The sequence below is a fragment of the Helcococcus ovis genome (genome assembly GCF_004524775.2).
Classification (GTDB): Bacteria; Bacillota; Clostridia; order Tissierellales; family Peptoniphilaceae; genus Helcococcus; species Helcococcus ovis.
On sequence record NZ_CP119081.1, the window covers coordinates 1 to 57,671 of the forward strand.

Annotated in this window: 48 protein-coding genes (1 of these 48 running past the window's edge); 39 read left to right on the forward strand and 9 right to left on the reverse strand. The window is 27.1% G+C overall.

Annotated elements, in window-relative coordinates; genetic code table 11:
* The first annotated feature begins 675 nt into the window (after positions 1 to 675).
* From dnaA to EQF90_RS00055, 11 genes are all read left to right on the forward strand, one after another.
* Positions 676 to 2,118: a chromosomal replication initiator protein DnaA gene (dnaA, locus tag EQF90_RS00005; protein WP_134710812.1), complete on the forward strand. Its 1,443-nt coding sequence runs from the start codon at positions 676 to 678 to the stop codon at positions 2,116 to 2,118.
* Between the two features lie 161 nt (positions 2,119 to 2,279).
* Complete coding sequence (gene dnaN / locus EQF90_RS00010; RefSeq protein WP_134710811.1) at positions 2,280 to 3,374, forward strand: DNA polymerase III subunit beta; 1,095 nt, start codon at positions 2,280 to 2,282, stop codon at positions 3,372 to 3,374.
* A gap of 8 nt (positions 3,375 to 3,382) precedes the next feature.
* On the forward strand, positions 3,383 to 3,595 hold the full coding sequence (yaaA, locus tag EQF90_RS00015) for a S4 domain-containing protein YaaA (RefSeq protein WP_134710810.1): 213 nt from the start codon (positions 3,383 to 3,385) through the stop codon (positions 3,593 to 3,595).
* Entirely contained in the window at positions 3,595 to 4,704 is a 1,110-nt protein-coding gene (gene recF, locus EQF90_RS00020; RefSeq protein WP_134710809.1) for a DNA replication/repair protein RecF, read from the forward strand. Before yaaA ends, recF begins: the two co-directional genes overlap by 1 nt.
* A 1-nt stretch (position 4,705) precedes the next feature.
* Positions 4,706 to 6,619: a DNA topoisomerase (ATP-hydrolyzing) subunit B gene (gene gyrB / locus EQF90_RS00025; RefSeq protein WP_134710808.1), complete on the forward strand. Its 1,914-nt coding sequence runs from the start codon at positions 4,706 to 4,708 to the stop codon at positions 6,617 to 6,619.
* 13 nt (positions 6,620 to 6,632) lie between these two features.
* Positions 6,633 to 9,065 carry a DNA gyrase subunit A gene (gene gyrA / locus EQF90_RS00030; RefSeq protein WP_134710807.1) on the forward strand — a complete coding sequence of 811 codons (2,433 nt, stop codon included), beginning with the start codon at positions 6,633 to 6,635 and terminating at the stop codon, positions 9,063 to 9,065.
* 8 nt (positions 9,066 to 9,073) lie between these two features.
* Positions 9,074 to 9,382 (forward strand): STAS domain-containing protein, encoded by a 309-nt coding sequence (locus EQF90_RS00035; RefSeq protein ID WP_134710806.1) that lies wholly within the window; start codon positions 9,074 to 9,076, stop codon positions 9,380 to 9,382.
* Positions 9,382 to 9,729 carry an ATP-binding protein gene (locus EQF90_RS00040; RefSeq protein ID WP_134710805.1) on the forward strand — a complete coding sequence of 116 codons (348 nt, stop codon included), beginning with the start codon at positions 9,382 to 9,384 and terminating at the stop codon, positions 9,727 to 9,729. The genes EQF90_RS00035 and EQF90_RS00040 overlap by 1 nt, the downstream gene beginning before the upstream one ends.
* Positions 9,730 to 9,738: 9 nt before the next feature.
* The gene (locus EQF90_RS00045) at positions 9,739 to 10,599 is read left to right on the forward strand and encodes a SigB/SigF/SigG family RNA polymerase sigma factor (protein WP_134710804.1); all 861 of its coding nucleotides are present in this window, start codon (positions 9,739 to 9,741) and stop codon (positions 10,597 to 10,599) included.
* Positions 10,589 to 12,688 carry a GH92 family glycosyl hydrolase gene (locus tag EQF90_RS00050; protein ID WP_134710803.1) on the forward strand — a complete coding sequence of 700 codons (2,100 nt, stop codon included), beginning with the start codon at positions 10,589 to 10,591 and terminating at the stop codon, positions 12,686 to 12,688. The genes EQF90_RS00045 and EQF90_RS00050 overlap by 11 nt, the downstream gene beginning before the upstream one ends.
* A 140-nt stretch (positions 12,689 to 12,828) precedes the next feature.
* A complete protein-coding gene (locus EQF90_RS00055) occupies positions 12,829 to 14,157 on the forward strand; it encodes a C1 family peptidase (RefSeq protein WP_134710802.1) in 1,329 nt (442 codons plus the stop codon).
* 38 nt (positions 14,158 to 14,195) lie between these two features.
* Here the strand turns inward: EQF90_RS00055 and EQF90_RS00060 are convergent, their stop codons facing one another.
* The 4 genes from EQF90_RS00060 to EQF90_RS00075 all read right to left on the reverse strand — a co-directional run bounded on the left by EQF90_RS00060 (position 14,196) and on the right by EQF90_RS00075 (position 19,117).
* Entirely contained in the window at positions 14,196 to 14,666 is a 471-nt protein-coding gene (locus tag EQF90_RS00060; protein ID WP_134710801.1) for a thermonuclease family protein, read from the reverse strand.
* Between the two features lie 57 nt (positions 14,667 to 14,723).
* Positions 14,724 to 15,677 carry a type I phosphomannose isomerase catalytic subunit gene (locus EQF90_RS00065; RefSeq protein ID WP_134710800.1) on the reverse strand — a complete coding sequence of 318 codons (954 nt, stop codon included), beginning with the start codon at positions 15,675 to 15,677 and terminating at the stop codon, positions 14,724 to 14,726.
* Positions 15,678 to 15,836: 159 nt separating this feature from the next.
* A complete protein-coding gene (locus tag EQF90_RS00070; protein WP_134710799.1) occupies positions 15,837 to 18,557 on the reverse strand; it encodes a cation-translocating P-type ATPase in 2,721 nt (906 codons plus the stop codon).
* 422 nt (positions 18,558 to 18,979) lie between these two features.
* Entirely contained in the window at positions 18,980 to 19,117 is a 138-nt protein-coding gene (locus EQF90_RS00075; RefSeq protein WP_134710798.1) for a helix-turn-helix domain-containing protein, read from the reverse strand.
* A gap of 729 nt (positions 19,118 to 19,846) precedes the next feature.
* On the opposite strand from EQF90_RS00075, the gene istA reads away from it, so the two are divergent.
* The 9 genes from istA (at position 19,847) to EQF90_RS00120 (ending at position 28,745) form a co-directional block, all read left to right on the forward strand.
* Positions 19,847 to 21,136 (forward strand): IS21 family transposase, encoded by a 1,290-nt coding sequence (gene istA, locus EQF90_RS00080; protein WP_134712068.1) that lies wholly within the window; start codon positions 19,847 to 19,849, stop codon positions 21,134 to 21,136.
* Positions 21,126 to 21,869, forward strand: coding sequence for an IS21-like element helper ATPase IstB (istB, locus tag EQF90_RS00085; protein ID WP_134712067.1), 744 nt, complete (start codon positions 21,126 to 21,128; stop codon positions 21,867 to 21,869). Before istA ends, istB begins: the two co-directional genes overlap by 11 nt.
* Positions 21,870 to 22,813: 944 nt before the next feature.
* Positions 22,814 to 24,112, forward strand: coding sequence for a serpin family protein (locus EQF90_RS00090; protein ID WP_134711350.1), 1,299 nt, complete (start codon positions 22,814 to 22,816; stop codon positions 24,110 to 24,112).
* A 315-nt stretch (positions 24,113 to 24,427) separates the two neighbouring features.
* Entirely contained in the window at positions 24,428 to 25,231 is an 804-nt protein-coding gene (locus EQF90_RS00095) for an MBL fold metallo-hydrolase (RefSeq protein ID WP_134711349.1), read from the forward strand.
* Positions 25,228 to 25,707, forward strand: coding sequence for a 23S rRNA (pseudouridine(1915)-N(3))-methyltransferase RlmH (rlmH, locus tag EQF90_RS00100; protein WP_134711348.1), 480 nt, complete (start codon positions 25,228 to 25,230; stop codon positions 25,705 to 25,707). Before EQF90_RS00095 ends, rlmH begins: the two co-directional genes overlap by 4 nt.
* A gap of 8 nt (positions 25,708 to 25,715) precedes the next feature.
* On the forward strand, positions 25,716 to 26,609 hold the full coding sequence (locus EQF90_RS00105) for an undecaprenyl-diphosphate phosphatase (RefSeq protein WP_134711347.1): 894 nt from the start codon (positions 25,716 to 25,718) through the stop codon (positions 26,607 to 26,609).
* A gap of 16 nt (positions 26,610 to 26,625) precedes the next feature.
* The gene (locus tag EQF90_RS00110; RefSeq protein ID WP_134711346.1) at positions 26,626 to 27,693 is read left to right on the forward strand and encodes a hypothetical protein; all 1,068 of its coding nucleotides are present in this window, start codon (positions 26,626 to 26,628) and stop codon (positions 27,691 to 27,693) included.
* A gap of 9 nt (positions 27,694 to 27,702) precedes the next feature.
* Positions 27,703 to 28,512, forward strand: a complete 810-nt coding sequence (locus EQF90_RS00115) for a mechanosensitive ion channel family protein (protein ID WP_134711345.1) — start codon at positions 27,703 to 27,705, stop codon at positions 28,510 to 28,512.
* Positions 28,512 to 28,745, forward strand: a complete 234-nt coding sequence (locus EQF90_RS00120; protein ID WP_134711344.1) for a DUF951 domain-containing protein — start codon at positions 28,512 to 28,514, stop codon at positions 28,743 to 28,745. Before EQF90_RS00115 ends, EQF90_RS00120 begins: the two co-directional genes overlap by 1 nt.
* Before the next feature lie 165 nt (positions 28,746 to 28,910).
* Here EQF90_RS00120 and EQF90_RS00125 read toward each other — a convergent pair whose 3' ends face one another.
* Both EQF90_RS00125 and EQF90_RS00130 read right to left on the reverse strand, forming a co-directional pair.
* Entirely contained in the window at positions 28,911 to 29,837 is a 927-nt protein-coding gene (locus tag EQF90_RS00125; RefSeq protein ID WP_134711343.1) for a 1-phosphofructokinase, read from the reverse strand.
* An 11-nt stretch (positions 29,838 to 29,848) separates the two neighbouring features.
* Positions 29,849 to 31,300, reverse strand: a complete 1,452-nt coding sequence (locus EQF90_RS00130; RefSeq protein ID WP_134711342.1) for a nicotinate phosphoribosyltransferase — start codon at positions 31,298 to 31,300, stop codon at positions 29,849 to 29,851.
* 143 nt (positions 31,301 to 31,443) lie between these two features.
* Here EQF90_RS00130 and EQF90_RS00135 point away from each other — a divergent pair, with 143 nt between their 5' ends.
* From EQF90_RS00135 to EQF90_RS00175, 9 genes are all read left to right on the forward strand, one after another.
* A complete protein-coding gene (locus tag EQF90_RS00135; protein WP_134711341.1) occupies positions 31,444 to 32,169 on the forward strand; it encodes a TrmH family RNA methyltransferase in 726 nt (241 codons plus the stop codon).
* Positions 32,150 to 32,818: an HAD family hydrolase gene (locus EQF90_RS00140; protein ID WP_167604041.1), complete on the forward strand. Its 669-nt coding sequence runs from the start codon at positions 32,150 to 32,152 to the stop codon at positions 32,816 to 32,818. Before EQF90_RS00135 ends, EQF90_RS00140 begins: the two co-directional genes overlap by 20 nt.
* 17 nt (positions 32,819 to 32,835) lie before the next feature.
* Positions 32,836 to 33,828, forward strand: a complete 993-nt coding sequence (locus tag EQF90_RS00145; RefSeq protein ID WP_134711339.1) for a cation diffusion facilitator family transporter — start codon at positions 32,836 to 32,838, stop codon at positions 33,826 to 33,828.
* Between the two features lie 14 nt (positions 33,829 to 33,842).
* A complete protein-coding gene (locus tag EQF90_RS00150) occupies positions 33,843 to 34,877 on the forward strand; it encodes an L-threonylcarbamoyladenylate synthase (protein ID WP_134711338.1) in 1,035 nt (344 codons plus the stop codon).
* On the forward strand, positions 34,877 to 35,305 hold the full coding sequence (gene rpiB, locus EQF90_RS00155) for a ribose 5-phosphate isomerase B (RefSeq protein ID WP_134711337.1): 429 nt from the start codon (positions 34,877 to 34,879) through the stop codon (positions 35,303 to 35,305). The genes EQF90_RS00150 and rpiB overlap by 1 nt, the downstream gene beginning before the upstream one ends.
* Positions 35,306 to 35,327: 22 nt before the next feature.
* The gene (upp, locus tag EQF90_RS00160; RefSeq protein WP_134711336.1) at positions 35,328 to 35,957 is read left to right on the forward strand and encodes a uracil phosphoribosyltransferase; all 630 of its coding nucleotides are present in this window, start codon (positions 35,328 to 35,330) and stop codon (positions 35,955 to 35,957) included.
* 684 nt (positions 35,958 to 36,641) lie between these two features.
* Positions 36,642 to 36,986, forward strand: a complete 345-nt coding sequence (locus EQF90_RS00165; RefSeq protein ID WP_134711335.1) for a MazG nucleotide pyrophosphohydrolase domain-containing protein — start codon at positions 36,642 to 36,644, stop codon at positions 36,984 to 36,986.
* 57 nt (positions 36,987 to 37,043) lie between these two features.
* Positions 37,044 to 37,805: an NADPH-dependent oxidoreductase gene (locus EQF90_RS00170; RefSeq protein WP_134711334.1), complete on the forward strand. Its 762-nt coding sequence runs from the start codon at positions 37,044 to 37,046 to the stop codon at positions 37,803 to 37,805.
* 419 nt (positions 37,806 to 38,224) lie between these two features.
* Positions 38,225 to 43,504 (forward strand): S8 family serine peptidase, encoded by a 5,280-nt coding sequence (locus EQF90_RS00175; RefSeq protein ID WP_134711333.1) that lies wholly within the window; start codon positions 38,225 to 38,227, stop codon positions 43,502 to 43,504.
* A gap of 257 nt (positions 43,505 to 43,761) precedes the next feature.
* Here the strand turns inward: EQF90_RS00175 and EQF90_RS00180 are convergent, their stop codons facing one another.
* Entirely contained in the window at positions 43,762 to 46,623 is a 2,862-nt protein-coding gene (locus EQF90_RS00180) for an insulinase family protein (RefSeq protein ID WP_134711332.1), read from the reverse strand.
* A 212-nt stretch (positions 46,624 to 46,835) separates the two neighbouring features.
* On the opposite strand from EQF90_RS00180, the gene EQF90_RS00185 reads away from it, so the two are divergent.
* The 8 genes from EQF90_RS00185 (at position 46,836) to EQF90_RS00220 (ending at position 53,416) form a co-directional block, all read left to right on the forward strand.
* Complete coding sequence (locus EQF90_RS00185; protein ID WP_407933644.1) at positions 46,836 to 47,663, forward strand: hydrolase; 828 nt, start codon at positions 46,836 to 46,838, stop codon at positions 47,661 to 47,663.
* 83 nt (positions 47,664 to 47,746) lie between these two features.
* Positions 47,747 to 48,031 (forward strand): 30S ribosomal protein S6, encoded by a 285-nt coding sequence (rpsF, locus tag EQF90_RS00190; RefSeq protein WP_134711331.1) that lies wholly within the window; start codon positions 47,747 to 47,749, stop codon positions 48,029 to 48,031.
* Positions 48,032 to 48,049: 18 nt separating this feature from the next.
* Positions 48,050 to 48,541 carry a single-stranded DNA-binding protein gene (locus EQF90_RS00195; protein ID WP_134711330.1) on the forward strand — a complete coding sequence of 164 codons (492 nt, stop codon included), beginning with the start codon at positions 48,050 to 48,052 and terminating at the stop codon, positions 48,539 to 48,541.
* A gap of 19 nt (positions 48,542 to 48,560) precedes the next feature.
* Positions 48,561 to 48,785, forward strand: a complete 225-nt coding sequence (gene rpsR, locus EQF90_RS00200; protein WP_134711329.1) for a 30S ribosomal protein S18 — start codon at positions 48,561 to 48,563, stop codon at positions 48,783 to 48,785.
* 848 nt (positions 48,786 to 49,633) lie between these two features.
* Positions 49,634 to 51,220, forward strand: a complete 1,587-nt coding sequence (gene dnaX, locus EQF90_RS00205) for a DNA polymerase III subunit gamma/tau (protein WP_134711328.1) — start codon at positions 49,634 to 49,636, stop codon at positions 51,218 to 51,220.
* A gap of 8 nt (positions 51,221 to 51,228) precedes the next feature.
* On the forward strand, positions 51,229 to 51,564 hold the full coding sequence (locus EQF90_RS00210; RefSeq protein ID WP_134711327.1) for a YbaB/EbfC family nucleoid-associated protein: 336 nt from the start codon (positions 51,229 to 51,231) through the stop codon (positions 51,562 to 51,564).
* 67 nt (positions 51,565 to 51,631) lie between these two features.
* Positions 51,632 to 52,234: a recombination mediator RecR gene (recR, locus tag EQF90_RS00215; RefSeq protein WP_134711326.1), complete on the forward strand. Its 603-nt coding sequence runs from the start codon at positions 51,632 to 51,634 to the stop codon at positions 52,232 to 52,234.
* 81 nt (positions 52,235 to 52,315) lie between these two features.
* The gene (locus EQF90_RS00220) at positions 52,316 to 53,416 is read left to right on the forward strand and encodes a hypothetical protein (protein ID WP_134711325.1); all 1,101 of its coding nucleotides are present in this window, start codon (positions 52,316 to 52,318) and stop codon (positions 53,414 to 53,416) included.
* Between the two features lie 130 nt (positions 53,417 to 53,546).
* On the opposite strand, the gene EQF90_RS00225 is transcribed toward EQF90_RS00220, so the two are convergent.
* Positions 53,547 to 54,110 carry a hypothetical protein gene (locus EQF90_RS00225; protein ID WP_134711324.1) on the reverse strand — a complete coding sequence of 188 codons (564 nt, stop codon included), beginning with the start codon at positions 54,108 to 54,110 and terminating at the stop codon, positions 53,547 to 53,549.
* Between the two features lie 216 nt (positions 54,111 to 54,326).
* Between EQF90_RS00225 and EQF90_RS00230 the strand changes: the two genes are divergently transcribed.
* A complete protein-coding gene (locus tag EQF90_RS00230) occupies positions 54,327 to 55,376 on the forward strand; it encodes an FAD:protein FMN transferase (protein WP_134711323.1) in 1,050 nt (349 codons plus the stop codon).
* Positions 55,377 to 55,417: 41 nt separating this feature from the next.
* On the opposite strand, the gene cbpB is transcribed toward EQF90_RS00230, so the two are convergent.
* Positions 55,418 to 55,876: a cyclic-di-AMP-binding protein CbpB gene (cbpB, locus tag EQF90_RS00235; protein WP_134711322.1), complete on the reverse strand. Its 459-nt coding sequence runs from the start codon at positions 55,874 to 55,876 to the stop codon at positions 55,418 to 55,420.
* Positions 55,877 to 55,996: 120 nt separating this feature from the next.
* Between cbpB and htpG the strand changes: the two genes are divergently transcribed.
* A protein-coding gene (gene htpG / locus EQF90_RS00240) for a molecular chaperone HtpG (RefSeq protein ID WP_209021421.1) crosses the window boundary here: on the forward strand, positions 55,997 to 57,671 show its 5' portion. 188 nt of this gene lie beyond the right edge of the window; 1,675 of the gene's 1,863 nt are visible here — the first part of the coding sequence; the start codon lies at positions 55,997 to 55,999; its stop codon lies beyond the right edge, outside the window.

The following is a 57,671-nucleotide window of genomic DNA, read 5'->3' on the forward strand; positions in this document are numbered from 1 at the left end:
ATTTTTCCTCCTAAATTCACTACTATGTAATTATTTTCAAAGTGAAATTGTTCACTAATCTTAAATTTAATTATTAAAAATAAATCTAAAATTATACTATCACTTAAAAATAATATCCATTAAATTAAACAAAAATGAAAAATTCATTTTTGCAAAAACCCCCTTTCCTTAAATTTTTGTGAAAAAATCTTTATATTACCTATATTTTTCAAATATAAAAATAAATTTTAATGGTTAACGTTTTCATTTTTTCACGCATATATTATATCAAAATTTTTTTATTTATTGCAACAAAAAATAAATATAATAATTTTAATTTATCTAAAACTTAGATAATACCTATATTAAAATAAACAGTAAATTATTTTTTCCACATTTGTTGATAACTTTTAAAATTTTGTATTTTTTAATAATAATTGATATAATTAGTTAAGAATGTCTACAAGTTATTAACAAAAACATGAAAGTTATACACATTTGTGGATTAAATGTTTATAATTTTAATTTTTTTTTGTAAAAAACAACCAAATTCAATAAATTTTATACTTTATAAAAAGTTTTCAACAAATTATGCTTTTAAGTGGATAACTTATTTGTTAATTATTGTGATTGTTCATTTTACTTAATTTGTAATGTTGATAACTATGTTTATAACTTTAAAATAAAGGAGGTAAAATGGATAATTTAAATCAAATATGGGAAAAAGTACAAGAAGAACTTTTTCTTGAAATGGTTGAGGTTCATTATAATACTTGGATAAAACCATTAATTCCCTTAAAAAAATTTGAATCTACTGTTTATATATATTCTTCAGTTACATTTATATTAAAAATAGTTAATGACAAATATAAAAAATCTATAGAAGATAAATTATCTAAATATTATAATGAATATATTAATTTAGTTTTATTGGATACTAAAGATGATTTATTTAAACAAATCAAAAATTCAAGTAAATTAAAAAATACTCAAATAGAAGGTCAGAAAAAATTCGATTTATCAGAGCCATTAGATGAACTTAACAAAAAAGTAAATACAACTACTCCATTAAATTACTCTTATGTTGATAACTTGGATAAAAAAAATACTTTTGCCAATTTTGTAAGAGGAAAATCTAATGATTTAGCGTTAGCTATTGCTATAAGTGTTGCAGAAAATCCCGGGACTGTATATAATCCATTCTTCATTTATGGTAGTTCCGGTTTAGGTAAAACTCACTTAATGCAAGCTATTGGACATAAAATATTAGAAAAGAATCCTGATAAAAAAGTTATCTATACTACAAGTGAAAATTTTGTAAATGAATTTATTTCAACTATTACAGATAACAAAAATTCAGTTACAAATTCTCAAATTTTTAGAGAAAAATATAGAAACTGTGATGTTTTAATGATTGATGATATTCAATTCATTTCAGGAAAAGAAAGTACTCAAGAAGAAATTTTTCATACTTTTAATTCTCTGCAACAAGCTAATAAACAAATTATATTTACATCAGATAAAAGGCCTGAAGAAATTAAAGGCTTAGAAGATAGGCTTGTTACAAGATTTAGTGGCGGAATGATTGCAGACATTCAAAAGCCGGATTTCGAAACCAGAGTTGCTATTATAAAACACAAAATAAATATGGATAAATACGAAGTTCCTAATAATGTAATAGAATTTATTGCTGAAAATGTCACTTCAAACATTAGAAATATAGAAGGTGCTATCCTTAAAGTTATGGCATATTACAAAATAATTTGTAAAAAATCTGACCACAATATTGATGATAATGAATTTTTAGATATAGCAAAGACAGCTCTTGCTATTGAAGAAAAAAAACAAAAACCAATAACGTTAGAAAGTATAAAAATTGCGGTTGCAGATTATTATAATTTGAAAACTGATGATTTAATTAAACAAAATAGGCAAAAAACTATATCTATTCCAAGACAGATAGCAATGCATTTATCAAGAAAATTAACAAATATTTCTTTAGTGAAAGTTGCTGACTCTTTTAATAGAGATCACACAACAATTATGCATGGAGATGACAAGATAAAGCATTTAATTGAAACTGATAGGAATGTAAAAAAAGAAGTAGAGGATATTATTGCTAAATTAAAAAGTGAATAATGTTGAAAACTTAGGATAACTAAATTATTTTTCATAACTTATCCACATGGATATAAAATCTTATAAATTGTTTAATTTTAACATTTTAACGACTTATCCACTTATCAACTGTCCCTACTACTATTATTACTAAATTTAAAATATATATAATAGGAGTGAAAATGAAATTTAACATTAACAAAGTTGATTTAGATAAACATATTTCTATAGCTCAAAAAGCTATTTCAAATAAATCAACTATTCAAATTTTAGAAGGAATTTTATTTAAAGCTGAAAATAATAAATTAATTTTATCTTCCACTGATTTAGAAATTTCTATAGAAACTAAAGTTAGCTGTGAAGTTATAGAAGAAGGAGCAGCTGTAATTAAATCAAATATTATAGGTAATATTATAAGAAAAATGCCTAATGATATTATTCAAATTACAATAGAAGATGATAATGTAAATATAAAATGTCAAAAATCAATATTTAATATTTCATGTCAGTCATCTTCAGATTTTCCATCTTTACCAGAAATTGAAGAAAAAGTAAGTCTAACGATAGATAATGATGATTTATTAACAGCTATAAGAGAAACTAAATTTGCTACATCTATTGATGAAACAAGATTAGCATTAACAGGATTATTATTTGAATTAAAAGATAATAGTTTAAAATTTGTTGGTCTTGATGGGTATAGAATGGCAATAAAAAAATATGACTTTACATCAAATGAAGAATTTTCTTGTATTATTCCTAAAAAGGGATTTAATGAATTATCAAAAATTTTAGATGATACGTCCACAGATGTGGTATTTATGAAAGGTCATATTGCGTTTATAAATGGAAATACAAAAATATTTACAAGACTTATAGACAAACCATATATAGATTATAATAAAATTTTAAATAATTCATTTAATACTAAGGTTGTTGTAAATAGAAATGATTTAGTTAATGCTCTTGAAAGAGCTCAATTATTATCTACTGGATCGAATGCAAGTTTAACAAAATTAGAATTCGTGGATGGTGAGATAAGTATAAATTCAAATTCTGAATTAGGTAAATTAGATGAAAAAATTTATGGAAAACAAGATGGTGAAAATATTAGAATTGCATTTAACACTAAATATCTTACAGATGGATTAAAAGAAATGGATTCTGACGAAGTTGTACTTCATTTAACTACACCACTTTCACCAATGACTATTTATCCGGTAGATGAAGATGATAACTATCTATATTTAGTCTTACCTGTAAGACTTTCACAATAAGAGGAATTATGAATAAAAAAGTAAAAATTAAAACAGAATTTATAAAATTAGATCAGTTATTGAAATATGTATCAGTAGTTCAAACTGGTGGAGAAGCAAAAGAATTAATAATTGATGGTAATGTAAAATTTAATGGTGAGATTTGTACACAAAGAGGAAAAAAAATTAGAGTTGGGGATGTAGTAGAAGTTTTAGATTATACTATTGAAATAGAGGAATAATGATAATTAAAGAATTAAGACTTATCAACCATAGAAATTATGAAGATGAAACAATAATTTTTCATGATAACACAAATATTTTAGTAGGTAAGAATGCTCAAGGAAAGACTAATTTACTTGAAGCCATATATATTTGTGCAAGGGGATATAGTTTTAAAAATCTTAAAGAAAATGAATTAATAAATTTTAATAAAGATCAGTTGTATTTAAGAGCTAAAATATTAAATAATGATAAAAAGAAAATTGTAGAGATAAAGCTATCTAAGAGAGAAAAGAAAAAAATAAGAATAAATGAAGTAGAGATAAATAATCTGGGTGAATTAAAAAGTCAATTTGGAGTTGTAATATTTTCACCCGAAGAAATTTTAATAGTTAAAGAGACTCCTCATATGAGAAGAAGATTTATAGATGATATTATTTCAAACAATGATATAAGTTATAAAACCTACCTTTATAATTATAATAAGATTAGGAGTCAAAAAAATGAATTATTAAAAAATAGTAAAATAAAATATTTTAATCAACTTTTAAATACATATAATCAAAAGTTAGTTGAATATGGTTCAAAGATAGCTATATATAGATATAAATATTTAGAAATATTGAGAGAATATGCTAAAGAGTTTCATAAGGAATTAAGTTCAGGTAAGGAAGAATTAGATATAGAATATATAAATAATTATTCAGAAAATTTTTCGAATCTTGAAATTATTCAAAAAAATTATCAGAAAAATATTATAGAAAATACAGAAAAAGAGATAAATAGATTTTCAAGCATTATCGGTCCACATAAAGATGATTTAGTTTTTAATATAAATAGAAAAGATGCTAAAATTTATGGTTCACAAGGACAGCAAAGAACAATAATGTTATCATTAAAATTAGCTGAAGCAAAATTAATAGAAACTATTACAAAGACAAAACCAATACTTTTATGGGATGATGTTTTTTCAGAACTTGATAATGTGAGAGCTTCATTATTGGTTGAAAAATCTAAAAAATATCAAAACATAATTACTACAAATACTTTACTAAATATAGATTTGAGTAATCTAAATGGTAATATTTATAAAATCGTAGATGGTAAAGTTATCAATGAAAGGAAATAGAATGGCAAAAAATACAAATTATGGTGAACAAAACATCAGGGTTTTAGAGGGACTTGAAGCAGTTCGTGTAAGACCGGGTATGTATATTGGTTCTACTGATGAAAGAGGTCTACATCATTTAGTATACGAAGTTGTAGATAACTCTGTTGATGAAGCGTTGGCAGGAAGAGCGGATGCTATTGAAATAAAAATTCATAAGGACGGATCTTGTGAAGTTAAAGATAATGGATCAGGTATTCCAGTAAAAAAACATGCTACAACAGGAAAATCAACGTTGGAAACAGTATTAACAATTCTTCATGCTGGTGGTAAATTTGACTCTGAAGCATATGCATTTTCAGGAGGTTTACATGGTGTAGGGGTTTCAGTTGTAAACGCATTATCAAATAAATTAGTTGCAGAAGTTAAAAGGGATGGTTTTAGATATACTCAAGAATTTAAGCGAGGAGATGCAACCACAAAATTAGTTAAACATGAGGCTACTGAAGAAACAGGTACATCTGTAAGATTTTGGCCCGATGATACTATTTTTGAGACAATAGAATTTAATAGAAAAACATTGGAAAAAAGATTTCAAGAAATGTCTTTCTTGAATGAAGGATTAAAAATTACACTTATAGATGAAAGGGAAGAAAATCCATATAAGAAGATATTTTTAGCAGAAGGAGGATTATCTTCTTTTGTAGAATTTTTAAATTCTAAAAAGACTGCTTTACATAATGATATTATTCATTTTAAAGGAATGGTAGATGGATCAGAAGTTGATATAGCATTTCAATATTCTGATGCATATTCTGAAAATATATTATCTTTTGCTAACACTGTTCTTACAGGGGAAGGTGGTACTCATTTAACAGGTTTCAGATCAGGTCTTACAAAGACTGTAAATAATTATGCTAGAGAATATGAAATGTTAAAAGAAAAAGATGAAAATTTTTCAGGTGAAGATATCAGAGAAGGTATAACTGCTATTGTTGCTGTAAAATTGTCTAATCCTCAATTTGAAGGACAAACAAAAGCTAAATTGGGTTCTTCAGAAATGAGAGGAATAGTAGATACATTTTTAACTGAAAAATTTTCAGCATATTTGGAAGAAAATCCTAAGGTTGCAAAATTAATAGTTGATAAATGTGAAGCCTCAAGAAGAGCTAGAGAAGCCTCAAAGAAAGCTAGAGATATTTCCAGAAAACAAAATTCAATATTGTCAAATACAACACTTCCGGGTAAATTAGCAGAGTGTCAATCTACAGATATTACAGAAAATGAAATATTTATAGTCGAAGGGGATTCAGCCGGAGGATCGGCAAAGTTAGGCAGAGATAATAGAACTCAAGCTATTTTGCCTATTAAAGGTAAAATTATGAATGTTGAAAAAGCTAGAGTAGCTAAAGTTTTAAGTTCTGACGAAATTAAAGCGTTGATAACAGCTTTTGGAACCGGTATTGGTGAAGATTTTAATATAAAAAAATTGCGTTATGGAAAAATTATCATAATGACAGATGCTGATGTTGATGGAGCTCATATAGATACCTTGTTATTAACATTCTTTTATAGGTATTTGAGACCTTTAATTGAAAATGGAAATGTGTTTATTGCACAACCACCATTATTTAAGGTAACTCAAGGTAAAAAGGAACGATACGTTTATGATGAAAAAGAGTTGAAAGTTGTATTAGAGGGAATTAAAGGTGAAAATTACAAGTTGAGTAGATATAAAGGACTTGGTGAAATGAATGCCGATCAATTATGGGAAACTACAATGCATCCTGATAATAGAATTTTAATTCAAGTAAAAATTGATAATGAATCAATTACTTTAGATGATACATTTACAACATTGATGGGTGATAAAGTTGAACCAAGAAGAGAATTTATAGAAGAAAATGCACAATATGCTAAAAATATTGATGCATAGAATGGAGTAAAGAATGGCAGAATTTGATAAATCAAATATTATATCTCAAGATATTGAGACAAAAATGAAAGAAGCTTATCTTGATTACTCTATGTCAGTTATTGTTTCAAGGGCATTGCCTGATGTTAGAGATGGTCTAAAGCCAGTTCATAGAAGAATACTTTATGGAATGAATCAATTGGGATTAGCACCAAATAAACCTCATAGAAAGTCTGCAAGACTTGTAGGGGAAGTAATGGGGCGTTTTCATCCACATGGAGATTCAGCAATTTATGATGCAGTTGTAAGATTAGCTCAAGATTTTAATACAAGATATCCTTTGGTTGATGGTCAAGGTAACTTTGGATCTATAGATGGAGACGGTGCTGCTGCTCAACGTTACACTGAAGTAAGGATGACAAAGCTTACTTTGGAGATGTTAAGAGAAATAAATAAAGATACAGTTGATTTTCAACCAAATTTTGATGAAGAAGAATTAGAACCGAAAGTATTGCCTGCAAGATTTCCTAATTTACTTGTTAACGGTTCTGCAGGGATTGCTGTAGGTATGGCAACTAATATGGCACCTCATAATTTAGGAGAGGTTATAGACGGTTGTGTAGCTTTTATTGATGATAAAGATATTACTGTTGAAGGGTTAATGAAGCACATAAAAGGTCCTGATTTTCCAACAGGAGCAAATATTATGGGGAGAAAACCTATAATTGATGCATACAAAACAGGTAGAGGAAAAGTTAAATTAAGAGCTGAAGCTCATATTGAAGAATTTAAGAGTAAACATATTATAGTGGTTACAGAAATTCCTTATCAAGTTAATAGAGCTAGATTAATTATGAAAATAGCTGAACTGGTTAGAGATAAAAAATTGGAAGGTATTGCTGATTTAAGAGATGAATCTAATAGAAATGGTACGAGAATAGTTATCGAAACTAAAAGAGATGCTAATCCAAATGTTGTATTAAATAATTTATACAAGCATACTCAATTAACAACAACATTCGGTATTATAAATCTTGCGTTGGTTGATGGTGTTCCAAAAGTATTAACGTTGAAAGAATTAATTCATTATTATATTGAGCATCAAAAAGAAGTTGTTACTAGAAGAACAAAATTTGATTTAGATAAGGCTGAAGCAAGGGCTCATATAGTTGAAGGTTTAAGAATAGCATATGACAATATTGATGAAATAGTTAAAATTATTAGATCAAACTATGATGACGAAGAAATCAAAAAAGAATTTACAAAGAGATTTGGATTAACAGATATACAAGGTCAAGCAATTTTAGATATGCAATTGAAGAGACTTAACGGTCTTAATGTTGAAAAATTAGAAGAAGAATACAACGAATTAATCGCAACAATCAAGAGATTAAAAGAAATTCTTGCTGATGAAAGTATTTTAATGGAAATCATTAAAGATGAACTATTAGAAATTAAAGAAAAATATTCTGATGAAAGAAGAACAAGAATTAAAAGAGATGTAGAAGAAGTTGATGAAGAAGATCTAATTGAAGAAGAAGAAGTTATAATTACTTTAACAAATCAAGGATATATCAAGAGATTACCTGCTGACACATATAAAGTACAAAATAGAGGGGGAAGAGGTGTTACAGGAATGACAACAAAAGAAGATGATTTTGTTCAAAATCTATTTGTAACAAGCACTCATGATAATATCTTATTCTTCACAAATAAAGGTAAAGTGTTTAAGAAAAAAGCTTTTGAAATAAAAGAAGGAAAGAGACAATCAAAAGGTCAAGCTATTATAAATATTTTACAATTAACACAAGATGAGAAAGTTTCAGCAGTTATACCTGTAAAAGAAAAATATGATGATAAATTTATAATTTTAGCCACAAAAGAAGGTAAAATTAAGAGAATAGAAGCTAGTGAATTTTATAATATCAGAACAACAGGTATTATTGCTATTACCTTAAATGAAGGTGACGAATTGATTGGAGCTAGAGAAGTAGATGCTGATACTAATGTATTGATGGTAACAGAAAATGGACAATCAATAATATTCAATTTAAAAGATGTTAGACCAATGGGAAGAACAGCCCAAGGGGTAAAAGGAATTTCGTTAAATAAAGGTGATAAAGTTGTTGATTTAAGTGTAATAGATAATAATGAATATATCTTTATAGTTTCAGAAAAAGGCTATGGTAAAAAGACGTTAATTAAATATTATAGTCCACAAAATAGAGGTGGGAAAGGTGTAAAAACATATAAATTAACACCGAAGACAGGAAAAATAGTTGCATCAAAATTAGTAAACCAAGAAGATCAAATAATTTTAGTATCTGCAAATGGAGAAATTATTAGACTAAATGTAAAAGATATTTCAACAATGGGAAGAACAACTCAAGGGGTAAGATTGAAGAAAGTTCGCTCTGATGAAGAAAATATAGTTGCATGTGCAAAATATATAGAAGAAGTTGAATAGGAGATTTTATGGCATTTGAAGCAAAATATAAAGAAAATGAAAATTTTGAAATACATTTATCAGGAGATTTAGATATAAATGTAGTTGAAAATTTTAAAAATGAAATTTTAGATAAGTATAAAATATTAGATAAGAACATTGTTTTTGATTTTTCGGATCTAAAATATATAGATTCTACTGGAATTGGTGTAATAATGACTGTTTATAAGGAAGCAAAGGATAAGCTAAAAACATTGACAATAAAAAATGCTAATAGAAATATTTATAAGTTATTTAAAATTACAAAACTAACAGAATTGTTCAATATGGAGGACTAATGGATGTTATAAAAATTCAATTACCTAGTAATCCTATATACACTCAACTTTTAAGATTATCATCAGCTTCTTTGGCTAATAAAGTAGGATTTGATGTAGATAAAGTTGCAGATTTACAACAGGTTGTATCTGAAATATTTACCTTAATAATTCCTAGTAATGAAAAAGTAGATATATCATTTACACTTGGAGAATCATATATAAAAGTCGATTTTAAAAATTTGAAATTTGTTAAAGAAGATAATCAAAATGATGCTATTTTTGAAATTAAAAGACAAATTATATTGTATCTATCTGATCAATTATTCATAGAGGATGATAAAATAATAGTTGTTTTAAATAAATAAGGATGTACTATGGCAGATGTAAAAAAATCTGAAGAGAAAATAAAAGATTTTGAAAGTTTTAAAAATTTAGAAAAATTAAGATCTAAAGAAAAAAAATTGGAAAAATCAGAAAATTCTGAAGATAAAAAAGAATTACAGAAAATTAAAAGAGAAATAAAATTAATAAGAGATGATTTGATTTCTAAAAATCTTTATATTGCTGAAATTTTGGCTAAAAAATATTCTAATAGAGGTATTGAATATGATGATTTATATCAAATTGCATCATTAGGTTTAATCCTTGCTTTAGATAGATTTAATGCAGATAGAGGATTCGAATTTTCTTCATTTGCTACTCCTACAATTACCGGTGAGATAAAAAGATATTTTAGAGATAAAGGTTGGGTAATAAGAGTACCCAGAAGAATACAAGAATTATCTAAAAGAATTAATAATGCAAAAAATGATTTGTCTCAAAGTCTTCAAAAAACACCTACAATCGATGAAATTGCTGATTTCTTAAATGTATCATCTGAAGATGTAATTGAAGCAATGGATGCATCACAGGTTTATTCACCTCAATCTATAGATAAAAATTTAGATTTTTCATCAGAAGAAAGAGAAGTAAGTTTTGCTGATTTAATTGGAGAAGAGGATAAAAATTATCAAATAGTTGAAGATATGGCATTTATTAAAGAGGCTATGGAAAATTTTGATGATTTAGAAAGAAAAATTGTTGTTTATAGATATTTTGATAAAATGACACAAGGTGAAATAGCTGAAAAGCTGAATGTTAGTCAAATGACAGTTTCAAGACTTGAAAAAAAAGTAATAGATAAATTTAGAAAAGAGCTAAATGTAACCGTTAAAAAGAGGAAATATGAAAAATAAATTTTTAGAACAATTTAGAAAGTATAAATTTACAGATACAAGAGTTGGAACTGACAGCATTTATGAGTTTTCAAATGGTAATACACTTCCATATACGGGAGAACCTTTCGGTTCAAATTATTTTTGTGTACAAACTAAAAAAGAAGCCGGTTCATGGTGGTTTAATCCTAATCATATAACATTTGAAGGTTTTAGAATAACTCATCAACCAAGTCCATGGATGGGAGATTTTAGCTCATTTACAATATTGCCGTCAAATAAAATAGAAAATGTAAGAAAATATAAAAATAAAGAATCAAATTTCTTGCCTCATTATAATGAAATTATATTTGAAAATGACGAAGTTGCAATGATTACAGCATCAAAAAATTCAGCAATAATTAAATATAATGTAAAAAATCCTCAGTTTATTTTAGAAGGAAAAAATTTAGTTTTAGAAAAGAAAGATAATATAGTTGAAGGATATGTTAATAATTTTTCTGGTTGTGAAGATGAAAATTTCAAAATGTATGTAGTTATAGATTTTGTTGATGATTTTGATTTTGAAAAATTGGAAGAGGATAAGTATTTAATCTCATCTTCCAATAATGAATTATACTTATCAACATCATTTATTTCCTTAAATCAAGCTAAATTTAATCATAGAATAATGACTAGAGATTTTGAAAAAATGTTAACTGAAACAGAGAAAAAATGGCAAAAATATTTTGATAAATTTGAAATTGATAATTTTGATGAAGAATCAAATTATGATCAGTACAGTCCATATGATAAAATTTCTCAAGAAAAAATGTTTTATCATGCAGTTTATAGAGCATTTTTATTCCCAATGAGATTTTATGAAGTTGATGAAAATGGCGAAAATCTACATTATGACACATTATCAAAATCTGTAAAAAAAGGTAAAATGTTTACCAATATGGGAATGTGGGATTTGCATAAAACTTTATTTCCGCTATTTTCATTAATTGATAGAGAAATTTTTGAAGATATACTTGAAGGGTATATTAATCAATATAACGAAAGTGGATATTTACCAAAATGGCTTTCTCCTGATGAAAGAGGTTTAATGCCCGGGACACTGGTGGATAATGTAATTGCAGAGGCATCATCAAAAGGTATTGGAAATAAATATATGAAAGAGCTTTTAGATGCAATGATTAAATGTGCTGAAGTTTCTTCCGGAAAGGTAACTTATGGAAGAGCAGGAACTAGGGAATATAGACATTATGGATATGTGCCATCTGATCTACATGAGTCGGTAAATCAAACGATTGATAATTGTCTATCTGATTGGTCTATAGGTATGGTTGCAAATAATTTAGGAAAGAATGAGATTGCGAAAAAATATTTTGATTATTCTAAAAATTATAAATTATTATTTGATAATAAAACAGGATTTATGAGGGCAAAGGATAGGAGTGGAAATTTTACTGATGGATTTGATCCTCTAAATTGGGGATCGCCGTATACTGAAGGGTCTGCATATCAAAATTCATACAATATTTATCATGATGTAAATGGTTTAATTGAATTATTTGGTGGAAAAGAAAATTTTAGTAAAAAGCTTGAAGCATTGACTAATGCGAAAACTGAATACAAATATGGTGCGTATGGATATGAAATTCATGAAATGAGAGAGTATGCAATGGCTCATTTGGGACATCATGCGATATCAAATCAACCATCATTTCATCTTCCATATTTATTTAATTATGTAGATCAGCCTAAAAATACTCAATTAATTATTAAGGAAATATTGTTAAACTATTTTAGATATGATTGGAAGGGATATCCGGGAGATGAGGATAATGGATCTATGTCAGCTTGGTACATATTTTCAAGTTTAGGGTTTTATCCATTTTGTCCGGGATCTAATGAATATCAATTAGGCATTCCATTTTGGAACAATGCATCAATAACTTTATACAATGGAAATAAAATAAACATAAAAGTTAATGAAAACTATCATCAAAAGAAATTTGTAAAAGAATTGAAAATTAACGGAAGCATTTTTGATGAAACAAAAATTACATGGGAAATCTTGGAAAACGGATGTGATTTTGAATATACACTTGGCTTGATTTAGATGTAAAATGGTTAATTATATGAAAATTTATTAGGTATATAATTTTATTATTACAAAATTTTTCTTGAAAAATATATATTTTGATATATAATATTAGGTATACCTAAATGATATAAAAAATAATAAAAAAGGAGTGAATTATGAAAATTGATAATAAGTTTTTAGAAGATTCTAATAAAAGTTTTACTTCAGATAGAGCTTTTAGAATTGCTCAAAGAGCTGCAACTAATACAGGTTTGTTAGAATCAACAATTGATAGAAGAGAAAATGATACAAATAGGCATGAGTTTAATGTTAATTTAACTGATACAAAGATTAGATATCAAAAACAATCAGGTAGATGTTGGATTTTTGCAGCAATGAATGTTTTAGAATACAAATTGGCACAAAAATTTAATTTGAAAGAATTTGAAATTTCTCAAAGTTATATTTATTTCTTTGATAAATTAGAAAGATGTAATTATTTTTATGAATCAATCTTAAATACTTTAGATGAAGACTTGGAAGGAAGATTGGTGTCTCACATTCTTACTGCTCCAATGGGAGATGGTGGACAATGGGATATGGTAAAAAATATCATTAGAAAATATGGTGTTGTACCAAAAAATTACATGCCGGAATCAGAAAGTTCCTCAAGCAGTTCCCAAATGAATAATTACTTAACAAAAATTTTAAGAATGAACGCTAAAAATTTAAGAAAAGCTCATGAATCCGGTAAATCTAGAGAAGAATTGGAAAAGATGATTGAAGGATATATGACAGATATCTATAATGCACTTTCTATTTCTTTAGGTACACCTCCAACAAAAGTAGATTTTGAAGCAAGAGATAAAGATGATAATTTTGTTTCATACAAGAATATTACACCAAAAGAATTTTTTGAACTAATTGAAATGGATTTAGATGAATATGTTTCAATAATCAATGCACCAACAAAAGATAAACCTTACTATAATTCATATACCGTAGAATTTTTAGGAAATGTAGTTGAAGGGGATATCGTTAGATATGTAAACTTGCCAATTGAAGAAATGAAAAAAGCGATTTTGCGTCAATTACAAGATAAAGAACCAGTATGGTTTGGTTGTGATGTAGGACAATTCTTCTCTAGAGGTGGTTCAAGATTAGATTTAACAACAGCTAATGTATTTGATATGTTTAATGTAAAATATGATTTTAATAAAGAAGAAAGACTTGATTATCATGAATCATTAATGACACATGCTATGGTATTTATGGGATGTGACTATGATGAAGCAAATGATAAAATTAACAGATATAGAGTTGAAAACACATGGGGTGAACAATCAGGAAACAAAGGTTTCTTAGTAATGAGTGATGAATGGTTTGATGAATATATGTATCAAGCATTAATCAACAAAAAACACTTATCAAAAGAAGTAATAGAAGCTTATGAAAAAGAACCAATTAAATTAAAACCATGGGATCCAATGGGTTCATTGGCATAGTAAATTTTAGGAACTAAGAGAGATTTTAGTTCCTTTTTTCATTTAAATTTATAACCAATGCTCCAAAGACCTTTTTTATTTTTTCTTGCTTTTTGAAATAGTTTTGTAAATTTTTTTGTATATTTAACATTTGGTGCTATTGTAAGAGGTTTTGCAAATCCGTTTTCTATGATAGTTTCATTCACCATCTTGTTATTTAAATATACGTAAGCTAAAAGTCTTTTATATTTATCTCTCTTTTGAACATCGAGTTCAATGCTTACTTTTTTACCAGTTAAAAGTTTTTTTGTATATAATGAAGCCATTTTTCCATATTTTGTATTTTTTTTAGGATTGGGATGTACTGATTCCGGTGTGTCAATCCCTAGAAGCCTCACAGTTTCATTCTTATTATTGATATTTATCACTATCGTATCTCCATCAAATATTTTCACAACATCATAAAGTTTTTTATTTGAGCAAGAAGTTAATATTAATAAAATTAATATAAAGCAAATTATTTTTTTCATGGATACTCCTTTAAAATAAAAGAGAAATAGCAATTAAGCCATTTCTCTCACTAATTTTTATAATGGTAATGTTGAAATTACATATTTTAATGTTCCACTCATTTTATATTTATTATTTTGGGCAGGAATGAAGTAAGAATCACCTTTTAACAATTTGTAAGTTTGTCCATTTTCATCTTCTAATATTCCTTCGCCGTCAACAACAATAATTGAGTGGAAAGAATCTTCACTAATATTGAACATTTCTTCTTCATCTTTCAGTTCTCCGGAAAATACATCAAAGTAGTCTGATTTAGCTAATCTTGTTAGTTTATCATTTATACTATTTTTGCTGTCAAATGAGTATTTTGGATTTGGAGTTAATCTTGAAACTTCAATAGCTTTTTCGACGTGAAGTTCTCTTTCATTTCCATCTTTATCTTTTCTCTTATAGTCATAAACTCTGTAAGTAATGTTTGAATTTTGTTGAATTTCGCAGATAACAATACCTGCACCGATTGCATGAACTGTCCCTGATTCTATAAACATTACATCTCCTGGTTTTACATAAACTTTGTTTAATAATTCTTCAATTGTTCCATCTTCAATAGATTTGCTATACTCTTCTTTTGTTATTTCTCTATTGAATCCATAATATAAGAATGCTCCCTCTTCAGCTTCAAGAATATACCACATTTCTGTTTTACCGTAGTCATTTTCGTGTTTTAGTCCATATTCATCGGAAGGATGAACTTGAATTGAAAGAGGTTTTAAAGCGTCTATAAATTTAATTAAAATTGGGAATCTGTCTTTGTCATAATTTTTTCCAATTACAGAATTTCCTTTTTCTTTTAAATAATCAGTAAATTTAATTTCACCATTTTCAATTATTGAAACACCATCTTTATGTGCTGACAATTCCCATGTTTCAGCCAAAACATCTTCATTACTTGTTTTATTATATTTTTCTTTTAATTTTGTACCACCCCAAAGGTAGTCTTTTGTGGCAGGTCTTAATTTTAATATTTCCATTTTGCCTCCAAGTTTAATAAATTTATCTCTTTATAATTATATCACTAATTTATATATAATAAAAAATAATTATTTTATAAAAATTTATTGTTATTAGATTTTTGTGTTCCATTTTGGGAGCAACTTAAAAGTGTTGCTTTTGACGGATACTTTTTAATTCTAATCATGTAATCCCATTTTTCTTTCAATAAGTTTGTGAATTTCACCAACTATAAATGGTAAAAATGCAAATGGAAGTACTATCCCCCAAGCTTGTAAATCTAAAGCAACTGTATTGAATATATTATTAACTCCTGGTGTATATACTACAACAAGTGTTAATATAAATGATCCTAAAAATGCATAAACTAATTGCGTATTCGAAAAAATACCTAATTCAAATACTGTATATTTTTCTGATCTTGCAGAGAAAGATCTTAATAATTCTGATAAAATTAATGTTACAAAAGCAACTGTTTGAGCTGCTCGAACTTGTATTTCATGAGTATATCCCGCAAAAATAAAGTTATAGGATATGAAAAATGCACCTAAAGTTGCTACAGCTATTGCTATAGATTGAGCTGCAATATTATCTCTTAAATTCTTATCTATAATTTGATCGTCAGTTTTTCTAGGTGGTTCATTCATTATATCGGGTTCCCCTTTTTCAACACCAAGAGCTAATGCAGGGAATGAGTCTGTTACAAGGTTTAACCAAAGTAATTGAATAACTGTTAATGGAACAGGAGCTCCTACAATCATTGCAACTAACATTATAATAACTTCACCTATATTACACGAAAGTAAGAATGTTACAAATTTTTTGATATTTGCATAAATAATTCTTCCTTCTTCTACTGCATTTACTATTGTTGCGAAGTTATCATCTGTTAGTATAACTTCTGCTGTATTTTTAGCAACATCAGTACCAGTTATTCCCATTGCAATACCAATATCTGCTTTTTTGATAGCTGGTGCATCATTTACACCATCACCAGTCATTGCAGCTATTTCTCCATTGTCTTTAATAGCTGTAACAATTTGCACTTTATTTTCAGGAGAAACTCTAGCAAATACTCTCTTTACTTTAACTAATTCTCTAATTTGTTCATGAGTCATATCATTTAATTCTTTACCCATGATTGCTTGGTCATCTTTAGTTGCAATACCTAAATCCTTAGCTATTGCAAGGGCTGTTTCAAGGTAGTCACCTGTAATCATAACAGGAGTAATACCTGCTGTCATACATTCTGCAATTGCAATTTTAGCTTCAGGTCTTGCAGGGTCAATCATTCCTGAAATTCCAATTAAAACTAAGTCTTTTTCTACTTCTTCGGTATTACTTGTTTCAGGTAATTTATTCCATTTTTTAAATGTATAAGCTAAAACTCTAAGAGCTTGTCTAGCATATTCAATATTTTTTTCTTGATATAATTCTTTTAATTCAGGAGTAAATTCTTTAATTTCTCCATTTAATAAAATATGTGAACACTTTTCAAAAATAATATCTGGAGCACCTTTTGTAAATGCTATGTAGTCATTTTCAAAATATCCTTTGTGAAATGTTGTCATCATTTTTCTTGATGAATCAAAAGGATATTCTTTAACCCTAGGATATGTTTCATTTAGAATTTTATTCGAAAGACCACCTTTTTCTACCAGTGTAACCAATGCACCTTCTGTTGGATCTCCAACTATTTCCCATTTATTATTTTCATGTGTAAGTTTTGCATCACTATTTAAGCTAGCAGCTGTTAATAACATTTTTAAGTTTGAATGTTTTCCGATATCTATTTTTTGTCCGTCAACAGTGAAATCACCTTCTGGAGCATATCCAACGCCATCTACATCGTAAACTTTATCATCTGTGAATACTTTTTTTACAGTCATCTCATTTTGTGTCAATGTACCAGTTTTATCTGAACATATGAAAGTTGTTGTCCCTAAAGTTTCTACAGCTAAAAGTTTTTTTACAATGGCATTTCTTGCTGCCATTCTATTCATACCTATAGAAAGAACAATAGTAACTACGGCAGCTAAACCTTCAGGAATAGCAGCAACTGATAGAGATACAGCTGTCATAAGTGATTCAATAACATCCATATCCGGACGAATTAATCCTATTATAAATACTAATATTGAAATCGCAATAACTAATATACCAAGTGTTTTTGATAATTTTGATAATTTTTGTTGAAGAGGAGATTCCTCTTCTTTAGTTTGTTGAATATTTGTGGCAATTTTACCGATTTCTGTATCGTGACCGGTAGTTGCAACAACACCAATACATCTACCTCTTGTAATTATTGAGGATGAATGAATGTAGTTAGTTCTATCTCCAATTTCTATATCTTTATCAAAAATAACTTCAGCATCTTTATCAACTGGTACAGATTCTCCAGTTAATGAAGATTCATCACTTGAAAGGTTTTGACTTTCTAAAAGTCTAATATCTGCGGGTACGATATCCCCTGTTTCTAAATGAACAATATCACCCGGTACTAATTCAGTTGCCGGAATAGATTTTATTTTTCCATCTCTAAGTACTTTAGCATTTGGAGCTGACATTTGTTGTAAGGCTTTTACTGAATCCTCAGCCTTACCCTCTTGAACTAAGCTCATTCCTGCATTTAATACTACAATAGCTAAAATAATAATTGTTTCAATCATGTCTCCTGTAAGAGATGATAAAATAGCAGCAACCAAAAGAATAATTACCATTGGATCTAATAATTGTTCTATTAGTTTTTGGATAAATGATTTACCTTGTTTTTGTTCTAATTGATTCAAACCATATTTTTCAACTCTAGATTTAGCTTCTTGAGATGAAAGCCCTGTATCTTTGTTTGCATTAAGATTTTTAAGAACAGTTTGATTATCATTTAGATAATATTTTTCCATTTTTACCTCCAATTTAAAATAAAAAAAAGACCTACAAATATTTTAGGTCTTGCTTCCTTTCGGTATTTAGCCGGGATAAATCCGTATTGACGACTAAATATATATAAGCTACTCCCCTAAGAGTTATTTATCTGTATTATACTAGATTTTTGGATTAAAGTAAATAAAAATAAAAGTTTTGCTAACGCCACTGTCTAGGATTGTCAAACATATGTGACAAGAAAGCAATCTAATAATATTTTCAAAAGTCATAATTATAATTCACAAACAATATATATTTCTGTCAATGAGATAAACAAACCGTACTTTGACAGGGATAGGCATTGTTTGTAGATTTATGATGCTCTTTTTCATCTTGTGTATGCTCATTAGGATAGCTATGTGGACGCCATGATTTATTTGCTAAAGATTTTACTGTCTCATCATTTTTTTTGCCATCTTTGTACTTGTTGTCTGCTAGTTTTATATCTTTTTGCAGCCTCTGCATTATTTTTATGTTTTATCGCATATTCCACAACTTTTTGAAGAAATTTCATTTCTTCTGTTATACTAGTTTTCATAGGAAGCCTTTCTTTCTGATAATTTTTTGTTGTTAAATTTATATTACCAGGTGGCTCCTTATTTTTTTATTTTTATTTTTGAATGGGTTGGTTTAGCCCCATCATATCCTAAGTTCTTGATTTTGAGGGGGCAATACCTACCCTAGCTATATTAAAAATCAATCTTTTGCTGGGACGAATTAATTATGTTTTTGATATATTTAGCCCCATCATATCCTAAGTTCTTGATTTTGAGGGGGCAATACCTACCCTAGCTATATTAAAAATCAATCTTTTGCTGGGGCGAATTAATTATGTTTTTGATATATTTAGCCCCATCATATCCTAAGTTCTTGATTTTGAGGGGGAGGCAATACCTACCCTAGCTATATTAAAAATCAATCTTTTGCTGGGGCGAATTAATTATGTTTTTGATATATTTAGCCCCATCATATCCTAAGTTCTTGATTTTGAGGGGGAGGCAATACCTACCCTAGCTATATTAAAAATCAATCTTTTGCTGGGACGAATTAATTATGTTTTTGATATATTTAGCCCCATCATATCTTAAGTTCTTGATTTTGAAGAGCTTGCACCACCCTAACATTTTTTGATTTATGAGTTTTGAAGGGGCAGATATTCAAAAATCTTTCTTAGTATGTAAATGCTAATATAACAATGTACAAAAACGATTAAATAAAAATGTACAATTTGATAAAATAAATGAATATTAAATATTAGGAGACATATATGAAATATTCATTAATTCTAAATAATATAAATTTTGAAATTAAAAATTTAGAAGACTTATCAACATTAAAAACAATTATGGATGCAAACAACTTAAAAGTTAATTACTCACAATTAGCTAATGAACTAAATGTGGATAGAAGAACAATAAAAAAATATTACGAAGGATATGAAAAGAAAAAAACTAGAAATAAATCTTCAAAAATAGACAATTTTAAGAATATAATCGAAGAACTTTTAGATGAAAATTCAATTCAAAGATTTTACTCTAAATCAATACTTTACAGATATTTGAAAGAAAATCATAACTTAAATGTAAGCGAATCAAGTTTTAGAAGATATATATTAAACAATGATAAATTCCAAAAATATTTTTCTAAGAAAAAATATAAAGATGGTGCAAAAATTAGATTTGAAACTTCTCCAGGTGAACAAGCTCAAATTGATTGGAAAGAAGATATGACCTTTATCACTAGTGATTGTGAAATAATTAAATTAAATATTTTTGTATTTCAACTTTCATACTCTAGATATAGAATTTTTCATGTATCTTTAGATAAAAAGCAAGATGTGGTTTTAGACTTTTTAACAAGATCTTTTGAATTAATACAAGGGGTTCCAAAAACAATTTTATCAGATAATATGAAAACAATTATGGATGAACCAAGAACTAAGGATTCTGATGGAAAAATTAATAATAAATTTAATCAATTCTTAAATGATTTTAATATAAGCTTAAAACCATGTATGGCTAGAAGACCTCAAACTAAAGGCAAAGTTGAATCAAGTATGAAAATACTTGAAGAAATTTATGCTTATCAAACAAAAATTAATTATGAACAATTATTAAAATTAGTAGAAAAAATTAATAATAGAGTAAACTTAAATATTCATCAAGGCACAAATAATATACCATTAAGTTTGTTAGAAATTGAAAAAGATTCCTTAATGCCATTACCAAATGAATCACTAAGAAATCTTTACAAAATATCTTCAACAATTCTTAAAGTTAACTCTAGTTGTATGATTTCATACAAAAGTAATCAATATTCTCTACCACCAGAATATAAAAATAAAAGAGTTAATTTAATAGTTAAAGATAATAAACTACACATATATGATAACACAAAAGTAATAACAGTTCACAATATTTCTAAAAATAAATTAAACTATCATAAAAGCCATTATCTAGAAATTTTCAAGAATAATTTACCTAGTTATGATGAGAAAAAAGTTCAAATTTTAGTAAATGAAAATTTAAGTAAAATTGGAGGAAATTATGGAAAATAGTATCAATTATGAAAGATTAGTTTCAAATTTAGAATATTTGAATTTAAAACAAATGTTAATTTATTTAGAAAATGAATTAAATCAACCAAATATATCATTAATTGATGGATTGTTAAAGTTAACTGATTATGAAGTTGAAAATAAAAAATATGTTGCAGCAAATCAAATGATAAAAGTGGCTAGTTTTCCACATATAAAAACAATAAATGACTTTGATTTTAGTTTTAATCAAGAAATAAATGAAAATCAAATAAAAATGCTTTGTTCATTAAAATTTTTAGAAAAGAATGAAAATATAATATTTCTTGGAAATAGTGGAGTTGGAAAAACTCATTTAGCAACATCGATAGGAATAGAAAGTGCTAAAAAACGAATAAGCACATATTTCATTAAATGTCATGATTTAATAGAAAACTTAAAACGAGCAAAGTTAGAAAATAAGCTAGAACAACGAATAAAACATTACACAGGATATAGATTATTAATAATTGACGAAATGGGCTATTTACCGCTAAATGATGGCGATGAAAGATTGTTATTTCAACTTATTGATAAAAGATATGAAAAGAAAAGTACGATAATAACTACAAATTTAAACTTTAATGAATGGTCAAAGCTATTTTATGATGAGAAAATAGCTTCAGCAATTATAGATAGACTGTTACACCACGCAACAGTCGTATCTATAACTGGAAATTCATACAGACTTAAAGAATATATGAAGGAGGAATAAGTGTACATTCTTATATAATCAATTTTGTACATTTTTATGTTGACATTAACACTTCTTGCAGCCTCTGCATTATTTTTATGTTTTATCGCATATTCCACAACTTTTTGAAGAAATTTCATTTCTTCTGTTATACTAGTTTTCATAGGAAGCCTTTCTTTCTGATAATTTTTTGTTGTTAAATTTATATTACCAGGTGGCTCCTTATTTTTTTATTTTTATTTTTGAATGGGTTGGTTTAGCCCCATCATATCCTAAGTTCTTGATTTTAAGGGGGTGTCTGAACCCCAGCTATATTCAATTTTTTATTATGATGGGGCGAATTAATTATGTTTTTGATATATTTAGCCCCATCATATCCTAAGTTCTTGATTTTGAGGGGGCAATACCTACCCTAGCTATATTAAAAATCAATCTTTTGCTGGGGCGAATTAATTATGTTTTTGATATATTTAGCCCCATCATATCCTAAGTTCTTGATTTTGAGGGGGCAATACCTACCCTAGCTATATTAAAAATCAATCTTTTGCTGGGACGAATTAATTATGTTTTTGATATATTTAGCCCCATCATATCCTAAGTTCTTGATTTTGAGGGGGGTGTCTGAACCCCAGCTATATTCAATTTTTTATTATGCTGGGGCGAATTAATTATGTTTTTGATATATTTAGCCCCATCATATCCTAAGTTCTTGATTTTGAGGGGGGCAATACCTACCCTAGCTATATTAAAAATCAATCTTTTGCTGGGACGAATTAATTATGTTTTTGATATATTTAGCCCCATCATATCTTAAGTTCTTGATTTTGAAGAGCTTGCACCACCCTAACATTTTTTGATTTATGAGTTTTGAAGGGGCAGATATTCAAAAATCTTTCTTAGTATATTCTCAGGATTATCTTTTTTTATGATATAATATTATTAAATATAATTTATAGGAGGAAAATATGAAAAAATGGATTAAATTAGGTGTTTTATCACTGTTGACATTAACAATTACTTCGTGTTCAATTTTTGGTAGTGGTTATAACAGTTTAACAAAGTCACCATCTAAAATTGAAGATAAGAAAAAATATTTTAAGGATAAATTAAATAATGAATGGAATAATAAGGAATTTTTATCAGGCTTTAAAAATTATTCTTTTAATTTATCTAAGGAACTTTTAGAGAGTTCAAATGACGAAAATATAGTATTTTCTCCTTTAAGTTTACATTATGCAATGTCAAATTTATATAATGGTGGGAGTGAAAAATCTAAGTCGGAAATATTGAAATTATTAAATCAAGATGGAGAAAAATTAAATGAAAATAATCTTAATTTACTGGCGTTTTCGTTGAATACATTTAATAATGAAGGAATTTTTGATACAAATAATAGTGTTTGGATAAATGAAGCAGATAAAAATTTAGTAAATAAAAATTTCTTAAATAGATCAAAAGAGTATTATTTATCAGATGTATTTTTTGAAGATTTATCTAAGAAAAGCACTGCTAAAATGATGGAAAAATGGGTTAGTGAAAAGACCAGAAATATGATAAAACCTGAAATAAAACCTGAAAAAGATACATTAGTTACTTTATTTAATACTTTATATTTTGAATCAAAATGGAAAAATGAATTTAATAAAAATGATAATAAAAATTTACCATTTAAATTATCGAATGCTACAGAAGTAGAAAAAACTTTTATGTCAAAAAATAAAAAAATAGGAGAATATTACAAAGGTAGTAATTTTCAAATGGCAAATATGCAATTTAAAAATTCTATTAAAATAGAATTTGTGCTTCCTGATGAAAATGTAAAAATAGAAGATCTGATTAAAGATGAAAATAAATTAAAAGAAATTTTAAATAAAGAATATAATGATAAAGCAAAAATCAATTGGTTAATACCTAAATTTGAAGTGGAAAGTAAATTTGATTTAATTCCTACAATTAAGAACTTGGGACTTAAATCCATTTTTAATAAAAACGAAAATAATTTTCCATATATAAAAGAATCAGATAAAAATATTTTTGTTTCATTAATTGATCAAATTACAAGTATGAAAATAGATGAACAGGGTGGAAAGGCAACATCTAAAACACAAATAAATTTAAAAGAAAAGTCGGCTCCTACTTCGGATGAAAGTAAGATTGTAGACATGAAATTAGACAGACCATTTATGTACATATTGTATTTTGAATTAGATAACGGTGAAAAAAATGTAGAGATGCCTGTGGTTATAGGTATTATAAATAAATAAAGTTTTGCGTAGCCACTTTCGCAGATTGATAGGTTGAGAACTAGTGGATACGCAAAACTTTTTTCATTAAGACAATATTTTTTAGTTAAAAATCCGTATCCTCATTTATTATTTAAATATGCTTTAACTGTCTTTATTTTTAATTCTGTATTATATTTTATCATGAAAAAAATATATCTACAAAAAGTTGATTTTTAAGTACAACTTTTTGGGGTTAGTTCATAGGTCGTGAACTAGCGACGTAAGAAAATTCTTTTATTTTTATTATTGAAAATTCCCTCTATAAAAGGTAAACTAATAATTACGGAGGTTATGATGAAGTTATGCACATTGTCATCAGGGTCAACAGGCAATTCGATATTTTTACAATCTGATAGTTCTAAAATACTTATTGATTGTGGTCTAACAGGTAAGTTATTAGTTGAATTATTAAAAAGTATTGGAGAAAAACCTGAAGATTTGGATGCGATATTTGTTACACATGAGCATATTGACCATATAAAAGGTGTGGGTATATTGAGTAGAAAGTTTGATATTCCAATACTTGCCAATGAGAAAACATGGATTGCTATGAAGAATAAAATTGGAAAAGTAGATCCTAAAAATATTAATGTATTTAAATCAAATACATTTTTTACTTTTAGAGATTTAGATGTTCAAGTTGTTAGCACATTTCATGATGCCGCAGATCCGGTATTTTTTATATTTTACCAAAATAATCAAAAAATTAGTATTCTTACTGATACGGGGATTACATCTCAATTAATAGTAGATTCTATAAGGAATTCTAATATATTATTATTAGAATCAAATCATGATATTGAGATGCTTGAAAATGGTCCATATCCTATTGATTTGAAGTACAGAATTAAAGGGGAATACGGACATTTATCAAATGATTTAGCCTCAAATGTTATGAAGGAAATTGTCAATGCGAATGGAGAAAAATTGATTTTGGGGCATTTAAGTAAGACAAATAATACTTCAAAAAAAGCACTCCAGAGTATGAAAAATGAATTGATAAATATCGGGGTAAATGTTGAAAAAGACATAGATATAGAGGTTGCAGAGGAATTTAAAACCGGAAGGGTAATTGATTTGGGAGGAAAATACATATGAATATAGATATTGTATGTGTTGGAAATATTAAAGAAAAATATTTTACTGACGCCATAAAAGAATATCAAAAAAGATTGGGCTCTTATGCAAATGTTAATATAATAGAAGTGGATGAATATAAATTGCCAAATAAATATTCTCAATCTAAGGTTGAAGAGGGAATGGATAGGGAAGCCGATGTTATTTTATCAAAAATAAACGAAAGAGCTTACGTTATTCCTCTTTGTATTGAAGGAAAGCAAATGGATTCTGCAAAATTTGCTGAAAAGATTGAGAAAATAACGGTTGATGGATATTCGGATATATGCTTTATAATCGGTGGGTCAAATGGATTACATAATAAAGTTAAGTTAAGAGGACAATTAAAATTATCTTTTTCAAAAATGACATTTCCACATCAATTAATGAGAGTTGTACTTTTGGAACAAATTTATAGGTCATTTCGTATTTTGAGAAATGAACCTTATCACAAATAGGAGAAAATATGTTAGAAATTATTAAAGTAATTATATTAAGTATAATTGAAGGAATTACTGAGTTTTTACCGGTTTCATCAACAGGACACTTGATTTTAGTTAATCAATTTGTCGGATTAAATCCGGAAAACTTTTCAAATGCGTTTACTGTTATTATTCAATTAGGAGCGATACTTGCAGTTATTGCTATTTATTTTGATAAATTAAATCCATTTGGTAAGAAAAAATTAGATAGTGGATCTTATCCTGAAAAAATTGAAGAATTATCAGGTGCTAAAAAGTTAATTAATAAGGTATACTACTGGTTTAATTACAATAAAACAGTAAGTTTGTGGAAAAAAATAGTTATAGCAGCGATACCTGCAGCTGTAATAGGATTAAAATTGGATGATATTATTGATAAATTATTATTTAAGCCTATTCCAGTAGCACTAGCACTTATCGTTTATGGTATAATAATTATATTTTTAGAAGATAAAAATAAAGGAAAAACAATATTTAAGCATACAGATGTTTTTGAAATAGGGTATAAAACTGCCTTTTTAATTGGTTGTTTTCAAGTATTGGCTATGTGGCCTGGCACATCAAGATCAGCAGCAACAATTATTGGTGCTATGATTTTAGGATTGAATAGAAAAGCAGCAGCAGATTTTTCGTTCTTTTTGGCTATTCCTACTATGTTAGGAGCTACATTATTGAAACTTATTAAAACAACAGGCTTAACAGGTGGACAATGGGGATTGATTGCATTAGGTTTTGTTTTATCGTTTATAGTTGCATATATAGTTATTAAGAAATTCTTAGAATATATTCAAAGACATGATTTTAAGGTATTTGGTTATTATAGAATAGTTTTAGGTGCTATCGTGTTGGTATATTTTACATTAATTAGTATTTTTTAATTATTAAGAGGAAATTATGGGAGAAAGAAATTCTAATAAAAATAGAAAAAAAATGAGAATTAATAGAATAAAAAAAAGTAACTCTTTTTTTAGAAACTTTTCTATTTTTAAGGGAATACTTTTAGTCTTATTAATAGTTGGATTATTTATAGTATATAATATTTATAGCTTTAATACATTGAAAGCAAATGTGAAAACATTTGATGCAGAAATTAGTACAAATAGTAAGTTTGTAGGAGTTGTGGATGACAAATACTACAAAATTGAAGGAAATGTACTAAAAGCTTTTAATTCTAATAAAGAAATATTTAATGTTGAAGTAAAAAATATTGTTGGAACTTATTATGATAAATACATATATTTATTTGAAAAAGAAGGCAATATTTTGATGTTAGATAGAAATAATGGAAAAGAAAAAAATAATGTAAAAATAAATTCTGAAATAAAAAATGTGAAAATAAAAAATAATCAAATACAATTATTTAATGATAATTCTGTAATTATTTTAGATAAAAATTTGAAAGAGCTTAAAAGAAGTGAAAAATTAAAGAATCCTGTTTCATATTTTTTTGAAGGTGGCAAGGAAGCTATCATTGAAATGAATCTAAATAATGGGGTTATATCTTCTACGATAACGATAAAAAATAATGATACTATTCAATTTTTTACTTCTACTATTAACGAAGTGTTTTTAGAGGCATTCATTTCGGGAGAAAATAATATATTAATATCAAATAGTTATATTTATTTAATTAAGGGAAATAGTATAATGAAAAAAATATTTTTAACAGATATTTCTTCATTTGACTATGATTATCAAAAAATAGCAGTAGCAGATGGAAAGAGAATAAAAGTATATGATATTTCCTTAAATAAATTAGATGATAAGGAATTGGGAATAGATGCAGATGCTGTATCTATTAGAAGAAATTCGATAGTATGTATTGGAAATTCATTTATTAAAGTTTACGAAAATGGTAATATAATAGAACAACAAGCAAAGGATGTAAAAAATTGGTATATCAACAATCAAGCATTTTACACAATTTATGATAATAGAATTGAAAAAATAGAGGCATATTAGGAGTTTTAGATGTATTTATTGAACAATATCACACAAATATATGAGGAAAATACAATAGTATCTAATATTTTTAAGATTATTTTTATAATTTTAATATTTTTAATTATAAAAATGGTTGTAAATAAAATTTTAGATATTAATGCAAAACATTTTGTAATAAATCAAAAATATGAATATAAAGCAAAAACAATTTTATCAGTTTTAAAAAACTTTATAAATATTGTTTTATATTTCTTGATGATTACATTTATATTTGATGTATTTAATGTAGATACTACGTCTATATTAGCTGTTGCTGGAATTGGTGGTATGGCGATAGCTTTTGCATCAAAGTCGATTGTTCAGGATGTTATTACTGGAGCATTTATAGTATTTGAAAATCAATTTAACATAGGAGATTTGGTTACTATTGAAGGGCTAACTGGTACTGTTAAATATGTTGGTATGAGAATTACTAAACTTGAAGATATAGATGGAAGAGAAATTATCATACCTAATAGCAAAATTTCTATAGTTATAAATAATTCAGTAAATAGAATGAGAGCATCTGTTAGTTTATATATTACAGATGATAAACCCTTTGAAATTATTGAAAAAGCTATAAATAAAGCTTCTAATACTATTTATAAACAATTTAATTTGTTGGAAAGGCCTAAAATTTTGGGAATAGATGAATTAGATATGTATGGATATAAAATTCAGATAGCAACAAAGGTTCAAAATGGTACACAATGGGATGTACAAAGAGCATTGAGAAAAGAAATTATAAAAGAATTTAATGAAGAAAAAATTTCATTTTCAAGGATTAGGGTAGGATAATGTTACAATATATACTAGGAGATTTAGTAAAACTAAAAAAAGGACATGCTTGTGGGGAAAATGAATGGAAAATTCTTAGAACAGGAATAGAATTTAAGTTAGAATGTCAAAGTTGTAAGCATGTTATTTGGATGAAAAGAATTGATTTTAATAAAAGAGTTAGAAAAATAAAAAATGAAGATGGAAAATTTGTTTCCGTTGTAAATTTTGAAAGAGATTTTGAAAAAATATAGTATAAATGGCTACTTTAAGATAGAAGAGAGTCTTTATAAAAAAATTAGTAAATTACTAGAAAAAGCCCTAGATTTCAATGTCTAGGGCCTATTTATTGTAATAATTATTATGCAAGTACTAATTTTGATTAATTTATATTTTCTATCTCTTTTTTCAATCCTATTTTATAGTTCAATTTTTTCAACAATTGTTTTTTCGTATATTTGCATTGTTAAATCATGATCCGCTAAATCTTCAACAAATGCAGTAGCTGATGCAGCAGCTGAAGCCATTCTAAATGATTCTATAACATCTTGTTTTCTCATATATATTCCTATAAAACCACCAATCATGGCATCTCTGGAATTAAATGAATTTACTTCTTCACCATCTATACCATAAGATCTATATGAATTAGCGTTATCACTAAATAGGTAAGAGCCTTCTTCACCGACTGAGACTATAACATTTTTAGCACCTAATTCTATACATTTTAATCCATATTTAATAATATCAGCTTCGTTTGTTATCTGTTCTAAATCAAACATTTTAGCTAAATTATCAATATTTGGTTTAATTAATAGAGGCCTATAAGGAAGCAACTCTTTCATTTGTTTAGGTGGAATATCAATTACAAATTCTGCTTTATTTGCTTTACAAATTTCAGCAATTCTTTTATAAATTTCAAAATCTACATTACAAGGAATCGATCCACCCATTACAACAATATCTCCTTCTCTTAATTTTGAAAGATATGTTAAAAGTTCTAATATTTTTTCTTCTGGAACAGATGGATAGGTGCCGGCAATAGTAATATGCTTTTCCGGTGTTCTTAGTCTTACATTAATTCTCGTGTCATCTTCTATATCTATAAAATGTGTTTCAGAATTTATTTCCTTAAACCAATTTTTTATAAATTTACCAGGTCGTCCACCTAAAAATCCTGTTGCAATACTTGGAATTCCAATATTTGTTAACATTCTTGATACATTTATGGCTTTACCGCCAGGAAATTTTTGAGTATTATTTGCGTATGTATAGCCTTCCGATTCTAAACTATCTGCTGTATAAATAATATCTAAAGCAGGGTTTAATGTTACTGTGTATATCATATATTTACTCCTTAATATTGTAAATTATCTTTTGCTTTATTTAATAAATTATTTTTTAAATCCCATAATTTTTGGGATAAGTCCACTTTATATAATTGAGGAGAATCTAGTCTTTTATATTCTTCCCATAAAGAATTAATTTCAGCTTTATAATGATTCCTAATTTCTTCCATATTTGGTCTTTTATATACTAATTTTCCTGCTTTATAAATAGGAACAAGAAGAGGTTTCACATAAAAGTTATTAATTGTTTTTTTCTTCCATGTATATAGTGGATGGAATATTGTTAAAGGCATATTTTCATCAATTATTTCATCTTCTAGTGTAATTAAATCAGCTTTTGCCATATTTGTTTCGTTGTCATAAATTCTATATACTTGTTTTTTGCCAGGAGTTGTGATTTTTTCTATATTTTCCGATACTTTAATTTTAGGTTTTACAATTCCATTTTTTTCAATTGCGACAAGTTTGTAAACACCACCAAATACAGGATTTGATTTTGAGGTTATAAGTCTTTCGCCAACACCATAAACGTCTATTTTTCCACCTTGATTAATAATATCTTTTATCTTGAATTCATCAAGAGAACCGGATGCAACTATATTGCAATCTTCATAACCTGCTTCATCGAGCATAATCCTTGCTTTTTTTGATAAATAAGCCAAATCTCCAGAATCTAGCCTTATACCTCCAGGGGTAATTCCCATAGGTTTTAATACATCATTAAAAACTTTGATAGCATTAGGAATTCCTTGATTTAAGGTATCATAAGTATCTACTAAAAGTACTGTGTTATTTGGATAAGTTTTTGCATATGTTGCAAATGCTTCATATTCTGTGTCGAATGATTGTATCCATGAGTGAGCCATTGTTCCTAAAGCCGGTACTCCATATTTATAATCTGCAAGAGTATTTGCAGTACCTGCAGCACCTGCAATATATGAGGCTCTAGCACCATAATTTGCAGCGTCAGCGCCATGAGCTCTTCTTGAACCAAATTCTAAAATTGCTTTTCCACCTGAAAAACGTACAATTCTACTTGTTTTAGTTGCAATCATTGATTGATGATTAATAATTAGCAAAAGCATTGTTTCCAGTAATTGTGCCTGTATAAATGGACCTCTAATTCTCATTAGCGGTTCATTAGGAAATACTACTGAACCTTCAGGAATAGCCATTATATCGCATTCAAATTTAAAGTTTCTGAGATATTCCAAAAATTCATCAGAAAACATTTTCTTATTTCTTAGAAATTCAATTTCATTATCATCAAAATGAAAATTTTCAATATACTCAATAGCAGTGTCAAGTCCCGCTGATATTGCAAAAACTGCATTATCAGGAGCATTTCTAAAATATAAATCGTAATTTGCAATTATATCTTTGTATCCATTTACAAAATATCCATTTGCCATTGTTAATTCATAAAAGTCCATAAGTAAACTTAAATTTCTATCTTTCATTGGATTTCTCCTTAATTTTTTTATTTTTTAGTATATAGAAATACAATTTTATTATACAATAAAGAAAAAGTTTTGCGTAAAATATTTTATTTTATTAATTGACTAAATTCGCCTATATTAATAAAATAATATAAGGAGTAGAGATGCGTAAATATAAAAAATATTCAAAAAAAGAAGATTATTCATACACTTTAGGAGCTTTTCCTACTATAGAGTTAATTAATAGTGATAAAAATATTGAAATAGTCTTTATTGATGAAAGATATAAGGATAAAGAAAATTTAATAAGTTTATTAAAAGAAAAAAATATTAGATATGAAATTGCTTCAAATTTGATAAAAAAACTTTCTGATAAAGATAATACATTTGTTATAGGAATTTTCAAGAAAGAAACTCAAGATGTAATTGAAGGAAATAATCATGTAGTTCTTCATAATATTTCTGATATGGGAAATTTAGGTACTATAATAAGATCGATGGTAGGATTTAGTATTTATGATTTAGTTTTAGTTGGAAATGTAGCAGATGTTTTTAATCCAAGAACTATAAGAGCATCTATGGGAGCTTTTTTTAAAGTGAAAATAAGCCATTTTGATACTATGGAAGATTATATTAAATTACATAAAAATAATTTATACTTATTTATGCTTTCTATGAATAATCAAGATAGTATTTATAAGAAAGTTGTAAAAAGACCTTATTCTTTAGTGATGGGAAATGAAGGATCGGGACTTCCAAAAGATTTTGAAAAATTTGGAGAAAAAGTATTTATTCCTCAAAGTAAGGATGTAGACAGTTTGAACCTTCCTATAGCAACATCTATAGGATTATATGAATTTAGGAGACAAGATGAAATTAATAGCATTTGATGTAGATGGGACAATATTAAACACTTTAGATTCTATAGTTTATCAAGTTAATGAAACATTGTATGAAAAGGGTTTTTATAAGATTGATGAGCCGGAATATATTAGAAAAGCTTTAGGCTATGGCTCAAGATATTTAATAGAACAGTCTTTAATGTTTTCGCATAATCATATTTATGATGCAAAGATAATAGATGAAGTTTTAACTCACTATACAAATAGGTATAATGCACAGCCCTCATATTTAACTGTACCTTATGAAGGGGTTATTGATCTAATCAAAAAATTAAAGCAAGAGGGTTATATTTTAGTAGCATATTCAAATAAACCGTACAGTGTATTACAACCTTTATTCAAGGAGTTAATAGGAGATGGATTATTTGATATTGTTTTGGGATTAGTTGATGGAAAACCCGGCAAGCCAAATCCTTTAGTATTAAATGAATTGATTGAAAAATTAGAAATTTCAAAAGATGAAATTTTATATATTGGAGATAGTGAAGTTGATGTTGAAACAGGTAAAAATACTGGTGTAAAGACAATAGCAGTAACATGGGGATTTAGAGATAAAGATTTTTTAGAAACAACATCTGCCGATTATATTGTCGATACGACGGACGAATTAAAAGAATTAATTGATAGTATGAAATAATACTACAAAGAGGCAAAATGTTTAATTTTTTTATAGATAAATATGTAAAATCTAGAGATTTTGAATGTAAACAAAATAGAGATAAATTGATAAGATTAACGGGTATAATTGGATTGTTTATAAATTTTCTATTATTTATTATGAAATTTGTGATAGGACTTATAACTCATTCTATATCTGTTGTTAGTGATTCTTGGAATAATTTATCTGATTGTTTAACTAGTATTATAACTATTTATGGTTCAATTTTGTCCGGAAAACCTGCAGATAAAGATCACCCATATGGACATGGTAGAACAGAATATGTTGCAACATTGATGGTTGGATTATTTGTAACTGTTGTTGGTTTGCAATTGCTTAAATCATCTTTGGAAAATATTTTTAATCCTGAAGATATAATTTTTAAACCTGTTACAATAGTGATTTTGATTGTTTCAATATTACTTAAAATTTATATGTACAGTTATAACAAAAAAACTGAAAATATGTCAAAAAGCACTTTAAATAGAGGTGTAGCTATAGATGCATTAAATGATGTTATTGCAACATCTATTGTACTATTTTCAATAATATTTTTTGAATTTACAAATATAAATATTGATGGATATGTTGGTGTAGTTATTTCTATTTTAGTAATAAAATCAGGAGTTGAAATATTTTTTGATATGGGGACAGTGCTTTTAGGCAAAAAAATTAGTGATAAGACAATGGATAAGGTTATTGAAATAATCCTAAAAGGTAAATATATTGTAGGAGTTCATAATATACAATTGCATGAATATGGTAGAAGAAAGGTATATGGTTCTTGCCATGTTGAAGTACCTGCAAATATAGATGTTTATTCCATGCATAAAATTATAAATGAGGTTGAAATGGATTTATATAATCAAATGGGGATAATCATTAATATCCATATTGATCCGACATATATTTTAGATAAACCCTGTTTTTATTGTGTAGAAGATCCAAAAGAATTAGAAGATATAGATATGGATGATATTAATTTATAGATATCGAGGAAATTATGAAAACAAAAATTTTTGATTTTAGAAACAATCAAAATTATGAAAATTTAAGAGAGGCTACAGAAATTATAAAAAATGGGGGGTTGGTAGCTATTCCTACTGAAACAGTATATGGACTAGGGGGAGATGGTTTAAATGGCGAATCATGCAGAAAAATTTTTGAAGCTAAAAATAGACCTATGGATAACCCTTTAATTTTACATATTTCAGACATATCAGAATTAAAAAGATTGACAAGAGATGTGAAGGAGTCTGATTTAGAAATTTTGAATAAATTATGGCCGGGACCTTTGACTGTAATATTAAAAAAGTCAAAAATTATTCCTAATGAAGTGACTGCCGGTTTGGACACTGTTGCAATCAGAATGCCTAATAAAGAAATTACAAGAGAGTTTATAAAGTTGTGTGAAACTCCAATTGCTGCACCTTCAGCAAACCTTTCAACTAAGCCATCTCCAACAAGTGCAAAATCAGTACTTGAGGATATGGATGGAAGAATAGATGCTGTGATAGATGGTGGCGACTGTGAAATAGGGATAGAGTCAACAGTTTTAGATTTAACAGAAGAATATCCGAAAATTTTACGTCCTGGATATTATACAAAAGAAAAACTTGAAAAATTTTGGAAAATAGTCTATATTGATGAAGGTTTAAATAATATTAATTTAACTCCAAAATCACCGGGACAAAAATACAAACACTATGCACCAAATGCAGAAGTTCAAGTATTAATTGGTGATGATGAAAATTTTAGAAAAGCAGTCAAAAAAATTTTATCTAAAAATCAGGACAAAAAAATTGGATTAATGATTTTTGAAAATGACAAAGGAAAATTTGAAAATGAAAATATAATATATATGGGAAATCAAAATGATTTGTCATATATGGGCAAAATATTATTTGATTCTCTTAGAAAAATGGATGAAAATAGTGTTGAATTGGTAGTTATAAGAGGTGTTGAGGAAAAAGGCTATGGTTTAAGCATTATGAATAGGCTTAAAAAGTCGGCTTCTCAAAATGTAAGGAGGGTTTAATGAAAATAGGTATTACTTCAGATCATGCAGGATATGATTTAAAGGAAACAATAAAGAAGTATCTAATTGATAATGGATATGAAGTTGTAGATTTTGGTCCGGAAAATGCAAATTCAGTAGATTATCCGGATTTTGCAAAAAAACTAACAAAAAGTGTGATTTCTGAAGAGGTTAAATACGGTATCGGTATTTGTGGAACAGGTATAGGAATGAATATTGCATGTAATAAAGCTAAAGGTATAAGAGCGGCACTTTGTTCAGATCCATTAAGTGCATCATTAACTAGACAACACAACAATGCAAATATTTTAAACTTAGGAGCAAGAATCATAGGAGATGAATTAGCTAAAAATATAGTAGATAATTTTTTAAATTCAGAATTTGAAGGTGGAAGACATCAAAATAGAGTAAACAAAATTGAAGATTAATTTATATTTGGAGGCAAAAAAAATGAGTAAATTAACAGTTTTAGAACACCCACTAATTAAACATAAATTAAGCATTATTAGAGATGTAAATACAGGGACAAATGAATTTAGAAAAGTTGTTACTGAAATTTCGCAACTTATGTGTTATGAAGTATGTAGAGATTTAGAATTAGAAGAATTTGAATTACAAACACCGCTAGAAAAAACAACAGGCTACAGATTATCAGGTAAAAAACTGGGATTAGTTCCTATTTTAAGAGCCGGATTAGGTATGGTAGACGGAATGTTAATGTTATTGCCAAGTGCTAAAGTTGGACACATTGGTATGTACAGAGATCATGATACATTAAAACCTGTTCCATACTATGCAAAATTACCGGCTGACGTTGAAGAAAGAGATATCTTTGTTTTAGACCCAATGTTAGCAACAGGTGGTTCAGCAAATGATGCTATCACAGAATTAAAAAATCAAGGTTGTAAATCAATTAGATTAATAAATATAGTTGCTGCTCCGGAAGGAGTTAAAGCTATTCAAGAAGCTCATCCGGATGTAGATATTTATGTTGCTTCATTAGATAGAGAATTAAACCAAGATGCATACATTCTACCGGGGCTGGGAGATGCCGGAGATAGATTGTTTGGTACTAAATAAAAAATAAGATTCCGATTCTGCCACGAGTCCTCGCTCCCTTTGGGAGCTGCGGAGGTGGCGAATCGGAACTTATTTTTTATCGATATGGTCTGAGGAGGTGCCTACGTAAACTTTTATTTTTTTATATGGATGATATAATAATCTCAATTATTAAAAATAACAAAAAGAGATAATAAAAATGTAGCTTAAAATATCCTCAAAAAATTAAATTTAAAAAAAGCGATAACAAAAAAGTGGTTAAAAATTATCTCAAAATTGCTATCTTTAAAATTGAGATAATAAAATTGAGTAAAATTTTCAAAAATTATTCATGAAATATACCCACAAATTGAAGTTTCTTAAAAAAGCGATAAAAATTTGATCGAAAAAAATACCCGCAAAATTAAAAATCTAAAATTTGCGATAATTTTTTAGTGAAAAATTATACCCACAAAAATAAAAAATTTAAAAATGAGATAAAAATAAAGAGATTTCACTTATGGCACTGCTCCTCGCTCTCTTTAGGAGCTGCGGAGGTGTCTGATCGGAACTTATTTTTTAAGAGTGGTTTTTTGTATTTCATGTTATAATAACGAATAAAAGGAATTGATGTTATTTGAAAAACTTAATGACAGTTATATTAAAAGATTAGAAGAAAAAAAATAAAGGGTAAATTAAAATTAAATTTTATGAGGTGAATACAAAATGAAAATTTTAATAGAAGAGCTTCAAGAATATTTATATGACTACTATATAAATGGTGGAAATGATCAAAGTTTATTTATGAAGCTTGTAGAGGAAATTGGTGAGGTAGCAGAGGTCTTAAATAAAAAGGCAGGTAGAAAACATGTCGAGGATGAAGACTTGAAGTCTCAATTAGGAAACGAATTAGCCGATGTAATACACTATGCAGTAGCAATTGCTGCATTAAACGATATTGATATAAATGATATTATTATTGATAAAGATAAATTTTCGTCTATAAAATATAATCATAAACACAATCTAGAACAGTTTATTTTGGGTAGAAGATTAAATAAAAACAAATAAAATAATTTGTAGATATTAATAATACATTCTGGGTATAAATGAAAAAATGGAGGTGTTATGAAAACTAATAAAACTATAGAAACTATTTTAAATCATAGATCAATTAGAAAGTGGAAGGATGAGAAATTATCTGATGACGTTTTAGAAACTTTATACAATGTTGCTAATAGAACATCTACTTCAATAGGTATGCAAACTGCTTCTATAATAAGAGTTGTTGATAAAGAAAAAAGAGCTCAAATAGCAGAAGTTTCTACTCAAAAATATGTAAATGAAGCTCCTGAATTTTGGGTGTTTGTTGCTGATAATTATAGAAATCACAGAATTTTACAAGAGGCAGATGCATCTGAAGATCATACAAATGACGTTGATAGATTATTTTCATCATTTACAGATGCTGCAATAATGGCTCAAAATGTTGCTAATGCAGCAGAATCATTGGGGCTAGGAATTGTATATTTTGGTTCAATATTAAATGATGCCAGAAGAATTGTGGAAATTTTAGAGTTACCGGAGCATACATTTCCGGTTATAGGAATGGGAATAGGGTATCCTGACCAAGAACCACAATTAAAGCCAAGAATGGATTATGAAAATAGAATTTTTACAGACACATACAAAAAATATGAAAATTATCATGAAGTATTTAAAAAATATGATGAAGAAATGGTAAAATATTATGATTTAAGAAATACTAATGGACCTGTTGATAAATTTACAGAGCAGGCAGTTGCAAAATATACGAAACAACAAATTAAAAGACAAGAATTGTTACAAGTAGCGAAAGAACAGGGATTTGACTTGGGGAACATAAAGTAAGTATTTTAATAAAATCGTCTTGTAATAAACCTATAAGATATAAATAGCGTTAAAACAACATATTAAGAGAATTAGAGAGTAAAATTTCTGATTCTTTTTTTATTTGTTAGAAATTTTTTATATATTAAATTGTTACTTTAATAACGATAAAAATCAGTATATATATTCATAAAATATAAATTATAGTGTGAAAAAATATAAAATTAATATTATGTATAAGTTTATACAAAAATAATGAATATAAACAAAATAAATGCATAAATTGAATAATATTCAAATAATGCTATATAATTTATTGAAATTCAATAAAATTATTCATTTATTTAAAAAATATACAAAAATTTAAATAAATTAAAAGTTTTTATTGATTATTCCTGAAAAATAAAGTATAATTACAATTAAAAATTTAAGGAGGATATATGAGGAGAAAAAGAATATTATCAGTAATTTTTTCTATTGTAATTTTGTTTACTGCATTACCAGTTAAATCATATGCAATGGATATGCCATTAGAATGGGTTATAAATAAAGGTAACCCTGAAGAAGAAACGGCTAGAATTGTTATTCAATTGAAAAAAGATGCAAATAAGGATCTTATAAAATCAAAAGTAAATCAGTATCTAGGTGTAAAGTTGAAAAAGGATTTTAATGTTGCATTTAATGGATTTTCTGCGGATGTACCGAAATCTTTAATACCATTGTTTAAAACTATTAAAGGTATTGAAAATATTACAGAGTCTAGGGAATATTATCCATTAATGACTTCAAGTAAACATTTAACTCAGGTATTAGAAGCTACTAAAAATTATAAAAATAAAGGCGAGGGAATGGTTGTTTCAATAATCGACTCCGGTATTGATGTTAATCATCCTGATATGCAAAAATTGACTAATCCTGAAAAAGCTAAAATTAAAGAACCGTTTGTTAGTGATAAAAATAAAGATACTAAATTCACTATGAAAGTTCCTTATGGATATAATTTTGCTGATGAATCATATTTTGTAAAGGGTACAGCATCTGATCATGGTATGCATGTTGCAGGGATTGTAGGGGCTAATGGAGATGAAAGTAAAAAAGGAATTTCAGGAGTTGCTGGAGATGTTCAACTTTTAGCAATGAAAGTTTTCAGTAATGATAAAAAGCAAAAAGGAGCGAAAGACGATGATATTATTGCTGCTATAGAAGCGTCTATAGTACATAAAGCTGATATAATTAATATGTCATTGGGAAGTGTTTCAGGATTTATGAATGATAATGATCCTGTGCAAAGAGCTGTAAATTCGGCAACGGATAAAGGAGTTCTAGTTGTAATTGCAGCAGGTAATGACACGGCTGCATTTGTTGAAAATAGAAAAACTAAAAATATTTCTAATAAATTTGAACGACAAGATATTGGTGTTGTTGCATCACCGTCAACATCAAGAAAAGCACTAAGCATAGCATCTTATGAAAATAATAGTAAATATGTATATTATGTAAACTTTAATGAAAATGGTAAAAATGTAAAAAAAGAGTATAATATAGCACAAGGAGAATTAACATCAGCTAAAAATAAAATGGTTTATGTTGAATTAGGGCAAAAAGAAGACTTTGAAAAATTAAAAGAAAAAGTAAAAGGTAAAATTGCACTTATTCAAAGAGGTAAAATTACTTTTACTGAAAAAATAAATAATGCTAGTGAAAATGGAGCTATAGGGGTTGTAATATTTAATAATGTTGATGAAGAAATGCCGGGAATGGAAATTACGGGAGCTAATAAAAATATTTTTGTTACAAGTTTTGAAAAAGCTTTGGGAGAAAAAATTCGTGATTTAGTTAATAAAAATCCAGATTTTGAAATAGAATTTGAAAAAGATCCAGTTAAAGTTGATAGTGATAAAAAAGATGATATGAGTGTATTTTCATCTATGGGTTCAACATCAAATCTTGATTTTAAGCCGGAATTAACAGCTGTTGGAGGAAATGTATATTCTACAGTAAATGATGGAAAATATAAAATGACAAGTGGGACTTCAATGGCATCGCCACATGTTGCAGGGGCAAGTGCTATTGTTTTATCTCAAATAAAAAATGATATAAAGACGGGTATAGATAATTATGCTTTATTTACAAAGTATACTTTGATAAATTCAGCAAAAATTATGACAAATAATAATTTTGAAAATAAATTACCATTCTCACCAAGAAGACAAGGAGCTGGATTAATCCAAACAGATTACGCAATAAAAAATAGAGTAATTTTGACGAATTCTGAAGATAATGAGCCTACTGGAGCTTTAAGAGATTTTGTAGGAAATAAAGAATTTACAATAAATGCTAAAAATTATGGTGATAAAACATTAACTTTTGAAGTTAAACCATCAAAAGTGCAAACTACGGTAAATATAAATAAAGAAGTTAAAGAAGTATTTAGTAGTGCGAATATAAGTGTTGATAAAGGAAATATTTCTATTAAACCTGGGGAAACTGTAAAAATTAATGTTAAATTAAATGCGAGCGAAGTTTCAAATCAATTTGTAGAAGGCTTTATAAATTTTATTTCTAAAGATGAAACTCAACCCAATATACATTTTACTTATATGGGATTTGTTGGAAATTGGAATGAAGAAGATATATTTGATAAACCGTATAATGTAGAAAATAAAAATAATACTTATTATACTGATACTCAATTATTTTCAACAGTAGGACAAGGATTATTTGGAAAATCAGAAGTTGTTACTTTAGGTATTAAACCTAAACTAGCTCTAAAAGATAGAATTCCAGATGCGAAATATGTTTCATTTTCTCCTAATAATGATAATGCAGCAGAAGTAATAATGCCTCAAATTGGTTTACTTAGACCTGTATCAAGTTTGAAATTTAGTGTATTAAATTCTAACAAAGAAACAGTTAGAGTTTTAGGCGAAGAATATAATGTAAGACGTCAAACTCTTGCGGATTACGATAAAGCAGTTAAAAAAGGTGAATTATTTAAAACTAGACCATTCTTCTCAGGATTATGGGATGGTAAAATATACAATAAGAAGACTGGAAAATTTGAATTAACATCTGATGGGCAATATTATATCAAAGTTGAAGGTAAATTATCTGATAAATACGCATATCAAACTTTAGAGTTACCTGTTAAAGTTGATACTAAAAAGCCTAAAATTAATATTAAAAAAGATTTATTAAAAGAATATAAAGTTTTAAAAGATGGTAGAGAGATTACATACAAAGTGGATGATTTAACGGGAGTATCTTCTACATATGTTAAAATTGGACGAAAAAGATATGAAGCATCATATGATGAAAAAACAAAATTATATACTGTAAAAGTTCCATTTACTAATGTAAGTAGTGAAAAGGCTGAAATATATGCTTATGATTACGCATATAATGAAAGTAAATATACAATTAATAATTTTGGTGATAATCCACTTAAAGTTGAAAGATGGGAAAGTTTTATTGATATTAAAATGAATAAAACTTTGGAAAAATCATTTTTAGCTACAACAAATTTAAATGAAACAAAAACTATTAAATTGATTTTCAAAAATAAAAAGGAAAAAATAGAAATTAAACCATTTAAGGTTGTAAATAAAAAAGTTACGTTCGGATCATTTTATTTAAATGAAAATCAACAAGGAAAATATGAAGCTTTTGTTGAAGAATATGATAAAGATAATAAATTATTAAGAACAGTCTCACTTGGAGAATTTATTTATGATTATGAGAAGCCGGAAATTAAGTTAGAAAATGTTGAAGAAATTAAGGAAAATGAAAAGAAAAAAATCAGTACAAATGATATTAAATTGAAAAAAGAAGTAGAAAAATATAATAAATATAAACAATTTAAAATTACTAAAAATCCTGATGGTACAGTAACATTTAAGGGAAGAGTTTCAGATAATGTCTTTTCTCCACAGGAATTGAAATTTACTGTAAATAGAGGTGATGAAATAAAAATTAATAAAGATGGTTCATTTAATCATACATTTGCTACTCCATCAAAATCATTTGATTTTCTAAACTTAAGACAACCAGGAGCAGGTAAGATTGAAGTAAGTAAGACAATAGAAGGTCTAGATTTAGCAGTTCCAAGCAATAAAATTAAAAATAGAAAAGGACTTGAAAGAACAGTTATAATTTCTGAATATATTAAAAATTCTAAAGAAGTTGAAAATACAGAAAAAGAAACTATTTTAAGTGTAACAAATAGAATTGTATTGAACAGTAAAAATTTAGAAAAAGATGCAACTCAGAAAGTAGAAAAAATAGATGGTAAATTCTATTTTGAACTAACAGGAAATACAAATAATTCAGAATCAAGAATATTTGTAAATGGGAATGAAGCTACAATAAATAGTACTGTTGGAGGTGGAAATAGATTTGCATATAAAGTAGAACTTAAAGAGGGAATTAATCCGGTAAGTGTTAGAGTTGAAGATAGAGAAGGAAAACTTTTAGTTGATAGAAAAGTAAGAATTTTATTTGACAACACTCTTCCGGAATTAACCTTAAGTGATAATACCAAAAATACTATAAAAGTTGAATCTGAAACAAAAAATGGTAAAACTATTGAGAAAAATTATATTGAAACTTACGAAGACTTTATAGAATTAAAAGGCAAGGTTAGGGATAATGGGTTTGGATATACCCTTTTAGTAAATGGTGATCATGTTGTAAACTATAGAAATGAAGCTGCAGCAGGAAATACTAAGTACGGAAATAACGAAAAGGAATTTTATAAGCAAGTTAAAGTAGAAGATGGAGATGTTGTTAGATTAACATTAACAGATTATTTAAAAAATAGTTATGAAGTTCAATATATTGTAAGAAAAGTTGATAGACCTGTAATTACTGAGAGTGTAAAAAATAATAAATCAGATGCTCAGGTTAAAATAGATGAAAAATTAAAAGAACAAGGTCAAAATCTTGAAGATATTAATAAAAAATCTATTTTAGATTCTACTAAATTAGAAAATGATATAAATAAAACTAATGTAAAAATTTCTATTAAAGATGAAAATATTAGTAAAAAAGTGGAAGATATAGTATTTGAAGGTAAAAGTTCAATATTGAATCCATTAAAAATTGTAGTTAAAAAATATGATAGTTTAGAAGATAATTTAATTGATAGATATGATATTTCTGCAAGCATAGATGGTAAGAATGTAGAAAAGCTGGATTATCCAGTTAAAATATATATTCCAGTTATTAAAAAGAACTTTAAATCTTTATCATTAAGTAAAGATGGAAAATTAGAAGAAATTAAAAACTACCAAATTATAGAAAAAGGTGGTAAAAAATATCTAGTATTAAATACTGATAAAATATCAAATTATGTTTTATCACATGATGAAGAAAAAGTAAGTTTATTTGAATTGAATGATAAATTAAATATAAATGAAAATATATCAAAAAATGTATCTTTAAATTCAGAAACAACTCAAGAAATTAAGGTAGTTAATAATACTGAAATAGTAAACTCAGATATTTCAAACAAAATATCTAAAAAATCAACAGAAAAACAAAAAGATGTTAAAAAGTCAGTTGATAAAATTTCTTCAGAAACTAAAAAAGAAGATGAGTTGAAAAATGATAAAAATATCGAAAAAAAAGATAATTTAAGCATGTTAGATATTGCGAGCATAATAGTAATTATATTAGCTGTTATATCTTTAGGAGTTTACTTAGTTTTGAGAAAAAAATAATAAATAATAAAAAATAAAGAGTTTTCACTTACGGCACTAGTCCTCGCTCCTATGGAGCTGCGGAGGTGCCTGCGTGAAACTCTTTATTTTTTATTGTCATGGTTGATATATTAATTTCAATTATTAAAAATAGAAAAAAGAGATAATAAAAATTTAGTAAAAAAATTATCCTTATAAAAATAAAAAATCCACGCAGGCACATCCGCAGGACCGATAGGTCTGAGGACTAGTGCCAAGCGTGGATTCTTTTATTTTTTCTATAACTCAATTACTTCATCAAATAATTCTTTATTTTCTTCTATAACTGTCTTGTTTCCAAGAACGGCTAATGAAGCTGTATCTAAGATTTCTCTTAATTTTGTTGATGTGGATTTTAATGTTTCCATGTCTGCTTTTAATGCATTTTCAATTTTTTCTTCAATGTCTTCAATTGTTTGACCTGTTATGTACATTGATAGGTCGAATGAAGATTTTGTATTTTCTGTCATTGGAGGATTGATTTTGCCAACTGCACCAATGATGTATGGAAGTAAATCTTCATCTGTTAATTGAGTTTCTTCTAGGAATTTAGGGATTTCATTGTATTTTTCTAATGTGCTTTGTAGGTTTGGATCTCTGTATGAGTATGTTGCAAAATTATTTCTTTGAGATGTTGTCATTCCTGCACCGTAAGCACCACCCTTAGCTCTGATTTCTGTATATAAAAATTCAGTTGAAACAAGGTTGTTAAGTACAACAAATTTTGAGTCAAATTCCATGTTTAATTTATTACCATATGATGCGTAGTTTACATCGGCAGAAGTCGCAAAACCTTCAGATTTTTTTGAAGGAATGAATTCAAATTTAGAAACTGTGAATGTCTTTTCTTCAAATGAATTTGCTAATTCTTCAATAGATGGTAATAGATTTGAGTTTTCAAATGTTGAAGCTATATTTACAATCAAATTATTTTTAGAAAATACTTTATTGTAAATGTTTTCAAGTTTTGAAGCTATTTCTTTTATATCTTTATCAACAATATTTTTAATGAATAATTGGAAATCAATACCATTTATATACTCATTGTATTTGAAAAATTCCAAATGATTTGAAACGGCTCTATTCATCATTTTAACGTGAGCAGTTTGGTATAGTCCCATTTCTGAACCTGCTTTAATCATTAATAAAATTTCTTTTAATCTTGCATGATTGTCAAATTTTGTATTTAATAAAACTTCTTTTAATGCAGATGTAGCTTTTTCGATATTTTCAGTAAATGATTTTGTAGACACAATTAGTTTTATCTTAATTTCATTTGTTTCTTTAACTATAAATTGATTAATGTCAGCCTTTATTCCTCCTGTAGAAAGTAAAATTTCTTTATTTAAGTCGGAATAATTATAATTTTTAGTGTCAAGCATTGTTAACATTGCCGTTAAAAGATTTGCATAAAGTATATCTTCAGGTTTTGTAATATGGTCAATATCAAAAGTTAAATCAATATAGTCAATTCCTGATGTTGGAAGATTATGCTTCAAGATTGTGTAACAATCTTTTTTAAGTTCTTCTCTGTCAATTGAAGGGATTTTTGTGTCAACATCTTCCTTTGTAAGCATTGGGATTGTCGCTTTTTCTTCTGGAGTATCTTCTCTATTTTGAAAATCAGCCATTTCTTCTCTAAACTTTTCAAGATTGTTTTTTTCAGTTTCTGTTAAATTTTGTTTCATTTTTTCTAAAGTATCCATCATTTCCTTGTCTTTTTGCTCATTTAATCCAAGCTTAGGAATGTGAGTAACGATTGATTTGTGATTATTTTCTAAAATATTTTTCCTAATGAATTTTTCAAAAATTCCATTTTCAATATTTTCTTCAATGTATTTCAAATCATCTTCAATGTCGATTGCTTCAATTGGCGACTTATCGTATAACCAGGAATCAAAAGCATTTATAAAGTAAGGGATACCCTTTGTAGAGTAATTTCCCTTTTCTCTAATATCAAATTTATAGTCGTTTATTTCAGATAAAATTAAGTCTTTATCTATTCCGTTTTTGATTATTTCATTTAATTCTTCTTCAATTATTTTAACAAATTTATCTCTATCCTTAGCATCTATATTTTTAGCAACTAGTGAAAATGATGATTCTCTATTTGTTTGAGATGTTGAAAAAATCACTTCAAGTATTCCTGATGAAAGTAATTTTTGACGCAAACTGGAGCTTTCATTGTCAATTAATGCGGAAGTAAGAATGCTTGATAAAATTCTTTCTTTTGAATTTGCTCCATCTCCCATTAATGTTGAATATGAAACAAAGGATTCATTTTCTTTAACTTCTTTAGCTGTATTTAAATAATTTACAGCATATCTTGGAGATTCAAATCTTGGTTGAAATGCAAGTTTAGAATCTACACTTCTATATTCATAATTATTTAAATATTCCTCATCAATGTAATTTAAATATTCTTCATAATTTAAATTTCCGTATAGGAAAATGTATGAATTTGAAGGATGATAAAATTCATTGTAATAATCTAAAAATTGTTCGTAAGTTAAAGTAGGAATTATATAAGGATCTCCACCTGAATTGTAAGCGTAAATTGTATCCGGCATTAATTCAGCGTAAATATTTTTGTAAACTTGAGTTTCCATGGAGGACATAGCACCTCTCATTTCATTGTAAACAACACCTTTATATGTTAATTTATCATCTTCAAGATTGTATCTCCATCCTTCTTGTCTAAATATCTTTTCATCAGTTTTAACTCTTGGGTTAAATACTGCATCTAGATATAAATCTGTTAAATTTTTGAAATCTTTATCATTTCTTGAAGCAACAGGATAAATTGTCTTATCAGGATAAGTCATAGCATTTAAAAATGTTTGTAAAGATCCTTTTACCATATCCATAAATGGCTCTTTAGTTTTATATTTTTTTGATCCATTTAATACGGAATGTTCGATTATATGGCATACACCATTACTGCTTTTTGGTGGAGTTCTAAAACCGATACCAAAAACTTTATTATCATCATTATTGGACATGACAAATACTTTAGCCAGTGTTTTATTGTGTTCAAAAACCAGAGCATTTGCTTGTTCATTTTTTAAGTATTTTTCTTCTAAAAGTTTGAAATTTTTCATAATTCCTCCTTGTATGTTGAATAATATAGTAAAAAATCTATATTATTTAATTTTAATTTATATATCCTTAACTACTATTTTAATTAATAAGAAGTATAAATACAATATTTTAACAAAAAATTAATACAAAAATTTAATAATGTTGACAGTTACATTTTTTTGAAATGTAGTATAATATTGTTGAGATAAATAATTATAGAGGGAAGTAGAGTATGAAGAAAAAAACAGAAAATAATAAAAATAATTTTAGGACTTTAGAAACTAAAGATCATGGTAACCACATAATCGCAGAATATGGTTTAAATATTTCCCCTGAACTTATAGGGGTAGAATTAGAAAAGCCTGATTCTTATAATCAATCTAGTAGAAAACTTAAAGAAATACCTAAGATTAAACACGAGTTGAGAAATAGAATGGTTATTATGCCGGAAGTAATAGAAAATGCGAGCGGTATAAATATTTTAGAGAAAAAAATCAAATCTTTATTGTTTACAACAGATATAGCCGTTATAAGAAATTCAAATGCTGATGCAGTATTTGCAGTTTATCCGTTTACACCTTCTATTTCAATAAGTCAAGCTATAATGGATACATCAATGGTTCCTGTATTTGTAGGAGTTGGAGGTGGACTTACATCAGGAAGTCGTTCAATAAATATAGCTTTGCAAGCTGAATTAATGGGAGCTTATGGTGTAGTTGTAAATGCACCTATGGATGTAGATACAATTGAAAAAATTGCAGATATCATAGATATTCCAATTATTCTTACCGTAGTTTCGGACAAAGATAATTATATAGAAAAGATAATGGCGGGAGTACAGATATTAAATGTATCAGCGGGAAGTAATACAGCCAAACTTGTAGCTAAAATTAGAGAAGAATTAGGTGAAGCTTTTCCTATAATTGCTACTGGCGGCTCTAGTGAAGAAACAATAAAAAAAACCATTGAAGCAGGAGCCAATGCGATAATTTATACTCCACCTACAACGGCGGATATTTTTGAATATATTATGAAGGAATATAGAGAAAAACTTGATTAATTTTATTTTATTTGATATACTTAATCAGTAAAAAATTCTCTACTCTGTTAGCAGCAGGGTTGAAACCATAGGGGAGGTAAATCATGAATAATTATGAAATGATAGTTATTTTGAAGCCAAATCTTGAAGAAGAACTAAAAAAAGACGTTTTACAAAGATTATATGACGTTATCGATGAACACGGAAAATTAGGTGAAATCGAAGATTGGGGAAACAGAAAGTTAGCTTACGAAATACAAAAATTATCAGAAGGAAATTATGTTTTAATTAATTTTGAAGCAGAACCTTCAATAATTAAAGAGTTGGAAAGAAGAGCTCAAATCACAGATCAAATTATTAAGTATTTAGTAGTAAACAAAGAGTCCTAATATTTTAAGGAGGATTTAATGAATAATGTAGTGTTAATGGGAAGATTAACCAGAGATCCAGAACTAAGATATACACAAGGAAGCAATATGGCTTACGTTAGATTAAATGTAGCCGTAGATAAAAACTTATCGAGAGAAAAAAAACAAGAGATGGAATCCAAAGGACAACCAACAGCTGATTTTATAAATGTAGTTGCTTGGGGAAAACTTGGAGAAAATATTGCTAAATTCACAAGCAGAGGATTAAGAGTTTTAGTCACAGGTCGTATTCAAACAGGTTCATATGAAAAAGATGGGCAAAAAGTTTATACAACAGATGTTTTAGCATCTAATGTAGAATTTTTAGATTGGAAAGGTGGTAATAATTCAGCATCTGCACAACAACCGGTGCAAAATCAATCTAATAATCAACAACCTAGCCAACCTGACTCTTATACACCACCAATTGATGATAATTTCGAGTATTCAGCAGATTTTGATCCAACTGAAGATAAGAGGATTCCTTTTTAATAAGTTAAAGGAGAACTAAATGGCAAGAAAATTTAGACAAAGAAAAAAAGTTTGTGCTTTTGATAAAGACAAATTAGATAATATTGATTATAAAGATGTTGCTACATTAAGACAATTTATCAGTGAAAGAGGTAAAATTTTACCAAGAAGAGTTACTGGTACATGTGCACATCATCAAAGATTAATTGCAAAACAAATTAAGAGAGCAAGACAAATCGCTCTATTACCATACCAAGTAAATTAATTATTTAACCCCTTGAAATAGATATTTTTCAAGGGGTTTACTTTGTGGGTTAGCCACAAAGAAAAACTCACTGCTAAAAAGCAGTGAGTTCATGACCAACTCTGATATTTGACTTTTTGATTTAGATATAAAAATCTAAGCCAGATTTTAACCTATGAATTATTTATTCATACTTAAAGTGTTTATGCGGTTTAACTAGTTTTTTTTCTTCGAATAATTAGTTATAGATGTAGTCGATATTTTTATTGGATATAAATTTGTAATTCCTACTTATAAAATTATGGCAGAAATGTGATAAAATGTTAATGCCAATATTGTTACATTTTTTTTATAATTAAAAGCAGACAGATTTCAAAATTTTCCATGTTTTGTCCGTAAAATTTTGAATATTTTGAAGAAAATAGCAGACAAAAAGCCTTTATTTGCCATTTTTGTCCGTAAATTTTAAGCAGGAAGGTGAATTACTTCGATAAAAGCAGATGAAATTAATGAAATTGAACATTTCATCCGTAAAATATGCTGATAAAAGCAGATGAAAATGTTAAAAATAGAGACTTCATCCGTAAAATAGTCAAAAATAGGGATGAAATTTTTTAGTAATGTATTTTTACGAGTAAGATTTATATTAATAAGATAAAATCCGCTTATATTATTAATATTAATTCCTAAAGGAGTTGAGTTATTATGTAAGTGGAATTTTTTATAATTTTATTTTTCTTTATTTAAATCTGATTGTAAATTTTCTATATCAGTAATATCTTTATTTATAATTTCACTTTCGGATTTTCTAAAAAATCTTTTTTCATTTATTATCATGGTGTTATGTTATAATATTTTTGAGGTGAAATATGAAACAAGCACTATATAGAAAGTATAGACCTAAAAACTTTGATGAAGTTTTTGGACAAGATAGTATTACTACGATACTTAAAAATCAAATAAAAAATAATAAGATTTCGCATGCTTATGTTTTTTCTGGCACTAGAGGTACCGGTAAAACTTCCACAGCAAAAATATTTGCGAAAGCTGTAAATTGCTTAAATCCTGTAAATGGTAATCCATGTAATGAATGTGCTAATTGTAGGTCAATATTAACGGAAGAAAATATGGATGTTATTGAGATGGATGCTGCATCAAATCGTAGGATTGATGATATTAGACAACTTAGAGATCAGGTTATTTATCCACCAACATCACTAAAATATAAGGTTTATATAATTGATGAAGCACATATGATTACAAATGATGCTTTTAATGCTTTGTTAAAAATTATGGAGGAACCACCTAAGCATTTAATATTTATACTTGCAACTACAGAAATTGATAAGATTCCAGATACAATTTTATCTAGAACTCAGAGATATGAATTTAAGTCTTTATCAGAAAATGATATTACTAAGCAAATAAAATTTATATTAAATAGTGAAAATATTGAAATGGAAAAAAGAGCTATTGAGATAATAGCAGGTGTTGCATCCGGAGCAATGAGAGATGCTCTTTCTATTTTAGATCAAGTTATATCTATAGGAAATAAAAATATCTCGACAAATCAAGTTACTGATTTATTAGGAATATTTAGTGATGATGTTAAGTTTAGATATGCAAAATCAATTTTTAGCAAAGATATTAAGAGTTTGATATCTATAATTGATGAAGAATTGGACAAGGGAAAAGATTCTCATAATTTTATAAAAGAAATAATTACATTTTTTAAGGATTTAATTTATATAAAAGTTGGAGTTAAAGAAGATATATATGATGGATTGATATCTTCAATATCATTAGATCAAATAATAAATTCAGTAGAGATTTTATTGGATTATGAAGAAATGATGAAAAAATCTGATAGTGCTAACTTACTTTTCAGAGTAGGAAGTATTAGATTAATAGATTATTTACCTAGAAAACAATTAGAAGCTAAGGTTAAGAATCTTGAGGAAAGGTTAGATTTTATTGAAAAAAATGGCTATAAAAATTTTGAAGATAGACAATATAATGGTACAATTATAGATGGTGATTCGGAAAATAAATTTAGTATATCAGTTGAATCAAGAGATGATTTTTTAACTGATGATATTTATAAAGATGAACCAGAAGTTTCAAACACTGATGATATTGATGCTGTAAAGATTTTTAGAAATATAATCAATGAAAAATATCAAACAGCAAATATGATTTTTGAAGGATTGAAAAATACAGAACATAAAATAGGTAAAATAATTTTTTATATAGATAAAGAGCATATGCCTATGAGATTAAGTATGAACTTTTTCTTTAAAAAAGCATGTGAAGAATTGTCTAAAAAATTAAATAGAACTTATGAAGTTGAATTTTTAGAATTTAAAAATCACAATAGTACAAATAGTGATGAAAAAATTAATAGGTTAAAAAGCTTATTTTCAGAAGGTGAATTAATTATAAAAGATAAAAAATAGGAGGATATATGTCAAGAAGAGGTGGATTCGGCGGAGGAAACATGAGCCAAATGATGAAACAAGTACAACAAATGCAAAAAAAGATGGAGCAAGCTCAAACAGAAATTGAAGAGCAAGTATTTACAGCAACAGCTGGCGGTGGAGTTGTGGAAGTAGAAGCAAATGGGAAAAAACAAATTTTATCCATTAAAATTAGTCCGGATGCAGTAGATCCAGAAGATGTAGAAATTTTACAAGATATGATTCTTACTGCAGTAAATGATGCAATATCACAAGTTGAAAAGTTCTCAGAAGAAAAAATGGGTAAGTTAACTGGTGGTATATCATTACCAGGTATGTTTTAATAGATTATAAAGGTGTTGCAATTACTTTGTAGCACCATTTTTTAATATATAAGTTTAAGAGGGAAATATGTTTGAATATCCGGGACCGGTAGAAGATTTAATTGAAAATTTAAGAAAATTGCCGTCAATTGGTAGAAAATCTGCTCAAAGAATGGCACTTCACATTGTAAATATGGAAAAAGAAAGTATTGAATCAATTATTAAGTCTTTAGAAAATGTAAAAAATAATATAAAAAAGTGCGAAATATGTGGGAATATTACAGAAAATGAGGTGTGTGACATCTGTTCCGATAATAGAAGAGATGATAGTGTAATTTGTGTAGTTGAAGATGTTACAAATCTTTTAACTATTGAAAAAACTAATACATATACAGGAAAATATTATGTATTAAATGGACTTATTAATCCTAATTATTTAATAGATACGGAAAATATCAATATAGATAATTTAATTAATTATGTAAATAGCGGCAGAATTAAGGAAATAATTTTTGCGATTTCTCCAACTGTTGAAGGAGAAACTACAATGCTATTTATTAAAGAATTAATAAAAGATAAAAATATAAAAATTACAAGAATTGCAAGTGGTATTCCTGTTGGTGGTAATTTAGAATATTTTGATGAAATAACTTTATCTAAAGCTCTAGAAGATAGAAAAACAATAAAATAATCAATAATTGACAACTATATTTTTTGATATATATGATAATATATGATAAAAATATCACAAATTTCATTCTAAGGGGGGAAAATGAAAAAAATAATGAGCTTAATGTTATCTTTAGTTTTAGTATTAACTTTGGTAGCTTGTGGTGAAAAGAAAGTACCCAAAGATAACAATAAGAAAGAAACAAAAATAGAAGAAAAGAAAGAGGATAAAGTTTCTTTTGAAAGGACACCAGCTAAAGCTAAAGCTGAAATAGTAAAAATAGGGTTAGGATCGTCAGTCGGGTTATCGGCAAAACCATTAAAAGATGGTAAAGGCGATGCTGTATCAAATGTTACAATTGCAGGATTAGCTTTTGATAAAGATGGTAAAATAGTTGAAGCATATATAGATGTCGCTCAAAGTAAATTTTTGTTAAAGGATGATGGTACATTTGCTAAGAAATCGGCAGAAGTACAATTTATGACTAAACAGGAAGTACAAGATAAATATGGAATGAAAAAAGCGTCAAAAATAAAAAAAGAATGGTTTGAACAAGCAAATGCATTTCAAAAATACATTTTAGGGAAAACAGCAGAACAAGTTTTAGGCATTGAAACTACCAAAAAAGATGATAATCATTTAAGTGTTCCTACACAAGCCGACTTAGTTTCATCAGTAACTATGGATATTGGAGAATTTCAAAAAGCTGTTAAAGCAGCATGGGATAATGCAGTAGAAGTTAAAGGGGCAAAAAATTTAGGATTAGGAGTAACAACTATTTTAGGTCAAGCTACAAAGGAAGCTAAAGGTGATAAAGGTGCTTCTGTGCAATTTGAAACAATTGTTGCGTTGACAGCTACAGATAATAAAAGTGTAGTAGTGAAAACAGTTATAGATAATGCACAAAACACAATATCATTTAATAAAGATGGCTCGATAATGACAGATTTAAAACAACCGGGAACAACTAAAAAAGCTTTAGGTGATAAATATGATATGAAAAAAGCATCAAAAATAAAAAAAGAATGGTTTGAACAAGTTCAAGGTTTAGAAAAATTTGCTGAAGGAAAAACAGCAAATCAATTAGCTGCTCTAAAATTAGAAAAAGGTAAAGCAACAGATGCTGACTTATTAGCTTCTACAACAATAACTGTAGAAGGTTTAATTAAGACATTAGTAAGTTCAATTAAAACATCTAAATAATTTATAGGAATTGAAAATACTAGGGTGATATTCATCCTAGTTTTTTATTTGTTAATCATAATATTTATCCGTAGTAGCATTGAAAGTGTACAATAAAAAAGCAAGAGAAAAAAAGTGGGATATTTTTCGACTACTCTTCTATAATATATTCTAAAAATTCTTTATCACTGATATTTCTTTCAACAAAATCAGGATCCATATGGCATAGGAAGTGCCATTTGTTCGAGGTATTTTGTTTATACAAAATTGCCTCACCATCTTCTGAACCGGCAAAACTTCTATCAACATTAAATCCTTTTTCTTTTAGAAGGTTTTTGACATGTATGTATTTTTCTTCTCTTTTTTTGATATAATTTTTTACATTTTCGTTGTTTATAACGTAGGCATCAACTTTGGTGGCACCTGAAATTATGCCGAATCCTTCTTTAGAGAAGTTTGGAAGTTCATACCAGTCAATATTGATTAATTCATTATTATGAAAAGAAAATCTGGTAAAAGGAATGATGTGATTGTTGAATTTTATTTCCTCATAGTCTTTTAAGGCTGATGAATTAATCGTTTCATATTCAAAACCGCCTTTTGATTTTATACTGTATCCGGGAATTAAATTTAGAAATTCTCTTCCTTGCTCTATAGTTTCAAAAAGTCCAAACTTATGTTCAAAATCGTTTTGGTATAGTACAAGTAAAAACATGCTTACCTCCTAAATTGCTTTGTTACGTTAATTATACTATATATTCTTAGTTATTTGTAGGTTAAGTAAAAAAGTTCATTTATTTAGTCAATAAATCACATATTTAATTGATTTAAATATCTACTATATTATTTTATGATGGTATTTTTTATTTAAATTTTAAGATTTAGTAGTATAATATAAAAATATAGTTTTAAATTTAAAAAGGGGGAAATTTTGAGAAAAATTTTAAGTATATTACTTTTATTAATGGTTTTGGGCGGCTGCACGAAGCAAGAAAAGCAAAAATTTAATACGATTTTTTATGATACATTTGATACTCAAGTTCAGTATTTGGAATACGCAGATAATAAAAAAGAATTTGATAAAAATGCCAAATTTGTAGAATCGGAATATAAGAGACTTCATAAATTATATGATAATTATCGTAGTTATGAAGGTATAATAAATGTAAAGACATTGAATGAAAACGCAGGGAAAAAGCTGTTAAAAGTGGATAAAGATTTATTTAATTTAATTAAATTTTCAAAAGAAAATTATGATAAAACTTTAGGTAAAGTAAATATAGCTATGGGAAATGTACTTACAATTTGGCATGATATTAGAGAAGAAAATGTTGGTAAAGAAGATGATAGAAAGACTATTATACCTAAAAAAGAAGATTTAATAAAAGCAAATAAATATTCAGATATAAATGAAGTAGTATTAGATGAAAAAAATATGACGGTATTTATAAAAAATTCTAATACAAGTATTGATTTTGGAGCGGTAGCTAAAGGCTATGCTACAGAGCTTGTAGCGAAAAAATTGGAATCTAAGGGTGTAAAAAATGCATCCATAAATGCTGGTGGTAATGTTAGAACGATAGGTCTTCCAGGAGATGGAAGAAAGGAATGGAAGATAGGTCTTCAAAATCCTGATGTGAACAACAAAAAAAGTATTAAGATATTAAATATAAATGGTTCTAAATCAATAGTTACAAGTGGTGATTACCAAAGATTTTTTATGCATAATGGTAAAAGATATCATCATATAATTAATCCTAAAACACTTCAACCTGAAACAATTTATAGAGCTGTATCGGTAGTTACAGATGATTCAGGGTTGGCAGATATGCTTTCAACAGCTTTATATTTATCTACTAAAGAAGAAGCTAAGAAAATATTGGAAAATTATAAAGATGTGGAGATTGGTATTGTATGGGTTGATGATAAAGAAGCGACAAATACTGAAAATATGAATAAAATAATCAATAAAGAAAATTAAAAAAGAGGATAATGCAAAAATTAATGCATTATCCTTTTGATTTACAATTTTTTGATTATTTTATCTGTGTTATGTATTAAAAAATTCATATTTTTGAGTATAGCACTTCTAGTAATCATTCCTATATATTTATTATCATCTGAAACTACATTTATGAAGTTATAGTTAATTAAAAGATTCATTACATCTTCTAATTGATAATTTTCATTTATTATTGCGTAGTGATTATCTATAAAATCTTTGACTTTATAATTACTTAGTTTATCAAAATCGTTAAATAGTTCTTCACCTAAAATTCTATATATATGATGCAAAGAGATTAGTCCCTTAAATTTTGAGTCATAATCTAAAACTGGTATTTGAGTATAATTAGATTGTTTTAATATTAACATTGCATGTGTCAGAGCATTATCTTCAAAAACCATGGAAGTATCTTTTTTTGGTATCATTATACTAGCTTCACTAGTTTGTATAAAATGTTCGATATCTTTATTAATCATTTTGTCACCTCATTATAATTATAATATATAAGGTGGAAGTATTCAAAAAATATAACTAAATTTTAAAAAAATACAATTATATACTAAAATATATATATATGTATTAAATAAGGAGGAATTATGAAAAAACAATTTGAAACGGAGTCAAAAAGAATTTTAGATTTAATGATTCATTCAATTTATACAAATAAGGAAATTTTTTTAAGGGAACTTATTTCAAATGCTTCGGATGCTATTGATAAGAGATATTTTAATTCTATTAAATCCGGAAAATCATTAGATAAAAAGGATTTGGAAATTTTTATAGAATTAGATAAAAATAATAGAACGATAACAATATCAGATAATGGAATTGGAATGACCAAAGAAGATTTAGAAAATAATTTGGGAACAATTGCTAAAAGTGGTTCTTTAGATTTCAAAACATTAAATAAAGATGATGAAATATCAATAATAGGTCAATTCGGTGTTGGTTTTTATTCTTCATTTATGGTTGCTGATAAGATTGAAGTTAAAACAAAATCTGAAGGTGGAGAAGCTTTATCCTGGATTAGTGAAGGAGCTGAAGGATATGAAATAATAGAAACTTCAAAAGATGAAATTGGTACAGAAATTAAATTGTATATGAAAGAAAATACTGAAGATGATAACTTTGAAGAATATTTAAATCAAGGATTTATTAGATATTTAGTAAAAAAATATTCAAATTATATTAAATATCCAATTAAGATGAATGTTGAAAAATCAAAACCGGGAGAAGATGGAAATACAGAAAATTATACCGAAGAAGAAGTATTAAATTCTATGATTCCTATTTGGAAAAAAAATAAAAATGATGTTACAGATGAAGAATATAAGAATTTTTATCATGCACAAAGATATGGATTTGATGATCCATTAGCTTGGATACATTTGAGTGCGGAAGGTATAATAAACTATAAATCAATATTATATATTCCTTCTCAAAAACCTTTTGAATATTATACAAGTAATTTTACAGGTGGACTTGAGCTTTATTCAAACGGTGTAATGATAATGGAAAAAAATGAAGACTTATTACCTTCGTATTTGTCATTTGTAAAAGGGATTGTGGATAGTGAAGATTTATCATTAAATATTTCCAGAGAAATTTTACAAAATGATAGAAGAATGGTAAGTATTTCTAAAAATTTAGAAAAGAAAGTTTTATCTGAATTAAAATCTATACTAAATTCTGATAAGCAAAGATATGGAAAATTCTTTGAAGAATTTGGATTGAGCTTAAAAGCAGGCATTTATGAAAGTCAGGGAGCTAAAAAGAAAGAAATTGAAGACTTATTATTATTTAAGACTTCAAAATCAGAAGAAATGGTAACTTTAGAAAAATATCTTGATAATAAGAAAGAAGATCAAGAATTTATATACTATGCAACTGGGGAATCATATGAAAATATTGATAGCATGCCCGCTTTACAAATGTTAAAGAAAAAAGATATAGAAGTAATCTATCTTGACGAACATATCGATGAATTTGTAATTAAGGTTATGGAAAGTTATAGGGATATTAAATTTAAGTCTGCTTTTGATGAGGAAATTGAATTGGAAGATAATTCTGAAAAAGAAGATAAAAAGGAAGATGTAAATCAAAAAGAATTATTTAATAAGATGAAAGAAGTTTTAGGTGATGAAATAGTTGATATTAAGGCAAGTAAGAGACTGGTAGATGATGCATCATTTTTAACATCTAAAGGGGATATTTCAATTGAAATGGAAAAAACTCTTTCAATGCAACAAAATCCAATGGGGATTAAAGCAC

Bases quoted from the DNA above. Each gene is read 5' to 3' on its own strand.
- EQF90_RS00045 (WP_134710804.1), top strand. From the start codon at position 9,739: ATGGCAGATGTAAAAAAATCTGAAGAGAAAATAAAAGATTTTGAAAGT.
- rpiB (WP_134711337.1), top strand. From the start codon at position 34,877: ATGAAAATAGGTATTACTTCAGATCATGCAGGATATGATTTAAAGGAA.
- istB (WP_134712067.1), top strand. From the start codon at position 21,126: ATGGAAAATAGTATCAATTATGAAAGATTAGTTTCAAATTTAGAATAT.
- EQF90_RS00175 (WP_134711333.1), top strand. From the start codon at position 38,225: ATGAGGAGAAAAAGAATATTATCAGTAATTTTTTCTATTGTAATTTTG.
- EQF90_RS00060 (WP_134710801.1), bottom strand. From the start codon at position 14,666: ATGAAAAAAATAATTTGCTTTATATTAATTTTATTAATATTAACTTCT.
- gyrB (WP_134710808.1), top strand. From the start codon at position 4,706: ATGGCAAAAAATACAAATTATGGTGAACAAAACATCAGGGTTTTAGAG.
- recR (WP_134711326.1), top strand. From the start codon at position 51,632: ATGTTTGAATATCCGGGACCGGTAGAAGATTTAATTGAAAATTTAAGA.
- EQF90_RS00130 (WP_134711342.1), bottom strand. From the start codon at position 31,300: ATGAAAGATAGAAATTTAAGTTTACTTATGGACTTTTATGAATTAACA.
- EQF90_RS00170 (WP_134711334.1), top strand. From the start codon at position 37,044: ATGAAAACTAATAAAACTATAGAAACTATTTTAAATCATAGATCAATT.
- EQF90_RS00075 (WP_134710798.1), bottom strand. From the start codon at position 19,117: ATGAAAACTAGTATAACAGAAGAAATGAAATTTCTTCAAAAAGTTGTG.
- EQF90_RS00115 (WP_134711345.1), top strand. From the start codon at position 27,703: ATGTATTTATTGAACAATATCACACAAATATATGAGGAAAATACAATA.
- rpsR (WP_134711329.1), top strand. From the start codon at position 48,561: ATGGCAAGAAAATTTAGACAAAGAAAAAAAGTTTGTGCTTTTGATAAA.
- EQF90_RS00055 (WP_134710802.1), top strand. From the start codon at position 12,829: ATGAAAATTGATAATAAGTTTTTAGAAGATTCTAATAAAAGTTTTACT.
- EQF90_RS00105 (WP_134711347.1), top strand. From the start codon at position 25,716: ATGTTAGAAATTATTAAAGTAATTATATTAAGTATAATTGAAGGAATT.
- EQF90_RS00150 (WP_134711338.1), top strand. From the start codon at position 33,843: ATGAAAACAAAAATTTTTGATTTTAGAAACAATCAAAATTATGAAAAT.
- EQF90_RS00035 (WP_134710806.1), top strand. From the start codon at position 9,074: ATGGCATTTGAAGCAAAATATAAAGAAAATGAAAATTTTGAAATACAT.
- cbpB (WP_134711322.1), bottom strand. From the start codon at position 55,876: ATGATTAATAAAGATATCGAACATTTTATACAAACTAGTGAAGCTAGT.
- EQF90_RS00125 (WP_134711343.1), bottom strand. From the start codon at position 29,837: ATGATATACACAGTAACATTAAACCCTGCTTTAGATATTATTTATACA.
- EQF90_RS00165 (WP_134711335.1), top strand. From the start codon at position 36,642: ATGAAAATTTTAATAGAAGAGCTTCAAGAATATTTATATGACTACTAT.
- EQF90_RS00040 (WP_134710805.1), top strand. From the start codon at position 9,382: ATGGATGTTATAAAAATTCAATTACCTAGTAATCCTATATACACTCAA.
- EQF90_RS00185 (WP_407933644.1), top strand. From the start codon at position 46,836: ATGAAGAAAAAAACAGAAAATAATAAAAATAATTTTAGGACTTTAGAA.
- EQF90_RS00065 (WP_134710800.1), bottom strand. From the start codon at position 15,677: ATGGAAATATTAAAATTAAGACCTGCCACAAAAGACTACCTTTGGGGT.
- EQF90_RS00110 (WP_134711346.1), top strand. From the start codon at position 26,626: ATGGGAGAAAGAAATTCTAATAAAAATAGAAAAAAAATGAGAATTAAT.
- EQF90_RS00140 (WP_167604041.1), top strand. From the start codon at position 32,150: ATGAAATTAATAGCATTTGATGTAGATGGGACAATATTAAACACTTTA.
- rlmH (WP_134711348.1), top strand. From the start codon at position 25,228: ATGAATATAGATATTGTATGTGTTGGAAATATTAAAGAAAAATATTTT.
- EQF90_RS00095 (WP_134711349.1), top strand. From the start codon at position 24,428: ATGAAGTTATGCACATTGTCATCAGGGTCAACAGGCAATTCGATATTT.
- EQF90_RS00120 (WP_134711344.1), top strand. From the start codon at position 28,512: ATGTTACAATATATACTAGGAGATTTAGTAAAACTAAAAAAAGGACAT.
- EQF90_RS00090 (WP_134711350.1), top strand. From the start codon at position 22,814: ATGAAAAAATGGATTAAATTAGGTGTTTTATCACTGTTGACATTAACA.
- EQF90_RS00210 (WP_134711327.1), top strand. From the start codon at position 51,229: ATGTCAAGAAGAGGTGGATTCGGCGGAGGAAACATGAGCCAAATGATG.
- istA (WP_134712068.1), top strand. From the start codon at position 19,847: ATGAAATATTCATTAATTCTAAATAATATAAATTTTGAAATTAAAAAT.
- gyrA (WP_134710807.1), top strand. From the start codon at position 6,633: ATGGCAGAATTTGATAAATCAAATATTATATCTCAAGATATTGAGACA.
- EQF90_RS00225 (WP_134711324.1), bottom strand. From the start codon at position 54,110: ATGTTTTTACTTGTACTATACCAAAACGATTTTGAACATAAGTTTGGA.
- rpsF (WP_134711331.1), top strand. From the start codon at position 47,747: ATGAATAATTATGAAATGATAGTTATTTTGAAGCCAAATCTTGAAGAA.
- EQF90_RS00145 (WP_134711339.1), top strand. From the start codon at position 32,836: ATGTTTAATTTTTTTATAGATAAATATGTAAAATCTAGAGATTTTGAA.
- upp (WP_134711336.1), top strand. From the start codon at position 35,328: ATGAGTAAATTAACAGTTTTAGAACACCCACTAATTAAACATAAATTA.
- dnaA (WP_134710812.1), top strand. From the start codon at position 676: ATGGATAATTTAAATCAAATATGGGAAAAAGTACAAGAAGAACTTTTT.
- recF (WP_134710809.1), top strand. From the start codon at position 3,595: ATGATAATTAAAGAATTAAGACTTATCAACCATAGAAATTATGAAGAT.
- EQF90_RS00180 (WP_134711332.1), bottom strand. From the start codon at position 46,623: ATGAAAAATTTCAAACTTTTAGAAGAAAAATACTTAAAAAATGAACAA.
- EQF90_RS00220 (WP_134711325.1), top strand. From the start codon at position 52,316: ATGAAAAAAATAATGAGCTTAATGTTATCTTTAGTTTTAGTATTAACT.
- yaaA (WP_134710810.1), top strand. From the start codon at position 3,383: ATGAATAAAAAAGTAAAAATTAAAACAGAATTTATAAAATTAGATCAG.
- dnaN (WP_134710811.1), top strand. From the start codon at position 2,280: ATGAAATTTAACATTAACAAAGTTGATTTAGATAAACATATTTCTATA.
- EQF90_RS00070 (WP_134710799.1), bottom strand. From the start codon at position 18,557: ATGGAAAAATATTATCTAAATGATAATCAAACTGTTCTTAAAAATCTT.
- EQF90_RS00195 (WP_134711330.1), top strand. From the start codon at position 48,050: ATGAATAATGTAGTGTTAATGGGAAGATTAACCAGAGATCCAGAACTA.
- EQF90_RS00135 (WP_134711341.1), top strand. From the start codon at position 31,444: ATGCGTAAATATAAAAAATATTCAAAAAAAGAAGATTATTCATACACT.
- dnaX (WP_134711328.1), top strand. From the start codon at position 49,634: ATGAAACAAGCACTATATAGAAAGTATAGACCTAAAAACTTTGATGAA.
- EQF90_RS00050 (WP_134710803.1), top strand. From the start codon at position 10,589: ATGAAAAATAAATTTTTAGAACAATTTAGAAAGTATAAATTTACAGAT.